Source organism: Flavobacterium sp. J49 (assembly GCF_011742145.1).
Lineage (GTDB): Bacteria > Bacteroidota > Bacteroidia > Flavobacteriales > Flavobacteriaceae > Flavobacterium.
Genome location: NZ_JAAQQU010000055.1, coordinates 1 through 57,671, shown reverse-complemented (window position 1 = coordinate 57,671; position 57,671 = coordinate 1). Strand labels below are relative to the sequence as shown.

Genomic DNA, 57,671 nt, shown 5'->3' with positions numbered 1-57,671 from the left:
CATACTGGAAGTTCAAATTCAGGCCAAGGCTTCTGAGGTTGCCGGAAAATCACTTTCAATAGCCAAACAATCAGAAATGATTGAAAGTATTCAAAAGCTATTGGAAAAAGAACATGATATTGTATCACTCAAAAGTAATATTAAGAAAACCATCAAACTTAATTCTATAAACAAAAAGGAATGGGAAACTTTTGAAAATAACCTTTACAAAAGTCATGAGGACTTTATCAAGCGGATTACGTCAAGGTATCCCAAATTGTCCTCTAAGGACATAAAACTATGTATTTATCTGAAAATGAGTTTGTCATCTAAAGAAATTGCACCACTGATGAATATTTCGTTCAGAGGAGTAGAGCTTCATCGCTACAGACTAAGGAAAAAGCTCGACTTACAGCAAGATGTCAATCTTTCCTCCTTTATGAATATGGTATAATCAAAACCTTTTTTTTTCATTATTGACATTTTTTTTGTTTAAATTTTACTGATTTGATATTCTTCCTTACTTCATCAATAGTACATCATTTGCCTTTTATATTGATAAGTTGTTTGTTTTTTTTTAACATTTTAAATTGCTGAATAATAGTTAATTAAAAAATATATTTTAATTAATGATGTAGTTTTGTAGTGTTTTATTAACTGCAACTATAACGATGTAATAGATAAATTTGTTGAAGTATTAACTCATCCTAAACAATTTATGAAAAACATTTATGTACTACTCTCGTTACTGTTTTTCCCAATCTTTGCGTTTTCGCAAACCATAGAAGGGAAAATAGTTGATGAAAAAGGTATTGCGCTCATAGGAGCTAACATTACAAATACCACCATGAATTCAAGTACGGTTTCTGACATGGAAGGTGCATTTAAGATCAATGCTAATGTTGGTGACAAGATTAAAGTCGCCATGATTGGTTTTGAAACCAAAACCGTAGAGGCAACTCAAGGAATGCAGGTTACTTTAAAAGAAGAAGTTAACCAGCTTCAAGATGTTGTAATTATTGGGTATGGTACCCGAAAAAAAATTGACAACACTTCGGTGATTACGTCATTAAAAGCTGAAGAAATAACCAAAACAAAGGTTTTAAATGCTTCTCAAGCAATCCAAGGGAAAGCAGCCGGTGTTCAAGTTATTGCTTCAGATTCTCCGGGTTCAACGCCAAGCGTAATCATTCGTGGATTAGGAACTGCCATTGGTGGCAGAACACCGCTTTTTGTTGTTGATGGTATGCCCGCGGATAACATTAACAATATCAATGCTAACGATATTGTATCGTATGAGATTTTAAAAGATGCAACTGCTAAAGCCATTTACGGAAACAGAGCAGCCAACGGTGTTATCATCATTGAAACAAAAAAAGGAAAGGTAGGCAAATTGGCTGTTGAAGTCGAAACGTTTACCGGTTTCAGAAGCCCTTTAAGTGTGGTGAAAATGGCCGGAAGTAATAAGTTTTCGTACTATACCAATTTGGCTCTTGGTTCAACTACATTTTCTCAAGACCAACCGGTTAACACGGATTGGTTTAAAGAAATCACCAGAACCGGTCAGTATTCACAAAGCAACCTATCGCTTTCTGGAGGTAGTGAAAACATAAAATACTTCTTTAGTGCAGGTTATTACGATGAAGAAGCAATTCTTAACGGAATGGATTACAGTAGATTAACATTCAGAAATAACAATGAATACAAAGTCTCCAACAAGATTAAGTTATCTCAAAACTTTAGTGTTTCGTATTCAAAGGTAAATCCTAAGCCATTCTCTGCCTTTACAAATGCTTACAAACAATCACCAATTGTTCCGGTTTATTTCCCCTCTGGACAATATGGTGTTTCCTTTGTAGGAGATGACGGTTTTGCTTCTCCAACAGGTTCTTCTTTTAACAATGTGGGTAATCCTGTTGCTCAGCTTGACTTCTTTGATGAACAACAAAAAAGCATCACGCTACAAGGTGGATTAAAATTAGATATCGATATTTTGAAAGGGTTGAAATATTCGTCTGTTTTTAACGGCGAATACTATACTTGGAAAGGCTATAATTATGAAGACACTAAAAATATTTGGTTAGCTGCCGATCCGACACGTGAAGAGGCTGATTATCCTTCAACCTCAAATATCAATTTGTTGACCAGATCCAATGATAGTTATTTCAATTGGAATTTATCCAATTATTTAATTTACAATAAGTTATTTGCTGACATACATGATGTTGAATTAACAGGTGGTATCGAAGCTTCAAGCAGAGGACCAAGAAGTTTCAATAGAATTGTTAGAAAAAATGTAAATGCCAATTCGAATTATTGGTCATTAAATGGTGTTGACTACGCCTCAAATGTAATAAGCTACAATGATGTACTGTATAATGAAGTGAAATTGTCGTCTTATTTTGGTCGTGTACAATACAAATTGATGAATAAATATTTATTGACAGCTACTGTAAGACGTGATGGTTCTTCTCAATTTGGAGAAGATTATCGTTGGGGAACTTTCCCATCAGTAGGATTAGGTTGGATTATAACCAACGAAGATTTTGCTAAAAACTTGAAAGGAATAGATTTGTTAAAATTAAGAGGAGGTTGGGGTAAATTAGGCAACCAAAACGTTCCTTTAAACAGTCAAGCTTTCACTTCAGGTCTAGATTATTATATTCCAAATTATTTGACCGGAATTACAGTTGATTCTCAAGTTGACCCAAGTTTATCATGGGAAGTAACAGAGGAAACATCTGTTGGTTTGGATTTTGGATTTTTAAATAACAGATTGACGGGTACGTTTGATGTTTACAACAAAAACACCAACAACTTAATTCTTTACACAAGACCATATATAACCGCAGGTTCAAGTCAACAATCGCCGGCGCATGTTGGTGAGGTATCTAACAAAGGATTTGAACTTTCCATGAGATGGAATGATAAGATAAACGATGATTGGTCTTACTATGTAAGTGGTAATTTTTCAAATAACAAAAATGCACTTGAAAGCTTAAATAGTTCTAATCTTCCTGATATTCAGGGAGGCGGACTTGGTAACGGACAATACACCAAATTGTTGGGTGCGTCATCAGTTGGAAAACCTTTAGGAAGTTTTTATTTATATGATTATGCAGGATATGACCCTACAAACGGTCAAATGCTATACTACAAAGCAGATGGAACTACCACAACGCAAGGTGGATTGGAAGAAGCTGACAGAAAGTACTTCGGTTCTGTATTGGCTAAATCGATGTACGGATTTTCATTAGGCTTTACTTATAAAAACTTCGATGTGTCAATGGATAGCTACGGAACTTTAGGGTCTAAAGTTTACAACGGTAAAAAAGCACAGCGTTTTTCAGGCGAAAACATTGAGAATTCTTTGGCTTCTAACTTCTGGACGCCTACAAACACCGATGCCGGAAATCCGGGAGCTTTCAACCAAGTGCCTGTGGCCTCAACCTATTACCTTGAATCAGGTGATTTCTGGAGAATAAACAACATAACTATCGGATACAAATTACCAAAAACATTCGACGTTATTTCTTCTGCCAGAATTTATTTTAACGCCATAAACCCTTTCATTACTAAAAAATTCTCGGGCTTTTCTCCTGAATTAAACGGAGATGGAAATCCTTACGGATCACAAGGGGTAGAGTTAGATGCGTATCCTACGCTAAAATCATTTGTTTTTGGTATTAACCTTAAATTCTAAATTATTATGAAAAAAGTATATTTATCTGTCTTTGTTTTGTCGGCACTATTTTTCAATGGGTGTTCAGACGACTTTTTGGAGGTAGACCAAACCGAGACTATATCAACAGCAGACTTGGCGCTATTCAATAACGATGAGGGCGCAAAAAGTTTTGTAACCTCAATTTATTCTAAATTCTTAGATTGGAACATGTCTTCCTTTTCTTGGAACGGAATGTCTAGCATTGCTTCCGATGATGCTGACAAAGGTTCTTCTCCCGGTGATACGGGAACCGATAAAGATTTGATGGATGCATTGACTTACAATGCTTCAAGTCTTTCGGTACAAGAGGTTTTTGAAGCCTATTATCAAGGGATTAACCGATGTAATCAGGCTTTGTATTACATTCCGCAATTAAACAACGCTGATCAGGATTTAAGAGCTCGTCTTATAGGCGAAGCAAAGTTCTTAAGAGCTTTCATGTATTTTACATTAGTTAAAAGTTATGGCGGAGTGCCAATTGTTGACCACATTCCAAATCCTTCTTCCGAAGCAGACAGAGTGATGCAGTTGACCCGTAAAACTAAGGCCGAAGTATATGCGTTTATCGAACAAGATTTAAATGATGCTATAGCGGCTTTACCTGACCGTTCATCTTATGCGCCAAGTGAGAGAAGCAGAGCTTCTGTTGGTGCAGCGAGAGCGCTTTTGGCTAAAGTTTCTCTATACCAACAAAAGTGGCAAGAGGTAATCAACAACTGTGATGCTGTAACCGGGTATTCCTTGGCAACAGATTATGCTTCCCAATACAGAGTGTCTGGTGAATTTGACAGTGAGTCTATTTTTGAAATTTCAGGAATCGGTTCTTCTCCTGCCAAAGGAATCCAAGGTTATTCAGCTTCTCAAGGTGCTCGTGGTGCCGGAGGTTGGGGTTGGGGTTTCAATACACCATCTGAAAGTTTGGCTAACGCCTATGAAGCCGGTGATACCAGAAGAGAAGCTACTATCATTTTTGCCGGAGCGACTTTATATGACGGACGTTATGTACCAATTACCGTTGAAAATCCAAGATACAATATGAAGGCTTATTCTTCCGCTTTCACTGACGGTTGGGAAACAGATGTTAATATTAAACACCTTCGTTATGCCGAAGTTATTTTGATGAAAGCAGAGGCTTTGAACGAATTAGGTCAAACATCTACTGCTATTCCTTTGGTTAACCAAATACGAAACAGAGCAGGTTTAGCCAATACTACCGCTACTTCTCAAGCAGATGTTAGATTGGCAATCTGGAAAGAAAGAAGACTTGAATTGGCTTTCGAACATGACCGATTTTTTGATTTGGTAAGAACAGGGCAAGCTGAAGCAGCCTTTGCTGCAGATGGAAAAACTTTTGTAGTTGGAAGACATGAGGTATTCCCATTGCCACAAAAATTCATTAACGAAGCGAATGGTTTATCAGCTCAAAATCCTAATTACTAATCATTAAAATATTAATTATGAAGAATAGAAATAAAATACTGTACCTGTGTTTGTCGGTATTAACGACACAGTTTTTTATCAGTTGTAATCAGGATAGTATCGACGAGACTAATGCTGCTATCCCTTATGAGCCCATAGGTGGCTATGAAAATTCAGACGATATTGCAGCTGATAATTTGATTGTTAAATGTAGTTTTGAAGACAATATTGCCGATTCAAAATCGGGAATTACTGACGGAGTCGGGACAGATGTAACTTATGAAACCGGAGTAAAAGGTAAAGCCTATAAAGGTTCTTCTACTGCTTTCATTGGGTACAATACTGTTTCTCCGGCGTTGGCCAATCTAAAAAGTATTACAGTGTCAGGATGGATTAAAACCGATCCTCATACCGGTGGTGCACAATGTTTATTCATGTTGCCTAAAACAAGTGATTTCTGGGGTAATATTTTTACCCTAATCGAAGGTACTGGTCCGGCAGATACTATGTTAATTAAAAACCATTTGCAAAAAGATGTTACTCCTAGTATTCCTTGGTCAGGGCAGTGGTTAGTGCATGACGGTTCGAATGTATTGACCAATATGTTCGGAAATTGGAAACATTTGGTATGGACATATGATGCCGCAACTTCTACCTACAGCATGTATGTTAATGGTCAAAACTTGAATTTACCAAATTCAATTGCAAAAAGATATACCAATGATCCAGCTGCAGGCGGTGTGCCTTACGGCGATTTAGCCAATTCAGATGTATCAAAATTTGTGATAGGAGGATTTCAACAACATTTAGGTTCACCTTGGGGTGCCGCTGATGGTTGGATGTTGCATTATTCAGGTTTGCTTGACGAATTCAGAATTTATGACAAAGCCTTGTCCGATACTGATGTACGTTCTTTATATCTTTTAGAGAACGATAACAGATAACCTTATAAGATTATTTATGCCCTACATAATATACACCTGGTTTAAAGCCGGGTGTATATTTTAAAAAATCAAAATATGAATAAAAGCATGTCCTTTTTTTTGTTAGGCCTTTTGTTTTGTTGTTGTTCTTCTTCAGCACCAAGTGAAAGTCCTAGTGGAACACCTTTACCGACAACTACTCCTACACCACTAACAGACACCGAATTACTTGATAAAGTTCAAAGAGATTCCTTTAAATATTTTTGGGATATGGCGCATCCCGTATCTAAATTAGCCAGAGAAAGATACTTAGTTGATGATCCGAATTATGATGCCAATATCATAACTACCGGCGGTTCAGGTTTTGGATTAATGACTATTTTAGTTGGTATAGAAAGAGGTTTTGTACAGCGTTCAGAAGCTGTTTCTCGACTAACTACAGCATTAAATTTTTTAGAAACCGCGGATCGATTTCATGGGGCATGGCCACATTGGATGGATGGAATAACCGGTAATGTAATTCCCTTCGGAACTCTTGATAATGGTGGAGATTTGGTTGAAACCGCTTTCCTTTGTCAAGGATTAGTTTGTGTTAGAGAATATTTTAAAAACGGAAATGCAACCGAACAAGCTTTGGCTCAGAAAGCCGATGTGCTTTGGAAAGGGGTTGAGTGGAATTGGTATACCAAAGGAGAAAATGCACTCTATTGGCATTGGTCACCCAATTATGGTTGGCAAATGAACTTTAAGTTAGAAGGATACAACGAATGTTTAGTTACCTATGTGATGGCTGCTGCGTCTCCGGATTACAATGTACCGGCTGTGGCTTACCACCAAGCATGGGCAAGAAACGGTCAAATTGTCAATAGCGGTTCCCAATATGGTTTTCCTGTGATTTTTAATCACAATGGGGCAAACGGTAATGTCGGACCTCTGTTTTGGGCCCATTATTCTTATTTGGGACTTGATCCCAGAGGTTTGACCGACCAATATGCTAATTATTGGAATGTTAATGTAAACCATTCTAAAATTATCAATAAATATTGTATCGCAAATCCTCAAGGATGGAACGGTTATTCTGAAAAATGCTGGGGATTAACGGCTAGTTATTCCAGAAATAATGATGGTTCTACGGGCTATTCCGCTCATCAACCTAATAATGATGTAGGCGTGATTTCGCCAACAGCGGCGCTTTCCTCGTTCCCTTATACGCCTGAGGAATCATTTAAATTTTTGAGATACTTGTACAACGAAAAAAGAGATCGCTATGTAGGGGTTGCCGGTCCGTATGATGCTTTTTCTCCTCATCACGATTGGGTGACAAAACGTTATTTGGCTATCGATCAAGGAACAATAGCACCCATGATTGAAAATTACAGAACCGGATTGCTTTGGAATTTATTCATGCAAGCTCCGGAAGTTAAAACCGGATTACAAAACTTAGGGTTTGCTTCCACGCAACACGGCTTCTGATATGAAAAGTTTTTTTAAAATTTCGGTAATAGTATTTACCTTAGGGTTCAATTTTTTTAGTCGGGCTCAGGAAACCTCAGGACGTTTTTCTACACAAATAACCACCGCTTACACTTATGGTTTTTTGTTGCACAAGCCTCTGAAAAGTAAAGCCAAAAAACCGCTGATTGTTTTTTTACACGGTTCAGGAGAAAGAGGTAATGATCTGGAAAAATTAAAAGTTCACGGTCCGCTGAAGTACATCATAAATAATGAGTTGGATGCCTATATTTTGGCACCACAGTGTGCTGAGAACGGCAATTGGGAGGCAGAATCATTGTATCAACTGATCCAAAAAATTAGCAGTGAAAATAATATTGACACCAATAGAATTTACCTAACCGGTCTAAGTATGGGCGGTTGGGGAGCATGGGATCTAGCATTGGCACATCCTGAAATTTTCGCGGCGCTGGTTCCAATTGCAAGCTTTGTCAATCTCATGCAACAGGATGATGCTTGTAAGCTAAAGGATATCCCAATAAGAGCGTTTCACGGTTTGCAAGATGATGTAGTCAGTTTGGAAACAGTAACCGCGGTTTATAAAAATCTAAAAGAATGCAATGCCAATATCAAATTGACCATTTTTGAAGATGCCAATCACGACAGTTGGTCAAAAGTATACGACAACAAAGACATCTACGAGTGGATGTTGCAACAGCATAAAAAATAATACAATCCAAAATGAAAATTAAAGCTACCATAATCTTATTACTATTAACAGGTTTAACTTTTGCCCAAAAAGCAAAAAAAGGAAAACCTGTGGCGATAGCACCTAAAGAAATATTTGTTGCAGAATTAATAGCCAAAATGACCCTCGAAGAAAAATTAGGACAATTGAATTTACCTACTTCCGGAGACATAGTGACAGGGCAAGCCAACAGTTCTAATATTGCCAAAAAAATCGAAGAAGGAAAAGTTGGCGGTTTGTTCAATATCAAATCTGTTCAAAAAATAAAAGAAGTCCAAAAAGTAGCTGTAGAAAAAAGCCGTTTAAAAATCCCATTGCTTTTCGGAATGGACGTTATTCACGGTTACGAAACTACTTTCCCAATTCCGTTAGGGTTGTCATGCACTTGGGATATGAATTTAATCAAAAGGAGCGCCCAAATTGCCGCACAAGAAGCCAGTGCAGACGGAATCAATTGGACATTTTCTCCGATGGTGGATATTTCACGTGATCCTCGTTGGGGAAGAGTTTCTGAAGGCTCAGGAGAAGATCCGTATTTGGGAAGCCAAATTGCCAAAGCGATGGTAACCGGATATCAAGGAGATGATTTAAATAAAAGCAATACCATTTTATCCTGTGTTAAACATTTTGCACTATATGGCGCACCGGAAGGCGGAAGAGATTATAATACGGTTGATATGAGTAAAATCAGAATGTACAACGACTATCTTCCACCTTATAAAGCAGCAGTCGATGCCGGAACGGCTTCAGTGATGGCTTCGTTTAATGAAATAGACGGAGTTCCTGCTACCGGAAATAAATGGTTGTTGACTGATTTGCTTAGAAAACAATGGGGTTTCAAAGGTTTTGTTGTAACAGATTACACCGGAATCAACGAAATGACGGATCATGGCATGGGTGATTTGCAAACGGTTTCAGCGTTGGCCTTGAATGCCGGGGTAGAAATGGATATGGTTGGCGAAGGTTTCTTAACAACGCTTAAAAAATCTTTGGAGGAAGGAAAAGTATCAATCTCACAAATTGATAACGCCGTAAGATTGATTTTGAATGCCAAATATGATTTGGGTTTATTTCATGATCCCTACAAATACTGTGATGCTAATCGTGCAAAAACAGAAATTTTTACATCCTCAAATAGAAGTGAAGCCCGAAAAATTGCCGCTCAGTCATTGGTTTTACTAAAAAATGAAAACCAAATATTGCCCTTGAAAAAAACGGGAACTATCGCAGTAATTGGGCCATTGGCAGAAGCCAAAGAAAATATGGCGGGTACTTGGAGTGTGGCCACGAAACAAGAAAACTCTGTTTCACTATTGGCCGGAATCAAATCAGAGGTTGGTGCTTCTGCCCAAATATTATATGCTAAAGGGAGCAATCTTGATTATGATGCCGCTTTTGAAGAAAGAGCTACGATGTTTGGCAAAACTTTGCACAGGGACAACAGAACCAATGAAGAATTGTTTTCAGAAGCTTTGAAAATAGCCAATCAGTCCGATGTGATTATTGCAGCTTTAGGAGAATCAGCCGAGATGAGCGGAGAATCCAGTAGCCGATCTAACCTCGAAATTCCGCAAATGCAAAAAGATTTGTTAAAAGAATTATTAAAAACAGGAAAACCGGTAGTCTTGGTTTTATTCAATGGTCGTCCTTTAGTGATAACTGATGAAAGCCAAACCGTTCCGGCCATCTTGAATGTTTGGTTTGCCGGAAGTGAAGCCGGTTATGCGATAGCTGATGTGTTATTCGGAAACGAAAATCCATCCGGAAAATTGACCGCTACTTTCCCAAGAAGTGTTGGGCAAATACCAATATATTACAATCAAAAAAACACGGGAAGACCACTAGCGAATAAAGAAGGAAAATTTGAAAAATTCCGTTCCAATTATTTAGATGTGGCTAACGAACCTTTATTCCCATTCGGTTTCGGATTGAGTTATACGTCTTTTGATTATTCAAATTTGTCGATTTCTTCATCCCAAATAAAAGCCAACGAAAAGCTTACTGTTTCTGTTGATGTCACTAATACCGGAAATTTTGACGGTAAAGAAGTGGTGCAATTGTACATTCGAGATTTGGTGGGTTCTGTAACACGTCCTGTGAAAGAATTGAAAGGATTTCAGAAAATAAATCTTAAAAAAGGAGATAAACAAACGGTGATTTTTGAAATATCAATAGAAGATTTAAAGTTCTATAATGCTGATTTAAAACATGTAGCCGAAGTGGGTGAATTTGAAGTGTTCGTAGGAACCAACTCTGACACTACTAATAAGATAAAATTTAATTTGGTTGATTAATTTTTTTGTGTTTGTTAACCCTTCGGACGGCTGCTGAAGGGTTTTTTATATACCAACTTATTGCTATCTTTAGCCAAAATATATTTCATGAAAAAACACATAACCATTGCTCTAGTATTGTTGGCTTTTTCCGTAAATGCACAAACCATACAATCGCCTTCAAAAGAATTGACGCTCGATTTTAAATTAACAGAAAACGGTAGGCCGTCTTATACTTTAACTTATAAAACCAAACCGGTCATTTTGAAAAGTCATTTGGGAATTTATCTCAAAGACGATACCGATTTGGCTTCCAATTTTAAAATCGACAGTATCGGAAATTTTACTTTTAATGAAAGTTGGAAACCTGTACTGGGTGAGCAATCTAGCATAGTTAACCATTATAATCAAATGACAGTTGCCTTATCTCAAACCACCACCAAAAAAAGAGTAAATATCGTTTTCAAGGTTTATGATGAAGGAATGGCATTTCGTTATGAATTTCCAAAGCAACCCAATTTGAATTATTTTATCATATCCGATGAAAAGTCAGAGTTTAACTTAACCGGAAATCACAAAGCATTTTGGATTCCGGGTGATTTTGACAGCCAGGAGTATGCCTACAATGAGACCTTATTGTCTGAAGTTGATACTGAAAAGTTAGACCTAAATAACGGCATAGGTTTAAAAAGAATCTTCAGCAAATACGGAGTACAATCGCCATTAATGATGAAAACTTCTGATGGTTTGTATTTGAATATTTTTGAAGCGGCTGTGGTAAATTATCCGGTAATGCATTTAGATTTGGATACCAAAGCATTTGCATTGACTTCTCACTTGGTGCCTAACGCCATTGGTGACAAAGCCTATTTACAAGCACCTTGCGTTTCACCATGGAGAACTGTTATGGTAAGCGACGATGCTCGTGAAATTGTAAGCTCCAAAATGATTTTAAACCTAAATGAGCCTTCAAAAATTACCGATACTTCTTGGATTAAACCGATGAAATATGTTGGCGTTTGGTGGGAAATGCACGTTGGAAAATCCACTTGGGATTATGCCGGAAGTCAAAATGCACAAAATACTGAGTCCAAAGAATTAATTGCCAGTGGCAAACACGGAGCCACCACAGAGAACACCAAGCGCTATATTGATTTTGCCGCCAAACATGGTTTTGACGGTGTTTTAGTCGAAGGTTGGAATGTAGGTTGGGAAGATTGGTTCGGTAATTGGAAAGAAGATGTTTTTGATTTTACCACGCCTTATCCGGATTATGACTTGGATGAAATCAATGCTTATGCTAAATCTAAAGGTGTAAAAATGATTATGCACCATGAAACCTCAGGTTCAGTGGCAAACTATGAAAGACATTTAGACCGTGCACTAGAATTGATGAAGAAGTATGGATATCCGGCTGCCAAGTCAGGTTATGTTGGTAAAATCATACCTCGTGGCGAATTCCATGACGGTCAAACCATGGTCAACCATTTCAATTTTGTAGCCCGAAGATTTGCCGATTACAAAATGATGGTCAACTCACACGAAAGTTCACGTCCTACAGGCTACCACAGAACTTATCCAAACTATATTGCTGCAGAAGCTGCCAGAGGAAATGAATTCAACGCATGGAGCAACGGAAATCCGCCTATGCACGAAACGATTTTGCCATTCACCCGATTATTAGGCGGACCAATGGATTATACTCCGGGAATTTTTGAAATCAAAATGAGTTATTACGACAAAACGAAAAAGGAACAAGTGCATACTACTTTGGCCAAACAATTGGCTTTGTATGTAACGATGTATTCCCCATTGCAAATGGCCGCTGATTTACCCGAAAACTACGAGAAGTATCCGGATGCTTTTCAGTTTATCAAAGACGTAGCCGCCGATTGGAGTGAAAGTAAATACTTAGAAGCTGAACCCGGTGATTATTTAACGGTTGCCCGTAAAGACAAGAAATCAGAAAACTGGTTTTTGGGCGCTGTTACCGACGAAAATGCCAGAAATACAGAAATCAAATTGGATTTTCTTTCTCCAAATAAAAAATACAAAGCCATCATTTACCAAGACGGAAAAACGGCTCATTGGGAGAAAAACCCAATCAACTACGAAATCAAAACCATGACGGTGACTTCTAAAACCAAGCTTAAATTAGTTTTGGCAGCCGGTGGCGGAACAGCGGTTAGTTTTGTACCAATTAATTAAAAAATCACTTTAGATGAAACATCGGACTGCCTTACTATTGCTGTTATTGAGTTCAAATTATGGAATCGCCCAACAAAAAACGTATTGCAATCCGATTAATATTGATTACGGTTATTGCCCGATTCCTAATTTTGTAACCCAAGGAAAACATCGCGCGACTGCCGATCCTGTGATTACTTTCTTCAAAGGCGAATACTATCTTTTTTCGACCAATCAATGGGGTTATTGGCACAGTAAAGACATGTCCGATTGGAAGTTTATTTCCAAAAAATTCTTGCGTCCCGAACACAAAGTCTATGACGAGTTGTGTGCCCCTTCGTTGTCTTTTGTCAATGATACTTTATTGGTCGTAGGCTCAACACACGGCAAAGATTTTCCGCTTTGGATGAGTACCAATCCGGAGAAAGGCGAGTGGAAAGAGCTGATTCATAAATCAGAAGCAGCTGCTTGGGATCCGCAGATTTTTTGGGACAAAGAAAAAGATGAAGTCTATGAATATTACGGTTCGAGTAATTTGTATCCGCTGTATGGCATGAAACTCAACCGCAAAACTTTCCAACCGGAAGGCGAAAGAATTCCGGTATTGGCTTTGAATGATGACGAACACGGTTGGGAACGCTTTGGGGAACACAACGACAATACTTTTCTGCAACCTTTTACCGAAGGAGCATTTATGACCAAACACAACGGTAAATATTATTTGCAATACGGCGCACCCGGAACTGAATTCAGCGGTTATGCGGATGGTGTTTACGTTGGGAATCATCCACTTGGTCCTTTTGAATACCAATCGCACAATCCGTTTTCGTATAAACCCGGTGGTTTTGCTCGTGGTGCCGGACATGGAGCGACATTTACCGATGCCAACAATCAGTATTGGCATATTTCTACTATTGGTATTTGTGTGAAAAACAATTTCGAACGCCGTTTAGGGATTTGGCCTGCCGGTTTTGATAAAGATGATATTTTGTATTCTAACACGGCATACGGCGATTATCCAACTTTTTTACCATCGGAAAACAAAGGGCACTTGAGTGAAAGTTTTGCCGGTTGGATGTTGTTGAATTACAACAAACCCGTTCAAGTTTCTTCCACTTTGGGCGGTTTTCAGGCTAATCTTTCGGTAGATGAAGATATCAAAACCTATTGGTCAGCCAAAACGGGTAACAAAGGCGAATATTTGATCACTGATTTGGGCGAAAAAAGTACCATTAACGCCATTCAAATTAATTATGCCGATCAAGATGCTGAACTTATGGGCAAACCTGAAACGACGTTGGGACACAAATACATCATTTATACCTCCAATGACGGCAAAAAGTGGAGCGTTCTAATCGATAAAAGTAAAAGCATCAAAGATGTACCTCACGAATATATTGAACTGTCAACTCCGGCTTCAGCTCGTTATTTAAAACTGGAGAATATCGGAATGCCAACGGGCAAATTTGCGATTAGCGGTTTTAGGATTTTTGGCAAAGGAAGCGGAGAAAAGCCTAATGAAGTTAAGGGATTCGTGCCTTTGCGCTCGGGACCAAAAGTAAAAGGTGAACGCAGGAACGTTTGGTTTAAATGGCAACAAGAACCCAATGCCGATGGCTATGTGATTTACTTTGGCAAATCGGCCGATAAATTATACGGTTCAATTATGGTGTATGGTAAAACTGAATATTACTTCAACGGTTTGGATAAATCCGATGTTTATTATTTCCAAATAGAAGCTTTTAACAATAATGGTATCGGACCCAAGAGCGAAATCAAAAAAGCAGATTAAGTTTAGTTATTAACAAGCGCAAACGTTGTAATTTTCTTGAAAGATTCGCAAAAATGCCTTTAAGAAAACGTTTTCGTTAATAACTAATTTTGCAGCCATCAATAGTGTTTTACTTATAAATGTATATTTAACCAATGAAGTGAGGCTTAATTTATCGAAATGATAATTTAACAGCCTTATTTTTATGCAAACAATAACTATTTACAACCAAACCAAAAACTATAATTATGAATTCAGAACAAACCAAAGCCAACAATTCGGCGCTTTACACCTTAATTACCGTTTTCTTCTTTTGGGGATTTATCGGAGCTTCTAACGGTGTTTTTATTCCTTTTTGTAAAATAAAATTTGGGTTAGACCAATTTCAAAGTCAGTTAATCGATTTTGCTTTTTATGGTGCATACTATATAGGTGCATTGCTTCTTTTTATTTTTAGTAGTATGGCGAACAAGGATATCCTTAACGCTTGGGGTTTCAAAAAAGGAATTATTAATGGTTTATTAATAAGTACTTTTGGTGCTGCATTTATGATTTTTGCGGTTACTCAAGGAAGTTATGCATTGATATTAGCGGCTTTATTTGTTGTGGCTCTTGGTTTTTCTTTGCAACAAACTTCCGCACAACCATTTGCTACATCACTCGGAGATATCAAAACTGCCTCTAATCGTTTGAATCTTGCCGGAGGAATTAATTCATTTGGAACAACCATTGGTCCAATCGTGGTTTCAATAGCTTTATTTGGCGTAATTGCCGGAGCTAATTTGGAAGAGTTTGCCCAAAAAGCGGATTCATTAGATAAAATGGAAATCCTGTACGTATTTGTTGGAGGTTTGTTTTTACTGGCTGCTGCCTTGTTCTTTTTTTCAAAAAAATTACCATCAGGAAAAAGTGATTCAACATTTGAGCCTGCAAGTAAAGCAATGAAGACTTTAATTGCTATTACAATTATATTAGTTGTTATTTTCGGTTATATTTTTTCAAGATATGAAGATGCGGATTTTATAACTCGATTTATCGAAAATAAAGAGAAAGATTATTTAGGTCTTTATTTGACTATTGCAACATTATTTGTTACCGTTTTCGGATTGTTATTTGCTAATGTTAGAGCGCAAAAAAATCCTGAAGGTTGGGGCGCAATGAAATACCCACAGTTGGTTTTAGGGATGTTGGGAATATTTACATATGTAGGAGTAGAAGTAACCATTCAAAGTAATTTAGGAGAACTTTTAGACACTGCAGCTTTTGGAAATATAACCGGTTCTGCATTGGCTCCTTATATTTCAATGTATTGGGGAAGTTTAATGATTGGCCGTTGGGCTGGAGCCATTTCGGTTTTTAACCCAACTAATTCTGTACGCAAGATTTTGTTGATAGTTATCCCTTATGTTGCTTTTGGAGTTGTATTGTATGTGAATCATTTGTCAGGTCAAGATGTTTCTCCACTATATGCTTATGCCGCTGTTGTAGCATTCCAAATTGCCGGTTTCTTTTTGGGGCAAGATAAACCTTCAAAAACATTAATGATTTTTGGTTTAATGGGGATGATTGCCATGGTTATTGGTTTGTTTACAACAGGAACAGTAGCAATTTATGCTTTCATGAGTGGCGGTTTATTTTGTAGTATTATGTGGCCGGCAATTTTCTCGTTGGCAATTACAGGTTTGGGGAAATATACATCACAAGGTTCTGCTTTCTTAGTTATGATGATTTTAGGAGGTGGAATTATTCCTCCATTGCAAGGGAAAATCTCTGATATTATTGGTATTCACCAATCTTATTTTATTCCTGTAATTTGTTTTGCTTATTTAGCATATTATGGTTTTGTAGTAAAAGGCATTTTGAAAAAACAGAATATAGACGTTGATGATATTCAAGCCGATAGCGGTCATTAATCAATCATAACATTTATAAAATCAAAAATCCCGCATCGTATAAACTTTGCGGGATTTTTTTCATCAAAACCTAACCAAAACAACTAACTATTTATTTTTTATCTTCAATCTTGGCTTTTGTGCCATCTTGTTTGTAGTAGTAGTAATCATCATCATTTCTTGGGTTGTTTGTAGCATAATCGTTGTCGTAATCGTAGTTGTTTTGATAAACATACCCTTGATTTCTAAATCCTTTAATGCTTCCAATCATATTTACAATATCACCTCTTCGGTTGTAGATAATTCTCATGCCACCAATTTGGATCAATGCATATCTGTCGTATCTCATATAAACCGTTCCAATTCGGCTTACTCTGTCTCGGCTGTCGTAGTTAATGAAAGTATTGCCAACACGTCTTACTCTACCAAAACTATCATGTTCAATTCGAGTGCCATAGTTTACAGCACCTCTTGCTGTCGTAGCTTTTGTTCCTCTTTTCCCGGCAGTTCGGTAATAGTAATCACCTTCGCTGTCTTGTGGACGGGTATTAAAATCAAAGTCTCCATTTGGAAAAACAAAAAACTCAATGCCTCTTTCCACAAATGAGATTGGCTCATCAAAGCTATATCTCGTTCTTACTTCTGTTGCATTCACTACGTTTCCAACCAGTAAAACAGTAGCTACTAAAAGGGTAATTTTTTTCATAATCAATACAAATTTGAGTTTTGCTTACTCTTGCGATTTTCAGCGTCTTCGAACAGTTGTTATTGCTGTTGTAAGGTACATTTCAATACGTGTGCCAAAGCCCGTAAATAAATTCTTAAGGTTTGATTAAGATGGATTAATCATCATAAAAACAAGGCTTTACGATTCATTTGTTTGGCTGGTTTTTTGTTTTTATCGTATTGAATATGTTTAAAATTTTAGTACATTTGCTGATGAATTTTCAAACCAACCAACTTTATTCTGTTAAAATAGCAATGAAAAACCTACTATTTTCATTATCCTTTTTGTTTTTAATGTCAAATGGCTATGGCCAAACTTATGTGCCTTATTATGGAACTATAGTAGAGCAAGTCTCTGAAGCTAATGTGTTGACCAATCTTACTGAGTTTGAGAATTTGGGAATTAAAAGAAGAGGAACAACCGCTTTGCAAAATACTCTTGACTGGTTGAAAGCTGAATATTTAAGCTACGGATATACTGCCGCACAGTTGCAAGAATATAGTTTTACTTATTCGGGGGCAACGTGTAAAAATTTGGTGGTAACCAAAGTAGGAACACTGTATCCTAACAAGTTTGTGATTATTTGCGGACACTATGATACCATAACCGGAAAAGGAACCAATGACAACGGAAGCGGAGTGGTTACTATTTTTGAAGTCGCTCGTTTGTTGCAAAATATCCCAACCGAGTATTCTATAAAATTCATCAATTTCAGCGGAGAAGAAGATGGTTTGGTCGGAAGTCAAAACTTTGTTTCTTCGGTTGTCAATGCTACCAATCCTAAAATGGATATCCGTTTGGTTTTTAACATTGATGAAGTAGGAGGAAGAGCAGATATGACCAACGACACTATTACGTGTGAAAGAGATACAGGTAGTCCGACATCTAACAATGCCGCATCTAACACTTTTACCAATCAGTTGATTGCTTGTACCCAATTGTATTCTCCTTTAAACACTTATTTGTCCTATGCCTATGCCTCAGACTATATGCCGTTTGAAGACAATAATGAAGTCATTACCGGTTTTTTTGAAAGGAATGAAACGCCGCATCGCCACACTTCAACCGATTTGTTGGTCAATATGGATCCGCATTACGTTTATAATATTGCCAAAGCCGCTACCGGTGCGATGTTGCATTTTGCTGTGGCTTCCACAACATTGGAGACCAATGAATTGTCGAATGATCATCAAGTGAGTTTTTATCCGAGTCCGGCCAAGGATTTTTTGAATATTAGCTTAGGAACCTTACCCGACAACCATTACACTTTTACTTTGGTTGATTTGCAAGGAAAAAGGATTATAAACAAACAAGTTGAAAATGCGCAACTGATAGAAACGGTCTCTTTAACCGGGTTGTCAAAAGGAATATATTTGGCTGTATTAGAAACAAACAGCAATAGAATAACCAAAAAAATTATAATAGAATAAATTTACCTTACTAAAAAAGCCTTCTATCAGAAGGCATTTTTTATAGTTTGTCTTTTAGGTATTCGGCCGTAATTGATTTTTTATTTTTTACAAGATCTTCCGGAGTTCCGACTGCCAGTAATTGCCCACCGTTTTCACCGCCTTCAGGACCTAAATCAATGATCCAGTCCGCGCATTTAATTAAGTCCAGATTGTGCTCAATCACTATAATGGAATGGCCTTTTTCAATCAAAGCACCGAAGGAAGCCAGTAGTTTTTTGATGTCATGAAAATGCAATCCCGTTGTGGGTTCGTCAAAAACGAATAGGGCTTTTTCTTTGGTCACGCCTTTTACTAAAAACGAAGCCAGCTTGATGCGTTGCGCTTCACCACCCGAAAGGGTAGAAGACGATTGGCCCAATTGCACATAACCTAAACCAACGTCTTGTAAAGGTTGAAGTTTTTGAATGATTTTATTTTGTTTGTGCTCCGCAAAAAAGGCTATCGAATCGTCAATAGTCATCGTTAGAATATCATCAATATTTTTGCCTTCAAAAGCAACTTCCAGGACTTCCTTTTTAAAACGTTTTCCACCACAAGTATCGCAAGGCAAAGAAACATCGGCCATGAATACCATTTCTACATTTATAGAACCTTCGCCTTTGCAAGTTTCGCATCTTCCGCCATCAACGTTGAAGGAAAAATGTTTCGCTTGGTAACCGCGCACTTTAGATAGTTTTTCTTTGGCATACAAATCACGTATGTCATCATAGGCCTTGATATACGTCACAGGATTCGAACGTGAACTTCTGCCAATTGGGTTTTGGTCTACGTATTCGATGTGTTTGATGTGTGAAAAACTTCCGGTCAATTCGCTAAACTGTCCGGCTTTGTCTCCAATACCTTCCAGCTTTTTTTGCATGGCCGGAAATAAGATCTTTTTCACCAAAGTACTTTTTCCACTACCGGAAACTCCGGTAATTACCGTAAGACTTTCCAATGGAAAAGCCACATCAATATTTTGCAAATTGTTTTCTCTTGCTCCTTTGATTTCAATGAAGTTGTTTGATTTTCTGCGTTTCTTTGGAACAGCAATTTCCAATTGACCATTCAAGTATTTAGCAGTTAATGAATCCGCTTGCAGAATTTCTTCAAAAGTGCCTTCCGCTACCAATTCTCCTCCAAAAGTTCCGGCTTCCGGACCAATATCGATGATTCTGTCGGCCGCTTTCATGATGTCTTCATCGTGTTCGACTACGATAACCGTATTGCCTAAATCGCGAAGATTTTTCAATACTTTAATCAGTCGCTCGGTGTCTTTTGGGTGCAAACCAATACTCGGTTCATCTAAAATGTACATTGAACCCACCAAACTGCTTCCCAAAGAAGTGGCCAAGTTGATGCGTTGGGATTCACCGCCGGAAAGCGAAGCAGAATTTCGGTTTAAGGTCAAATAATCTAAACCTACATCACTCAAAAATGCCAATCGGTTATTGATTTCTATTAAAAGGCGTTTAGCGACTTTAGCATCATATTCAGAGAGTTTCAAATCATTAAAGAATGGAATTAGTCTTTTAATTGACAAGTCGACCAATTCAGATATGGTTTTGCCACCAACCGTGATATAATTAGCTTCTTTGCGCAATCTTTTTCCTTTACAAGCATTGCATTTGGTTTTGCCGCGATAACGGGATAACATTACACGATTTTGGATTTTATAATTTTTCTCTTCCAATTCTTTGAAGAAGTCATCTAAACCGGTAAAGAGTTTGTTGCCTTTCCAAATCAGGTCTTTTTGTTCATCGGTTAATTCGAAATAAGGCTTGTGGATGGGAAAATCAAATTTATAAGCATTGTTGACCAATTGGTCGCGGTACCAACTCATGCTTTCACCACGCCAAGGGAAAATGGCATTTTCATAAACAGAAAGTGAAGTATTAGGAATCACCAACTCTTCATCAATACCAATAATATTCCCGTAACCTTCGCAGGTTGGACAAGCGCCATAAGGATTGTTGAAACTGAACAAATGGATGTTGGGTTCTAAAAATGTCATGCCATCCAATTCAAAATTGGCACTGAATTCAAGTCGTTTTTTAGTATCTAGTTCTTGCAAATAGCATATACCTTTTCCTTCGAAGAAAGCAGTTTGCACGGCATCGGCCAAGCGATTATAGAAATCTTCATCTTCTGAAGTTTCATTATTTAAAACAATACGGTCAATGATGAGTAAAATGTCTTTGTTGTCTAACGAATGTTGTTCGATTTGATCCAAACGTACCATTTCGTTATCAACGAGAATACGAGCAAAACCTTGTTGAAGTAAAACTTTTAATTTGTCTTCCAATTGTCTTCCTTGTTCCAAATGAATGGGTGAAAGCAATAGCCATTTGCTGTTTAGGTCAAATAGTTTTACAGCATTCACCACATCGGAAACGGTATCCTTTTTTACTTCATGACCTGAAATCGGAGAGAATGTCTTTCCAACACGAGCAAAAAGCAATTTCAAATAATCATAAATTTCGGTGGAAGTACCAACTGTAGAACGCGCATTCGTGGTATTTACCTTTTGTTCGATAGCAATTGCCGGAGCAATACCTTTGATATATTCAACTTTGGGTTTGTCTAATCGGCCTAAAAATTGACGCGCATAAGAAGACAAACTTTCTACATAGCGGCGTTGTCCTTCGGCATATAGCGTATCAAAGGCCAAACTTGATTTTCCGGAACCAGACAAACCGGTAATGACTACCAATTCATTTCTGGGAATGACCACATCTAAGTTTTTTAGATTGTGGATTTGTGCGCCTTTGATCAGGATGTTTTTTTTGGGTTCTAGCGTAGCAATTTCTGTACTTTTCATGGCAAAAAAGGAATGTTTGCAAAGTTAATCATTTCCCATAGGATTTGACAATAAAGTTATCCTCGAAATGATGGAAAACAAGTAATTGTAAAAATTAAAAAATCGCAAAAAATTAATTTAATTTTTACATAATGTTATTTTATAATGTTAATTTTTTTGAAATAGTTTATTTTTTTTAAAACTTATTTTCGGGTTTATTTTTTATTTACCACAACTTTAGTACAACATGGAAACTTTTTGTCTACTTATTTTATTGATTATTAGGGTGCTAAATTAATTTTTTTCCTTCATACATCACTGTAAACACCAGTTTTGCTAAAGATTTTAGTTTGTATAGTTTTTTATATAGTTAAACAAAACGTCAATGCGTCGGTTAGCGGTTAACTTTGTTTGATAACTTGTAAATCAAACCACTATGAAAAAAATTACCCTATTAATTACCTTAATGATCATATCGTTTGGACAGGCACAAACGCTGGATGGAACCTGGAAAATCAGTCCGCAAGCCGGTGCATTTGCTGTTGGTCCGTCACAAGGCAATGGTTCCTATTATGCCAACAGTATAGCTGACATTACCACCAGATCTTGTTTCTTTGATGATGAATATGTTTTTAATGCCAATGGCACGTTTAATAACGTGTTGGGAGGCCAAACTTGGATTGAAGGATGGCAAGGCGGTAGTGATGCCTGCGGAACTCCCGTTGCCCCACACAATGGTTCCAATGCTGCTACTTGGACATACAATTCAACTTTAAACACCATCACACTGACTGGAGTCGGAGCTTATTTAGGTCTTCCAAAAGCTTATAACGGAGGTGAACTTTCAAGTCCGGCAGCAGCTCCGACCTCAATTACCTACATTGTGACCGGATTTACTACTAATTTGTTGACCTTAGATATTCAAGTCGGGCCGGGTTTGTGGTGGCGTTTCATAATGGCCAAACAAGGCGTAGCGCCGACATGTACCGATGGTATTCAAAATGGAGATGAAACCGGGATCGATTGTGGCGGTTCATGTCCCAATTCATGTCTGTCTCAGATAAACCTACCGGTTACTTTTGAAGGGAATACCGTTAATTATACAGTTACAGATTTTGGAGGCTCCACAAATTCAGCTAAAGTAGTTGACCCAACAGATTCGGGAAATATGGTTATAAGAACTATAAAGACCACAGACGCTCCGTTATGGGCCGGAACGACTATCAGTACTTCGGCCGGATTTAGTGAAGCCATTCCTTTTACGGTTTCTAACAGAAAAATGTATGTTAATGTTTGGTCTCCGGATGCCGGTATTCCGGTGCTTTTAAAAGTAGAAGACCCTTTAGACCCAACGCGCTCTTGTGAAACTTTAACCAATACTACTGTAGCTAACGGTTGGCAGACAATGGAGTTCAATTTTGATGTTGAAAGACCCGGAACAGCTGCATTCAACCCAGCATTTACTTTCAAAATGGCCTCTATCTTTTTTAATTTCGGAACTGATGGAGCTACTGCGGGTGAAAAGACTTATTATTTTGACAATGTTAGTTATGGCACACCATTGCTTGACAATAATGATTTTGAAGCTTTGCAGTTTGTATTGTTTCCTAATCCGGCTAATCAAAAATTAAATGTTTCAAGTTCGGCTGTAATAAATGATATCATAATTTACAATGCATTAGGTCAATTAGTCGCAAAACAAGACTTCTTTTCAAATGAAATCAGTATGGACATAAGCAATTTAGCTAAAGGCCTTTATATTCTATCCGCTCAGGTTGATGATGTAACAATAAGAAAACAGTTTATTAAAGAGTAAGTTTAAGTTAATTGGTTTTGAAAAGCACGGAAGTTATTTCGTGCTTTTCTTTTTTTAAATTATACCAATTTAATCATAATAATATTTTCTGAATTCGTAATATTGTACTGTATGACATCGATAAAAACAATATTTCATAAATCTGTAATAAGAACCATCGCGTTTTTATTTACGACTATACTTTCAGCACAAGAATTACCACCTATTGTAAAATATGGCTCTACTGTATATGGTGCTGGGAATCAAAACTGGATGATTACGCAGGACAATAATCAATTTGTCTATTTTGCGAACAATGAAGGTTTACTGGAATTTAATGGTTCAAATTGGACACTTTATCCATCTCCGAATGAAACCATTTTGCGTTCGGTTAAAGTTGTTGGTGATAAGATTTATACCGGTTGCTATATGGAGTTTGGTTTTTGGAAAAGACAAACCAACGGTGCTTTGAAATACACCTCGCTGAGTCAAAAAATAAAAAGCAAACTAATCGAGGATGAGCATTTTTGGAACATTATTAACTTAGACCAATGGGTCTTATTCCAATCGTTTAACCGCGTTTATGTCTATAATTCTAAAGACGGCAGTTTTCAGTTTATTGACAATCATCCTTATATTTTCAGATGTTATAAGATTAACAATTCCATTTATTTTCAAGCGGTTGGAGAAGGTTTGTATGAAGTGGTTAATGGTAAAAGCGTATTGGTTTGTGATGATGAAAGAATAAGAAACAACCGAATAGTCGAAATATACCAACACAAAGACGGATTGCTTTTTCAGACGGAAAGAGCAGGCGTTTTTAAGTTGGAAGACAAAGTGCTGTCACCGTTTTACTTTGAATCAGACAGCGAGTTAAAAATGAATTCTATCTTTTGTGCCAAAATGCTTTCTGATGGCGGATTTGCATTGGGAACCATTTCAAACGGGATTTACATTCTTGATAAGCAGGGAAAAATCCGTTATCACATTACCCAAAACAGTGGTTTAGGCAACAATACTATTTTATCAATAAATGAGGATGCAGATAACAATTTATGGTTAGGTTTAGACAACGGAATAGATTGTATCAATTTGCAATCGCCTATTAAAAGTTACAAAGATGACTCGGGATTTTTAGGAACGGTTTACGCCTCGATAAAATTTAAGGACAAAATTTATATAGGAACTAATCAAGGGTTGTTCTATAAGAGCGCAACTACCAACGAAGGCTTTCATTTGGTCAGCGGAACCAAAGGACAGGTTTGGACCTTGTTTGAATATAATAATCAGTTGTTCTGTGGTCATGATTTAGGGACTTTTTTAATCAGTCCGTCAAGTATTAGCTTAATTTACAAACATTCCGGCACGTGGAAGTTTAACAACATACCCAATCAACCCAACATCATATTACAAGGCAATTATAATGGTATTTCGGTTTTAGAAAAAAAGGGTGGAAGTTGGGTTTTTCGAAATAAAATAGAAGGATTTGACATCTCTTCGCGTTATTTTGAAGTAGATTCCAAAAACGAGATTTATGTCGGACACGAATACAAAGGAATATTAAAGGTTTCGGCTACTGCGGATTTTCAAAGAGCCAAAAAATTTGTGGTTTTAAAGTCACCAAGCAAGGGGAAACACATCAGCTTGGCTAAATACAACGGAACTATTTTCTATGCAGGGAGAAGCGGGATCTACAAATTGAACTCAAAAACCGGAGCTTTTGTAAGAGACCATAATTTGAGTAGTATATTAAAAAATGATGAGTACATTTCCGGAAAGTTAAATGTTGACAAGTCTAATAAAATGTGGTTTTTTACCAAAAACTACATTTATTATTTTACCTCCGGAAATTTTGATGAAGACTTAAAAAAGCATAAAATTTCGATTCCATTTTCTATCACTAACCCAATGATTGGTTATGAAAACATAACGCAAATATCAGACAATGAGTATTTTGTAGGTAAAACAGATGGTTATTTCATCATCAATCTATCTGATTTTAAGGTTAAGAGTCACAATATCATCCTGACCAATGTTAGTGTCAACAAATTGAGTCAACCGCTGGTCAATCTCTCTATTTCTGATGTCGGTGAGTTGTCACATGATGAAAACAATCTTATTTTCAATTATACTGTCCCACAATACAATCGCTTTATTGATGTTGAGTACCAATACATGCTCGAAGGCCAGCAAGGACAATGGAGTGAATGGAGTACCAAGTCGAGTATCAATTTTAAGAATTTGGAACCCGGCGATTATACATTTAAGGTTAGAGCAAAAATTGCCAATTCTTCCCCGGAAAACACAGTTGAATATAAATTTACGATTCTAAAACCATGGTATGCAACTAATTTGGCATGGTTTGTTTACATATTGTTATTAGTTGCTTTGGCTTATTACATTAACAAAGCCTACAGAAATTATTACCGCAAACAAGAGGAAAAGCTGATAGAAGAGAATAATTTATTATTAGAAATAGCAGCTTTAGAGAATGAACAACAGTTGATGAAGCTCCGAAACGAACAGCTTTCTCAAGATGTAGATGCCAAAAACAGAGAGTTAGCGGTTTCTACGATGAGTTTGATTAAGAAAAACGAACTCCTGAACATCATTAAAGAAGATTTAAAAAACTCTTCGGAGGAGAATAGTGGCAGAAACATTAAGTCGGTTATTTCTACAATCAACCGAAACATTACGGAAGATGATTCTTGGAATGTATTCAAAGAAGCTTTTGATAATGCCGATAAAGATTTCCTCAAAAAGATAAAAGCCGCTCATCCGAGTTTAACGCCTAGTGATTTGAAACTTTGCGCCTATTTAAGGCTTAATTTGACCTCAAAAGAGATTGCTCCGATGTTTAATATTTCCATACGAAGTGTTGAGATTAAACGATATCGTTTGCGTAAAAAACTCAATTTACTCCATGATGACGGTTTAGTTAACTATATTTTGAGTATTTAACTATACATCTTTTAGCCAAATTACCTCAACAATACCTTTACAACAACCTTTTCGTAAATCATTTTTGTCCTTTTCTAGGGTTGTTTTTTGTATAGTTACTCTTTTGAGAAGCTATGTTTTATAGGTGGTTTTATCATATTCTTATTTTTCATTGTGTAAAATTTCACAATGTATATTTTTTGTTGTGGTTGATAATGTATATCGTATTTTTTAAATAAATAATTTAACATCATCTTAACAAGACGAAAAAAATGTCTTGAAAAATTAACCAAAACCAATATAATATTAATCGCTTATGAATTTAAAGCTATTTTCTGAAAGATTTAGGAAAAACCTTTTCCTATTTTCTATGTTTTTTGTCTTTATTGTATCAGCCCAGGCTCAAAAAACGGTAACCGGAACTGTTAACTCAGGAGGTTTGCCTTTACCGGGAGCCAATGTTAAGGCAAAAGGAACTGCTGTTGAAACTTCAGCAGACATCGATGGTAAGTTTACCATTAATGTTCCTACTAACGCTACTACGTTGGTAGTATCATTTATAGGTTATGCAACAAAAGAAGTGGCCATTACAAATGGCATCATGATTATTGAGCTTACCGAACAAAGTAACAACTTAGAAGAGGTTGTAATCAATGTTGGTTACGGTACTCAAAAGAAAAGTGTAGTAACCGGAGCGATCTCTAAAGTAACAGCCAAAGATTTAGAGAAAGTGCCGAACGGTAGAATTGAACAATCACTTCAAGGAAGAACTGCCGGTGTAACTATCGCAATGAATGCCGGACAACCGGGTGCTTCTTCAACAGTTCGTGTAAGAGGTATTACTACTTTGAATGGTGGTAACAATCCGATTTGGGTTATTGACGGTGTTATTGTTGACCCGGGTGCATTAGGTGCCATTAACCAGTCAGATATTGAGTCGATAGAAGTATTAAAAGATGCTGCTTCCTCGGCTATTTATGGCGCGCGATCTGCAGCCGGTGTAATTTTGGTTACCACCAAAAAAGGCAAATCCGGAAAGATGAGCGTGACTTACAATGGTTTTGAAGGAATTTCTTCTCCTGAAAGAACTTTGAAATTACTTAATGCAACGCAATACGGTGCTATCATGAATGAGCGTTATGTAAATGGCGGCGGAACCGGAAACATTCCTTACCCTGATTTAGGTTCTTTAGGAAAAGGTACTGATTGGCAGAAAGCTATTTTCAATGATGATGCACGTCGTTATTCACATGAATTGAGTTTGAGTGGTGGTGGAGATGTTTCTAATTATTATTTCTCTTTTGGAACACAAAGCCAAGAAGGAATTGTATTGCCTGAAATATCAAGCTATCAAAAGAAAAACATTCGTTTAAACACCACTCATAAAGTTAAAGATTGGCTTACAGTGGGTCAAACTATTGGATACACACATCAAAAGTCGGTTGGGATTGGAGATACCAATAGCGAATATGGTGGTCCTTTGAGTTCGGCTATTCACTTAGACCCAACAACTCCAATTATAGAAACAGACCCGATTTTAGCAAACGGCATTGCCTACAGTAATCCTTATGTTATCAGGGATGCTCAAGGGAATCCTTATGGTATTTCAAGCGTAGTGGGTCAGGAAATGACTAATCCATTGGCTTATTCTAAAACCAGACGAGGTCAGTACAACTGGTCAGACGATTTCATTGGAAACGTTTTTGCTGAAGTAAAACCACTAAAAGGATTTAAATTCAGAACTGCAATGGGAGCCAAGCTTGCTTATTGGGGAGGACAAGGGTTTACACCTTTGTTTTATTTAAGTCCAACGGTTAACAATACTACATTAAATAATATTTCGAGGGTTGAAAACAGAGCTTTCAACTGGAATATAGAAAACACATTAGTATACGATGGAGTGTACAAAGATCATACTTTCTCCGCTTTGTTAGGTCAAGGAGTTTACAAGGATAATCAGTTTTACAAAATTACAGGAGCAACACATTACGGTTTAGCAACTAATGATTACAGTGAGGCATCTTTCAATGATGAAACCGTAATTTTAGATAACAAAATCGGCTTTGGTTATGATGTGCCTGCCAAAATTACAACATCTTTATTTGCACGTTTAACGTATGATTACAAAGAGAAATATTTATTTACAGGTTTGTTAAGAAGAGATGGGTCATCAAGATTTGGAGCAAATAACAAATATGGAAATTTCCCTTCATTTTCTGTGGGTTGGGTACCAACTAAAGAAGACTTCTGGAAACAAAACAAGATTATAAACAGTTTAAAATTACGTGGAGGTTACGGGGTTACCGGTAATGACGTAATTGATCCTTTCTTGTACTTGGCTGTAATCGGCGGTAGTAGAAATTATACTTTTGGAAATTCAGGTGTTGTGACCCCAGGTTCAAGTCCGGGCAGAATTTCAAACCCTGACTTAAAATGGGAAGAAACTACTCAATCAAATATAGGTTTTGATGCTAAAATTCTAAATGATTTTACCTTAACAGTAGAATGGTACAAAAAAGAAACTTCAGGAATTTTAAGAGAAAACCCTATTCCGGGTTATGTAGGAGCAGAATTGCCTCCGTTTGCTAATATTGCTGACATGAACAACACCGGTTTCGAATTTGAATTAGGATATAGAAAAAGCATCAACGATTTTAATATTTCAGCCAATGCTAACTTTGCAACTATAAAAAACGAAATCACAAATCTTGGAGCTAATGTTGACTATTTCTCAGGGCCTGGATTCCAGTCAATGGGTCCGGTAACCAGAACACAGGTTGGACATGCCTATAATAATTTCTATGGCTACCAAACTATGGGTATTTTCCAAAACCAAGAAGAAATCGATGCATATACCAACACATCAGGAGGTTTAATTCAGCCAAATGCTGTACCGGGAGATTTCAGATGGAAAGACGTTAACGGAGATGGAACCATCACTGCCGATGATAAAAAGTTTTTAGGAAGTCCGCTACCTAAAGTAACCTTCGGATTTACAGTAAACATGGATTACAAAGGATTTGATTTTATGGTATTTGCTCAAGGTGCTGCCGGGAACAAAATTTTCCAAGGATTACGTCGTCTAGATGTGGCTAACGGTAACTATACTACTGAGGCTTTGAGCAGATGGACAGGAGAAGGAACTTCTAATTCTTATCCAAGATTATCTACTAGTGATAATAATGGTAACTTTACCAATATGTCTGATTTTTATTTAGAAGATGGAGATTATTTAAGATTTAAAATAGTTCAGTTAGGTTATACTTTACCTTCTACGATTGTTAATAAAGCAGGTTTGCAAAAAGTGCGTTTGTACGTTACAGCTGAAAACCTATTCACTTTGACAAAATACACCGGTTATGATCCTGAAATCGGAGGAGATGTTTTTGGAATCGACAGAGGATACTATCCACAAGCACGTTCAATCATGTTTGGAGCTAACTTACAATTCTAATTATTAAAAAATATGAAAAATAATTTTAAAAATTTCGCAGTAGCAGCATTAGCCACTTTGACGTTTACCTCTTGTAGTACTGATTACCTAGAGGTTGAACCTGAAGGATTAAGTGTTGAAGATAATTACTATAAAGACGAAGCCCAAGCATTTGCCGGTTTGGTTTCGGTATATGATTTAATGAGAAAAAATTCAGGTGGATTTGAAAATATGATTACCATGTTTAATGCAGGATCAGATGATCATTTCGCAGGAGGGGGTAACTCTTCTGACGGAGCCGGAATTCAGTCATTTTCGAATTATACTATTAATGCCAATACAGTACCGGATAGTTATTTTAGTGATTATTACAGAGGAATCTATAGGGCTAACCTTTTGCTGATCAAATTGCCTGGTGTACCGATGAGCGATGCAACCAAAGCAAGATTTGCAGCAGAAGCCAAAGTATTAAGAGCTTTTTACTACTTTAATTTGGTAAGAATGTTCAAAAATGTCCCGCTTATTTTAGAGCCTTTATCCGCTTCGCAGTTTTATGCTGTAACCCAAGCTGCTCCGGAAGATGTATATGCTCAAATTGAGTTGGATATCACAGAATCAATTGCAGATTTACCATTGACGGTTAACGTTTCTAATGATGGTGGCCGTTTGACTCAAGGGTCAGCTCGTGCTATTTTGGGTAAAGTTTATTTGTACCAAGGTAAAAATTCTTTGGCTGCAGCTGAATTTGCTCAGGTTAACGGAACTCCGGGAGGTACAAGTCAGTACGGTTATAGTTTGTTGACTAATTTTAGTGACTTATGGAATTTTTCCAACAGATTCAACTCTGAGTCAGTATTAGAGGTATCTCACTCAGCTCAAGGTTCTTCTTGGGGAACTTGGGGTGGAAATCAAGATGAAGGAAATTCAGTAAATCAAATGGTTGGTCCAAGAAGTTATGTTAGATTGAATGCAGCATTTGCACCAGATCTGCCTTCAGGTTGGAGTTTTAATGTTTTCACCGAAGATTTCTACACTTTCATGCAAGGTGATCCAAGATTTAGCGCCACTGTTTTAGATTTAAAAGCATTAAAAGAAGCAGGTCATGCAGATTATATTGGCGCTTATCAGGATACAGGTTATTTCTTAAATAAATTTATGCCTAAAACAACTGATGTTTATTCAGGTCCTGGTGATGCAGTTTTAAATTTCAAGCAAAATACTTATGCCATCAGATTAGCTGATACTTATTTAATGGAAGCTGAAGCACTAGGAGCAACAGGTTCCAGAGCACAAGCATTATTGGATGCCGTAAGAGCCAGAGTTGGATTGCCTTCTGTACCTGTATCATTGACCGCTATAAAAAATGAAAGAAGAAGAGAGTTGGCCGGAGAAGGACACAGATGGTTTGATTTGGTTCGCTGGGGTGACGCTCCTACAGTACTTGCCAGTAGAGGGTTTGTAGCAGGTAAAAATGAAATATTGCCTATACCAACAAGAGAATTGGAAAGTACTCAATTAGTTCAAAACCCTAATTATAATTAAAATTAAATTGTAATATGAAAAAAATAATTTTAAGTTTCACAATGCTATCATTGTTGGCAGTTACCAGTTGTAGTGTGCCTGATGGGATTGACACCAATTTATCAGCTTTAAATTCTGCCGGGTCGGCAAATTATGATAGAATATTTGATATTAGTACTGATAATTCAGGACTTGTAAGAGTAACTCCTCTAGGCGAAGGTGTCTCAAAATCTATAGTTACTTTAGGCCACGGAGATGCCGGTGAACTCACATTGTACCCAGGACAAAGTACGACACACAGTTACCCTGAGGGAAGCTATACCGTTACCATTGTTTCTTACGATATCGCAGGCGTAGCAACTACCAACACTTATCCGTTGCAAGTTACTTATGTCGCTCCGGCTAATATCAATGCGACACAAAACTTCGCGGGAACTACATTAAATCTAACGGCTACAGCTGATTATGCCAACGGCATGTTGGTTACTTGGGGTGATGGCGGTGCCAATGAAGTCCCTACTGTAATGACAGGAACTTTGGGAGGTACATTTACAGCTCCGGCTCATACCTATGCTCCGGGTGTTTACACGCTTACGGTTACTGCTCTTAGCGGTGGAGCAGCGACAACATCGGCCACTTATCCGATTACTGTATTTGCACCTTATTCACTTCCGATTACTTACGAAAGCCCGATTCAAAATTACAGTATCGGAGGAACTTTTGGAGGTGTTAGTGTAGCAGTTGTTCCCAACCCTTTTTCGGGTGGTCTTAATACCAGTAATACGGTATGGAGATACACAAAACCTTCAGGCGCTGCTTCTTGGAGCGGCACTTGGACGCCTTTGTCAACGCCTAACGGAACACCAATCAACATTGATAACGGTGGTAAAATTAGAGTGTTAGTGTATTCAACTGAAGTTGGAAAGATGCTTAATGTTGAAATAGAGCAAGGCTCAAATGGAGTACCAAATCAAGTATTAAAAGTGGCTTCAACAGTTGCTAATCAATGGGAAGAACTTGTTTTTGATTTTGGAGCTTTAGGTATTCCGGCCGGAACTACTTTCAACCAATTAGTTTTCCGTTACAATGATATAGCGGATGGATTTGGGGAAGTTATTTACATTGATAATGTTAGACAAACAAATTAATAAATACTATGAAAAACAATTTTAAATATTTATCAGTAGCCTTTCTTTGTGTGGCATCTTTATTTATAGGATGTCAAGACGATGATTATTCTTTAGGAGCGTTAACTGCTCCGACAGGTTTGGCTATTCAAACGGAAATAGTAGGACAAGATGCCTCTAATCCCAATGGGGACGGATCGGGAAAAGTTAATATTTCAGTAACAGCAAATGACGCTATTGCCTTTAAAATAGGCTATAATGACATTACGGATTTAGCCACTGCTGTTGAATTCACCGGTTTACCGAGCACTATTCAAAACAGCTTGACAACAGCTACGGTTCAAAAGAAATTTACCTCACTAGGTTTGCATACTTACAGAATCACTGTAGTGGCTTATGGCAGAGGTGGAACTTCTACTACATCAACCGCTGAAGTTCAGGTGGTGAGTAATTTTGCTCCGACTCCTGAAATAGTAACATACCTTACTAACGATTCCTCTAAAGCGTGGAAAGTAGACAAGAGTGTTCCGGGACATTTTGGAGTTGGACCATGGACAGGAGCAGTAACTCCAATTTGGTGGACAGCAGCAATCGACGAGAAAGTGGTTTGTTGTAATTGTTTCTATACTTCAACTTTTACCTTCACAAAGGTAGCTTCTTCTAATTCATTTACTATTCAAGCCGCAACACCGGACGGTGCTTTTACCAAAACGGGTTCTTTAGCTTCTATACCGGGAATTCCGGGTTCAGGAGATGAAGGTTGTTATAGCTACGGAGGTGGTACTACTGCGTTTTCATTTATTCCATCAAGTTCAGGAATTGCTTCTGAAACGCCATCTACCCAAACTAGTATAATGTTGTCAGGCAGTACAACTTTTATCGGCTATGGAGCTTTGCAAAAAGAGTATGAGATAATGGTAATTACACCTACTTATATGTACTTAAGAGTTCAAGGAACTGAAACAGGAAATGCTTGGTACCTTAAACTTATCCCGGCTTTATAATACATCCGGTAATTTATGCCAACAGGAATTAATCATACTTTGACTCCTGTTGGTTTCTTAATTCAGATTTTTATTAATCATTAATAGTGTCATTTTGAAATATAATCTTCAGTTAAAAGATATTTGTTTTCTAAACCGTCTATTTCTCGCTTTGGTCGCCTTCTTAATTTTAGGTTGCAGTAGCGGAGGAAGTGGAAGTAATGATAACGATACAAAACCGACAAATCTGGTAATAAATACTGAGATTGTAGGTTCAAACACTTCCAATCCTAATGGAAACGGAAGCGGATTGGTTAATTTTACTGTTTCAGCAAATAATGCAACATCTTACAGAATTTTAATCGGTACCGATGTGATTAACACTACGACAGGTGTATTTAACTATACATTTACCCAATCGGGAACCAATAATTATACTATTTATGTTTCTGCCTATAACGGCGCTGAGTTTATTTCATCTTCGGTGACGATAACCGTTTTTGTAACAACTACAATGGCGTGGTCAGACGAATTCAATACCGATGGTCCACCGGACAGTTCAAAATGGAGCTATGACTTAGGAGCCGGAGGTTGGGGTAATAATGAATTGCAATATTATACCAATCGTCCTGAAAACGTAATTGTACAAGGAGGTGTTTTAAAAATTAATCTTATCAAAGAGCCTTTTAACGGAAGTAATTATACTTCTGCCAGAATTCTTACCAAAAATAAATATGAATTCAAATACGGAAGAGTAGACATAAGAGCAAAACTTCCTGCAGGAGGAGGCACTTGGCCGGCACTTTGGATGTTGGGTTCTGACATCAATACCAATCCTTGGCCCGCATGCGGTGAAATTGATATCATGGAACATATAGGGAATAATCTCAACAGAATCTATGGTACTTTACACCATCCCGGACATTCAGGAGGGAATGCTGACGGTGGCAATGTACTCATCAATAATGCCACTACTGAATTCCATATTTATTCTTGTGAATGGTCTGCTTCAACCATAAAATTTTATGTAGACAACGTTTTGTTTTACACATTTAATAACAATAGCGGTTTACCTTTCAATAAACCCTTTTTCTTTATTTTCAATTGTGCCATGGGAGGAAATTTTGGAGGTGCAGTTGATCCCAACTTCACTTCGGCGACACTTGAAGTGGATTACGTTCATGTTTATCATTAATATTTTGTTTAGGTTAGATGTCCATCAATAGCTTCTGTTAAATCATTTGACAGAAGCTTTTATGGACTGTTTTTAGAATAATCTATCTAACGGTAAATACAAAACTTCCCACTCAAAATTGCAATTAATTTTAACCATAGCCTACGGATGTTATCCTATTTGGCTCAAGAATTACAGACCCTTTTCAACAATGACAAAACTTACTAAAATAAAAACACTTTTTTTTGCATCGATACTCGGAATTTTAAGCAGTTGTGCTCAATCATCCGATGGATCGGCACCAGATAACGAACCAACTCCTACGGTAAACGATGTTGAATTTTGGCTTACAAAAGGTAACGGCACCGTTAAATTAGAAAAACAAACTACAGTACTCGGATTTAATACAAGTAATAATGTTTATCCGAATATTGAAGTAAATGACAGTCAAACTTTTCAAACCGTTGATGGCTTTGGTTATACTTTAACCGGAGGAAGTGTAGAAGTAATTAACCAATTATCTGCTTCCAAAAAGCAAGAACTTTTACAAGAACTCTTTGGCTCAGCAGTCAATTCAATTGAGGTCAATTATTTAAGAATCAGCATTGGGGCATCCGATTTGAACAGTACGGTTTTCTCATATAATGATATACCTAGCGGACAAACAGATGTCAATCTGACTAATTTTAGTTTGAGTCCTGATGCTCAATTGATTCAATTACTCAAAGATATTTTGGCAATCAATCCGAATATTAAAATTATGGCCACACCTTGGTCACCACCGGTATGGATGAAAGACAACGGAAGTTCCATCGGTGGAAGTTTGTTGCCTCAATATTATAGTGTTTATGCTCAATATTTTGTAAAATACATACAAGGCATGCAAGCAGAAGGCATTACTATTGATGCTATAACGCCACAAAACGAACCTCTGCATCCCGGAAATAATCCAAGCATGTTAATGTTGGCTACAGAGCAAGCCAATTTTATAAAAAACAATTTGGGTCCGGCATTCCAAGCAGCAGGAATTACTACTAAAATAGTTGCATATGACCATAACTGTGATAATCCGCAATATCCTATGACTGTTTTGTCAGATTCCGGAGCGAATCCTTTTATTGATGGTTCGGCCTTCCATTTATATGCCGGTGATATTTCGGCGTTGAGTGCGGTTCGCAATGCTTTTCCGAATAAAAATTTGTATTTCACAGAACAATATACTTCCTCAACCGGAAGTTTTGACGGTGATTTAAAATGGCATTTGAAGAATGTTATAATCGGTTCTATGCGCAATTGGAGTAAAACAGCATTAGAGTGGAATTTGGCCAATAACGCCAATTTCGGTCCACATACAAATGGTGGTTGTACCACTTGTAAAGGTGCCATTACGGTATCAGGAAATTTTAGTTACGAACGTAATGTGGCTTACTACATTATTGCACATGCCTCAAAATTTGTTCCGGCCGGCTCTGTCAGAATCGGATCAACACAATCCGGTAGTTTGTACAATGTAGCCTTTAAAACTCCGCAAGGGAAAAAGGTTTTAATTGTTTTAAATGACGGCACTTCACCGGCAGTATTTAATATCAAATACAATACAAAATGGGTTGCGGTATCATTAGAAGCCGGCGCTGTTGGAACATTTGTTTGGTAACCAATTAATAAAAAGACGTAAAATGAAAAAAATAATAGTATTGGTATTGCTTGTTTCGGTTTCTGCCTTTGCTCAAAAAAAGCAAAAATCAAAACCACTGCCTTTTTCAACTAAAAATAAAACGGTCACGGTATACACTTCGGCCGACAGTACAAGTTTGAGATTGTCGCAAACCGACAAGTTACAGTTTCAAGAGCTAAAACAGCCTCTAGAAACACAGATTTGCATTTTTGTAAATCCTGATAAAACCTATCAAACTTTTGTTGGTATAGGTGGTGCAATAACCGATGCCAGCGCAGAAGTATTTGCCAAATTATCCTCGGAAAAACAAAAGGAATTTTTGAGTGCCTATTTTTCTAAAGATAACGGTATTGGATACACTTTGATAAGAACCAACATGAACAGCTGCGATTTTAGCTCGGGTTCTTACACCTATATTCAAGAGGGCGATAAAGATTTAAAGACTTTTGACATACAACACGACAAACAATTTAAACTTCCTTTGATTAAAAAAGCGATGGCTATGATTGGTGATAAGGCTTCTTTTTATATTAGTCCGTGGTCGCCACCGGCATTTATGAAAGACAACAATAATATGTTATTTGGCGGTAAATTATTACCTGAATACCGTCAATCTTGGGCCAATTACTACGTAAAATATATCAATGCTTTGCAAAGTGAAGGTATTCCGGTTTGGGGATTAACTATTCAAAACGAACCGATGGCAAGACAAATTTGGGAATCATGCATTTTTACTGCTGCAGATGAAAGAGATTTTCTTAAAAATTATTTGGGACCAACATTACAAAAAGCAGGTTTAGGAGATAAAAAAATAACCGTTTGGGACCACAACAGAGATTTACTTCTACAACGCGCTAATACTATTTTAGAAGATGCTGAAGCCAGTAAATACGTATGGGGAATTGGTTTTCACTGGTACGAAAATTGGAGTGGCGGCGAACAAATGTATGAGAATGTGGGTAAAGTAAACGAATTGTATCCGTCAAAGAAACTAATGTTTACCGAAGGTTGCGTAGAAAAATTTGATGCCAATAAATACCAGTTATGGAAAAACGGTCAGCGCTACGGCAAATCAATGATTAATGATTTTAATAACGGAACAGTAGCTTGGACGGATTGGAATATTTTATTAGACCAAAACGGTGGACCAAATCACGTTAAAAATTTCTGTTTTGCTCCAATTCACGGCGATACGAATACCGGTGAATTGATTTATACTCCGAGTTATTATTTTATTGGTCACTTTTCAAAGTTCATTGACAAAGGTGCCAAAAGAGTCAGTAGTGCCGCCAGCAGAAGCCAGTTATTGACCACTTCCTTCATCAACAATGACGGCAAAGTGGTGACCGTAGTGATGAACCAAAGCGACTTAAAAATCACATACAATCTGTGCATAGGAACTTCTGCAACTGAAGTGACTATTTTACCTAATGCCATTCAAACTTTAGTTTATTAATTTTTTTTCAATGGTATTAAGAACCTTTAAATCAAACAAAAGAAAAAGACATTTGATGTTTTTTTTGTTATTGTCATTGACCGCTTTTGGTCAAGGATTTTTACATCGTGACGGGCAGAAGATTGTTGATGGTAACGGAAATAATGTTCTTCTGCGTGGCTTAGGAATTGGCGGACTTATGGTGCAAGAAGGGTATATGCTGAAGACGGCCGATTTTGCCGGACCGCAATACCAAATCAAACAAAAAATAACCGATTTAATCGGAGAAAAAAATACAGAAGAATTCTATCAAGCTTATAAAAAGAATGGACTATCCAAAAGTGACGTAGATTCTTTAGCTGCTTGGGGATTTAATTCAATTCGATTGCCAATGCACTACAATCTGTATACTTTGCCTATCGAAAAAGAACCTGTTGCCGGTCAAAATACTTGGTTGGAAGAAGGATTCACCATGACCGACGACTTACTGAATTGGTGTGCGGCGAATAAAATGTATCTTATTTTAGATCTTCATGCAGCACCGGGCGGACAAGGAAAAGATGCCAATATTTCGGATTATGATGAAACAAAACCATCGCTTTGGGAAAGTATTGCCAATCAAGATAAAATGGTTGCTTTTTGGAAAAAAATAGCCGAACGCTACAAAGACAAACCTTGGATTGGTGGTTATGACATTATCAATGAACCCAATTGGAATTTTTCCGGAACCAATAAAAATGGTTGTGATGAAACTAAAAACGAACCTTTGCGAGCCTTGCAAATGCGCATCACTAAAGCCATTCGTGAAGTCGATACCAATCACTTGATTATTATTGAAGGCAATTGTTGGGGCAATAATTACAAAGGAATGTTCCCGCTTTGGGATGACAATATGGCCTTGAGTTTCCATAAGTATTGGAGCTACAATGATATGGCCACTATACAAGAAATTGTAAACTACAGAAACGAATACAATGTCCCTATTTGGTTAGGCGAAACCGGTGAGAATTCTAACGTTTGGTTCAAAGATGTTATTTCTTTAATTGAAGACAATAATATCGGTTGGGCTTTTTGGCCTATGAAAAAGATTGATAACATTGCCGGAGTAACTTCGGTAAAAGGAACTGATGGCTACTACAGATTGTTACAATATTGGAAGGATGGAAAAGACAAACCGTCAGTTGAAGAAGCCAAAGCCACTTTGATGCAAATCGCTGAAAATTTTAAGATGGAAAACGTTGTCGTTAAACCCGATGTCATCGATGCCATGTTTCGACAAATTCAAACTACTGAAACCAAAGTCTATAAAAAGCATGCATTACCCGGAAAAGTATTCGCAGCCGAATACGATTTAGGTCAAATCAATCACGCTTATTTTGATAAAGATGTAGCCAATTATTGGGTGTCCAATGGTGGAAAACGAAGCGAATGGAATAGCGGTGACCAAATGCGAAATGATGGTGTTGATATCCAAAAATGTGATGATACGATGACCAATGGTTATGCCGTAAGTTATATTGAGGACGGCGAATGGTTACAGTACACTTTCGACTTAAATTCAAATCAAACTTATGATTTAAGCATAAGATATGCCGCGGAAACGCAAGGTGGAAAATTGTATTTAACAGATGAAAAAGGCAATAAAATTTCAAAAGAGATCACAATCTCGGCTACAGGCGGAAATACCATTTGGAAGACCTTGTCTTTGGATACCGTTAAATTAAAAAAAGGAACGAATAAAGTTAGGCTTTACTTCGAAAAAGGAAACTTTATCTTGAACTATATAGAATTCAAACAGCCGACCATAAAAAAATAACCAACACCATGAGAAACCTATTAGCAGCGTTATTTTTAACGACTACAATATTGGGATATGCCCAACAAAAAACGATTGATCAAAAAGTTGATGAGTTGTTGCAAAAAATGACTTTGGAAGAAAAAATCGGTCAGTTGAACCAATATACCGGAGACAATACCGTAACCGGACCACTGACGATTAATGCCAACAAGCAACAAGAAATCAAAGAAGGTAAAATCGGTTCGATGCTTAATGTTATCGGTTGGAAATATACCAGACAATACCAGGAATTGGCGATGCAGTCTCGTTTAAAAATTCCATTGCTGTTTGGTTTGGATGTGATTCATGGCTACAAAACCACTTTCCCGCTTCCGTTAGCTGAGGCTGCCAGTTGGGATTTAAATGCGATGGAACTTTCTGCCAGAATTGCGGCTACAGAAGCAGCAGCCTCGGGAATTCACTGGACATTTGCCCCAATGGTTGATATTTCTCGTGACCCAAGATGGGGAAGAGTGATGGAAGGTGCAGGAGAAGATACTTATTTAGGATCTCGCATTGCCTATGCTCGTGTGAAAGGTTTTCAGGGAAATAAATTGGGCGACTTAAATTCAGTAATGGCTTGTGCCAAACATTTCGCGGCCTATGGTGCTGCCGTTGGCGGAAGAGATTACAATTCAGTGGATATGAGCGACAGGATGTTGTGGGAAACTTATTTGCCACCATTCAAAGCTACTGTTGATGCCGGCGTGGCCACTTTTATGAATTCATTTAACGATATCAATGGCATTCCGGCCACTGCAAATAAATACATTCAGCGTGACATTTTAAAAGGAAAATGGAATTTCCAAGGATTTGTGGTATCCGATTGGGGTTCGATTGGAGAAATGATTGCACACGGCTATTGTAAAGATGGCAAAGAAGCCGCTGAAAAAGCTGTTTTGGCCGGAAGTGACATGGATATGGAAAGCAATGCATATCGAAATCATTTGGCACAATTGGTCAATGAAAATAAAGTGCCCTTGAGTATAGTGGATGAAGCCGTAAAACGTATACTTCGCAAAAAGTTTGAGTTAGGGTTGTTTGACGATCCTTATAAATTTTGCAGTAAAGAACGCCAAGACAAAGCTTTAAGCAATCCGGAACATACCAAAGCGGCAAGAGAAGTGGCAGCCAAAAGTATCGTTTTACTTAAAAATGAAAAAAATATTTTACCGTTATCCAAAGAAACAAAGACCATAGCTTTTATCGGTCCGATGGTCAAGCCAAAAAGAATCAACCATGGTTTTTGGGCTATTGATTTAAAAGATATCGATTCAACCTACATCGTTTCACAATGGGAAGGTTTACAAAACAAAGTCGGCAAGAAAACAAAATTATTATATGCCAAAGGCTGTGGAATATTAGATACTGATAAATCCGGTTTTAAAGAAGCTATTGAGGTAGCCAACCAAGCCGATGTTGTAATTTTAAGCATAGGCGAACGCTTTGATATGAGTGGTGAAGCGAAAAGTCGCAGTAATATCCATTTACCCGGAGTTCAAGAAGATTTAATCAAAGAATTACAAAAAACAGGCAAACCGATAGTTATTCTAATTAATGCCGGGAGACCGCTTATTTTCAATTGGACAGCCGATAATATGCCAACAATTGTTTATACCTGGTGGTTAGGTTCTGAAGCCGGAAATGCTATTGCAGATGTACTATTCGGGGATTATAATCCTTCCGGTAAATTACCAATGTCTTTTCCTAGAGAAGAAGGTCAGATTCCAATTTACTACAACCATTTCAGCACCGGAAGACCATCTATCAATGAAGATAAAGTATACAAGTCCGCTTACATCGATTTGCCCAATTCGCCTAAGTTTCCTTTTGGTTACGGATTGAGTTATACGACTTTTAAATACGGAGACTTAAAATTGTCCAAAACAAAAATCAGCAGCAATGAAACCCTCGAAGTGAGTATGACCATCACCAATACCGGAAAGTTTGCCGGTGAAGAAGTGGTACAGTTGTATCTTCAAGATAAATTCGGTTCTGTGGTTCGGCCAATTATGGAGCTGAAAGATTTCCAAAAAATAAAATTGGAAGCCGGTGAGTCCAAAACATTGACGTTTAGTATTGACAACGAGAAATTGTCCTTTTACAATCAAGTTTTAGAGTTCAAATCAGAACCGGGCGAATTTAATTTAATGATAGGTTCTTCTTCGGCAGATATCCGTTTAAACAGTACCTTTGAATTAATTCCATAATTTGTCCCTATGAAAAAGCTATTGTTTTTAAGTCTGTTATCGTTTAGTTTTTGCTTAGCTCAAAAGGAAAAACGAAAATTGGTTTGGGAAGAAAATTTCAGCGGAAAACAATTGGATGAAAGTGCATGGAATTTTGAATTGGGAAATGGTTGTCCAAACAACTGTGGTTGGGGTAACAATGAAAAACAATTGTATACCAACAAGAATCACGAATTAAAAGAAGGGCATTTGGTTATCAGAATAGAAAAAGAAGCAGATCATTACACTTCAACCAGAATAACCACTGCTGGGAAAAAAGAATTTCAATACGGTAGGATGGAAGCCAGAGCCAAAATCCCAAGCGGTAAAGGCATTTGGCCGGCTTACTGGATGCTGGGTTCCAATATCGGTAAAGTAGGTTGGCCCAAATGTGGCGAAATTGACATTTTAGAGTACGTTGGCAGAGAACCGGATATGGTTTATACTTCCTTACATACTCAAGACAGTCACGGCAATACGATTAATTCCAAAAAAACGGCTTTTCCCAGCATTGAAGAAGGCTTTCACATATATGCTATCGAATGGACCAAAGACAAGATTGAGTTTTTTGTGGATGACCAATCGGTTTATACTTTTGCGCCCGAACTTAAAAATGAAAATACCTGGCCTTTTGACCAACCGTTTTTTTTCATAGTAAATGTAGCCGTTGGCGGTAATTTTGGTGGTCATGAGGTTGACGACCGTATTTTTCCGCAAGAATATTTGATAGATTATATAAGGGTTTACCAATAGTGCTTTAGTGATTTCATCTTTTATTTATGTTTTTTTTAGTTTTTATTTGTTTATTAAATAAAAATTATGTTAAATTTGGCTTATAATTAACCCTTAAACCCGATTTGCCTATACAAGACAATTACTTTTTAGATTAAAAACTCTTTTTTAACCCTACACTAAAAGGTATTGTTATGGCTAAATCTCAACTTCCTGATGCACTATTAGTTGACAAATACGTTGCTGGCGATGAAAACGCTTTAGCAATCTTAATCAATAGGCACCAATCAAAAATTTATGGGTATATCTATTCCAAGGTTTCGGATAGAGATGTGACAGAAGATATTTTCCAGGAAACATTCTTCAAGGTAATTCATACACTAAAATCCAGAAAATATTATAATGAAGAAGGTAAATTTCTGTCTTGGGTTTTGCGCATAGCCAGTAATTTGATTATTGACAAATACCGCAATGATAAAAAAATGCCATTGAATCGCGATACGGATGAATTGCTGATTTTTTCCAGAATCACCGATGACTCATTAAATATCGAAAGAAGATTGATTAAAAATCAGGTTGAAATTGATATCAAAACCATCATTGAAAAGTTACCTCATGATCAAAAAGAAGTCATTATGATGCGTTACTTTTTAGATATGAGTTTTAAAGAAATAGCTGATTTTACTGGAGTTAGCGTGAATACTACATTAGGCAGAATGCGTTATGCCATCACAAACCTTAGAAAGGTGATTGAAAAAAATAAAATTTATTTACCTTCTTAAACAATAAAAAGTATTTTTTTGCGTTTTTATATAAACATCCAAAACAAACCGATTTTTATATATGGCAAAACTTTACTCTAAAAGAAAATTAGCTCCCAAAAAAATGTTACCTAAAAAAGAAACCATACGTTTAATACTTCAATATTCTTGTGCATTGAATATTATTAAAGTAGGCAACATGAACTTCGAATCAATAGCTAATTAAGAAACATCCCGATACAATTATCGGGATGTTTTTTTATAATAGGATGCCAAAACATCTTTTCGGCCGATGGTTCGTGTGATGATGTCTTTTTCTAAGTCCCAACCACGGGCCGGAGAATATTCACGACCATACCAAATGATTTGCAAATGCAATTCGTTCCACAATTCTCTCGGAAAAATGGCTTTAGCGTCTTTTTCAGTTTGTTGCACATTTTTACCATTGGTCAAATTCCAGCGGTACATCAATCGGTGTATGTGGGTATCAACCGGAAAAGCTGGAACGCCAAAGGCTTGCGACATTACTACACTAGCGGTTTTGTGACCAACAGCCGGCAATCTTTCTAAGGCTTCAAAACTCTGTGGTACTTCGCCGTTGTGTTCTTCAATTAAAATTTGAGATAAACCGTAAATGCCTTTTGACTTCATCGGCGACAAACCACAAGGCTTAATAATCTCCTTGATTTCTTCTACTGATAGTTTGACCATATCATACGGATTATCGGCTTTAGCAAATAAAAGTGGCGTAATTTGATTCACGCGAACATCGGTACATTGTGCCGAAAGCAAAACGGCAATCAGCAAAGTATAAGCGTCTTTATGGTCAAGCGGAATTGGAATTTCGGGGTAAAGTTCTTTTAACGTATTTATAACGAATGTTGCACGTTCTTGTTTGGTCATTTTAACTAAATTTGATTTGTAAAAATACTAAATTAAATTCAGCAACATAGTAACTCAGTAACTCAGTAACTTTAAAAATGACAACACTACAAAAAGGCGACCAAGCACCTAATTTCTCCGGAAAGGACCAAGATGGCAACATTCATACTTTAGCCGATTACAAAGGCAAAAAATTAGTAGTTTTCTTTTATCCCAAAGCGGATACTCCCGGTTGTACGGCGGAAGCTTGTGATTTAAGAGACAATTTTGAACGATTCAGCGCCAATAACTACGCACTGCTTGGAGTTAGTGCCGATAGTGCCAAAGCCCAAAGTAAATTTAAAACCAAATATGACTTTCCTTTTCCGCTCTTAGCCGATGAAGACAAATCAGTTATTGAAGCTTTCGGCGTTTGGGGTCCCAAAAAGTTCATGGGAAGAGAGTATGACGGTATTCACAGAACGACTTTTGTAATTAATGAAGAAGGAGTGATTGAGGAAGTTATAGCAGCGGTAAAAACTAAAGAGCACGCCTCGCAGATATTAAAATAAAACAAAAATCCGAACTGTTATACAATTCGGATTTTTTGTATCGTAAAATTTGGTTTAATTACCGTAGTTTTTATGCTTTTTCTAAAACTTTGTTGGGATCATAACCAAACAATTGGTGTTGCTTGATGATCTCTGAAATTCCTTTTGGCAATAGTTTTTCCCAACCCGGAGTTCCATTGCTGATCATTTTCAATACTTCGCGAGAGAAGATTTTTAAATGGTCTTTATCGAAATCAGTGATGTCTACCACTTTTCCATTGTAGGCAAAGAACTTATACAATTCTTTCATACGCGGATGTACCTTAAGATTTTGAGAGTTAATGATTTCTCCATTTTCATCTTCCATCGGGTACAAGAACACTTTCAAGTCTCGGTAGAACAATTTACCAAAAGCTTCCAGAATTCCACCACTTAAATGGCGATAGTATTTTTCGTCAAAAATATCGACTAAATTATTGACACCCATGGCCAATCCCATACGGGCTTTGGTGTAATTAGAGAAATATTCCACTACTTTATAATATTCTTGGAAGTTGGAAATCATTACGGTTTGACCCAACGAACAAAGTAATTCGGCTCTGTCCATAAAGTCTCTTTCGTCAATTTCGCCTTCCGAGCGTAAATTGGAAAGGGTAATCTCAAAGATCACCAAAGTATTGTCTTTGTCTACTTTGCTTTCTTCAAGGAACATTTTTAATGATTTCTCATACATGTCCATATTAACTTGTGTCACCGGACGGAAACTTCCTCTAAGCGCTAAGATATTTTTTTTGTAAAGAATGGAAGCCGGTAAGATGTTCTTTCCGTCAGGCCCAAACATTACCGCATCGGTCATTCCATTTTTAACCAATTGCAAACTCATCAAACGGTTGTCAACATTAGCAAAACGAGGACCTGAGAAGTTGATGGTATCAATTTCCAATTGGTCTTTGTCTAAATGGTCATACAAATAACGCAATAGTTTTTTAGGATCGTTGTACTTGTAAAAAGCACCGTAAATCAAGTTTACACCCAAAATCCCTAAGGTTTCTTGTTGCAAACGAGCATCGGTTTCTTTAAAACGAATGTGAAGTGTTATTTCGTTGTAGTCTTCATCCGGTTCAACTTGGTATTTTATTCCAACCCAACCATGGCCTTTGAATTGCTTGGCAAAATCAATAGTGGCAACGGTATTGGCATAACTAAAGAATATCTTGTTAGGATGTTTGTCTCTTTTTAAACGTTGTTCAATCAATTCAACCTCATGCGATAACATTTTTTTCAAACGGCTTTCGGTTACATAACGACCATCATCTTCTATACCGTAAATCGCATCGCTGAAATCTTTATCATAGGCCGACATTGCTTTCGCTATAGTACCCGACGAACCACCGGCTCTGAAAAAATGCCTAACCGTCTCTTGCCCGGCACCAATTTCCGCAAATGTCCCGTAAATATTATCATTTAGGTTAATTCGCAATGCCTTATCTTTGATAGCAGGAATTTGTTCAATGGCTTTATCGCCTTTCAATTTTATAATAGAAACAATATTGTCCATAGTGTAGCGTAAGTATTCTGTGCAAAGTTAGTAAAATAGCTATTTTATAAAAAGATAATTAAGTCTATTTTTGTATTTAATTACTTTTAAGGCCAAACTTTAAAAAGTACCCCATCAAAAACCGTGCTATTATGCAAGTCTATTTTCTCGGAACCGGAACATCACAAGGCATTCCTGTTATTGGAAGTCATCATTCTGTATGTAAAAGTGAGGACATTAAAGACAAGCGTTTGCGGGTTTCAGTTTGGATTATTTTTGGAGAAACTTCTTTAGTTATTGATTGCGGACCCGATTTCAGACAGCAAATGCTGACTTCCGGTTGTGTTCAATTGGACGCCATACTTTTCACCCACGAACATGCCGATCATACTGCGGGTTTAGATGATATTCGACCGTTTTTTTTTCGACAAAAAAAAGACATTCCGATTTACGCTCATCAAAGGGTTTTAGAGAACTTGAAAAAGCGTTTCGACTATATTTTTGAAACCGAAAATAAATATCCGGGTGCGCCGGGTGTAGAGACTTTTGAAGTAAAAAACAATCAGGATTTTACCATTGGCAATGCCAAAATTTCCCCTATTGATGTAAATCACGGAAACCTCCAAGTTTTTGGCTATCGAATTCAGGATTTTGTATATTTAACCGATGTGAAGACCATTGCCCATGCCGAAATTGAAAAATTGAAGGGTGTAAAGGTGTTGGTGGTGAATGCTTTGCGAGAAGAACCGCATCACTCACATTTTAATTTGCAGGAAGCGTTAGATTTTATACATTTGGTACAGCCTGAAAAAGCCTATCTGACCCACATCAGTCATCTTATGGGTTTTCACGAGGAAGTTCAAAAACAGTTGCCCCCAAACGTTTTTTTAGCTTACGACAATTTGAAAATTACAATTTAATATTATGAAAAAATCATTGTTTTTATACTTGTTTATTATTGCCGTTTTGATGAATATTTTCACCTATAAATATTTTACTTCAAAAGAAGCTGCACAAAAAACACAGGAAACAGCGCAAGACAGTAAGAAGCTGAATGATAGTATTACAAAACTGTCAGACCAACTCTATGATGCCAATTATTTTTCTTTGGAAGCCAATGACAGAGCATTGAATTATTTAAACCAAAATGACATCAAGGCTTTCAGCGAGAAAGTAACCCAAGCCCTTTTGGCTTATAACGATGATCCCGCCGGTAATAAATACACCGACCAAGTTACTATGGGTGAACAAAAATTTATCATTAATAAAGTAAAAATACTAAACCACCGCTGGATTATTGCCAATTACAGCAATGGTAAGCTTTGGGGTGAAGTGATGTTGAAATACTTTATCGATGAAGACCAAACGGTTTCTTTTGAAATCATGAACTCCTATTTATATCCGGAACAATTAAACTAGAAATTTAGGCATGAAAAAAATCTCTCTCCTCTTAATCGCCTCAATTGCGCTGTTTTCCTGCAAGTTAACAGACCAAAACAACAGTGAATCAGAAGATGAAAATCTTCCTTTAGCCGCCAAAGATTCCTCTGTGGTGAATGATAAAGATGAACACGGTTGTTTGGCCACTGCCGGTTATATTTGGTCCAAAATGAATAAGGAATGTGTTAAAGGCTACACCGGAATTCAACTCAATCCGGCGGACAAACCCGAAAATGAAGACGAAACCTTGAGTGCGTTTGTGCTTTTTAGCGAAGATTTAAATCAGGCAGAAGTTTTTTTGCCTAATGAAGCCAATTCCGTTGTGCTAACCCGATTGGCAGAAGGAAAGCCGTGGGTATTTGAAGATTGGCAACTCGTACCGTGGAAAGGGTATGTTTTGAAAAAAGGAGCTGATATCAAATTTTCAGGCGATGGTCAAATGGGCAAAAAAATCACCGGAAGTGATACGCAAGAATAACAAAAAGTCCCGCGCAATCGGGACTTATTTATTGTGATAACCAGTGTTTGAAATCAAAGAAATTTTGAGGCGCCACACCGTGACCTACCATGTATTCTTTAAAGACAATTTTAATACCCAACACTTGTAACATCGGGATTGATTTTCGGGCCCATTCTACCGGAATGACTTGGTCTACTGTTCCGTGTGAGGCAAATATCCTTAGTTTACTAAAATCATTTTCGGTGTAATCATCAACCGCAATTTCGGGGTTAAAATAACCGCTCATGGCTACTACACGCTGTACTTTTTCTGGATAAGACAAAGCCACGGCATAACTCAAGATACAGCCTTGGCTAAAACCAATTAAGGTTACGTTTTCAGCATCAATAGGGTATTCGGCGATTAATTCATCAATAAAATTGGCAATAATATCTCTTGAGGCTCTGGCCTGACTTATATCAGAAAACTTATTTTCATCGGCATCAAAATTAATAGCATACCAAGCGTAACTGCCATACATCATGTCAAAGGGCGCGCGTGCTGAAATCACATAATATTCTTCGGGCAATTCACTGGCAAAGGAAAACAAATCTTCTTCATTGCTGCCATAGCCGTGAAGCAATAGGAGTAAAGGGTTTTTATCTTTTTTAATTTTTGGTTCTCTAACCAAATGATGCAGTGATAAACTCATTACAAACTTTTAAATGTTTTTTGAAATAAACTCCCAAGAATAGGAAGATTGGTGGTTTTGCCCATGGCGGCAGAAAAAATCCCGTACATTGCCAACACTGAAATAAAAACCCACATGGAGGCCGCAATCATAAAGTTTTCAAAGTGACTGATGGATACACCTAATAAAATAAAGCTCAATGTCAATCCCAAACCTTGTCGAATGTGAAATGACGCATAAGGATTCTTATTTTCGCTATTCATAGAAATAGCAATCAGCGGTCCGAAAAGCAAAATATAACTGATGATGGCAATGGTTTTGCCTTCTTTTATGGTTTGATTATCCATGATTAACAACTAATTTGCCTTGATTATAAATTCCTAAAACTTTGCCTTTCATGGATTGTCCCAAGAACGCAGAGTTTTTAGATTTTGACATTATATTTTCTTTGCCAAATGTCCAATCAGCATCAATTTGGAACAAACTGAAGTTGGCTTTATTTTTTGCTGCAATCTCTTGATTTTCAATTTTTAAAATAGATTTACCGAAAGTCAATTTTTCTATTATTTTGTCCAAAGGCAATACAGTTAGCAACGCACCGAAAGCACTTTCTAAACCGATGGTTCCGTTTTTGGCCAAATCAAATTCCATCTTTTTATGTTCAATATCCATCGGATTATGGTCAGAAGTAATACAGTCAATCGTGTTGTCTAAAACCCCGGCGATTAACGCTTGTCTATCGGCTTCTGTTCTTAATGGTGGTGACACTTTGTATCTTGTATCAAACCCATCCAATTTTTCATCGGTTAGGACCAAATGATGTACCGTTACACTACAAGTAACGTTTAATCCTTTCGCTTTCGCTTCTTTGATTAACGCTACTGATTGGGCTGTAGAAATTGTTGGAATGTGTAATTTTCCACCGGTATATTCTAGTAAAAACAAGTTTCTGGCGATGATTAAATCTTCCGCTAAGTTGGGAATGCCTTTTAAGCCTAATCTGGTAGAAACGATGCCTTCATTGGCTACACCATTGCCTTTGATATTGTCGTCTTGTGCAAAAGCAATCACCAAACCGTCAAAATCCTGTACATATTGCAATCCGATTTTTAAAAGATTTGCATTGAACAAACTTTTACCATAATCACCGAAAGCTACTGCTCCGGCGTTTTTCATATCGTATAATTCGGCCAAATCTTTGCCTTCGCTGTTTTTAGTTAAAGCTCCGATTGGAAATAATTCAGTTGCTGAATTAATCGCTTTTTGTTTGACAAAATGAACCTGTGATTGGTTGTCAATAATCGGATTGGCATTGGGTTGCAACGCGATTCCGGTAAAGCCGCTTTTGGCAGCGACGTCTAATCCGTTGGCGATGGTTTCTCGGTCTTCAAATCCCGGTTCGCCAAGAGAAACACTAGTGTCAAACCAACCTTGAGAAAGGTGCAAACCTTCATGCTGGTATTCCTGATGTGTGTCAATATTGAGAATAGAAGTGCCTATTTCTTCGATGATGCCTTGTGTAATTTTCACATCAACGGTTTGATGGTGATAGGGACTTTTTGGGTCAACAATTTTGGCTTTTCGGATGATTAGGTTCATTTTACAAATTTTTGAATGAGTAGTTCCAATGCTAAAAAGAGTAGTGTGAGCAGCACAAACCATTTCCAGATTTGTGTGTCGGTTCGGTCGGTTTGAATGGTATTGAATACCGTTTCTATATCGTCGATTTCTTTGTAATTCGCAGCAATATCAGTGTTGGCTGAATTCAAGTTGCTTTCGGTACGCGTGTAATTAAAGCTGATGTTTTGTATCGAATTCGTTCCGTTAAAGATACCAAAATTACCGGCTTCTTGTGGGTTTTCATTAAAGCTCATTTTGACTTTGGTGTTCAACAATTGTTGCACCGGAATAAAACTTTCTGTGGCATTTTTTACCGTCAGAATTTCATCTTTCGACAATAAAGCATCAACTACAAAAGGTTGGTCTTCACCAATCACTATTGCATTTACGCCGGTTTTCTGGCTGTTTTGCGCCATATTGTAAAATGTGGGTACAATTAATGGTGAATTCTGAAAATTACTGTTGGCTTTGTTGATTGGCGCTGCAAAAACATATACCGCCGACAATGGCTTGGCTACCGAAGTCAAGAAAGCGCTTTGGTCTTCATAACTCAAAATTGCCGGAGAAGTGCTGTTGATGTTAAAGGCTGCCTTAGTTGACGGATATTGAAAGTTATCGACCTTTTTTTCAAACACATTGCTGAACAACGGATGATTAAAATTAATCTTGGTTACTTTTTTATCGCCGTTTGTTATCGCCTTAAATTGAATCGAACCAAAGTTGCCCAAGAACGAATTCATCGTGTTCACATTACTTTCTTGAGCAGGAATGAGGACAACGTTTCCGCCTTTGTTTACAAAGGATTTCAGTGTGGTTTGTAACGCTTGCGGAATGGCCGCCAATTCATTCAACACAATGGCATCCTGTTTTTCTAATAAGTTGTAATCCAAATTGGCTATCGGAAAATTGGTATATGCAAACTCGTCATTGGTATAAATTCGCGACAAGAAATTGCTTTTGTCTGTGTCACCAATGCTGATTACATTGATTTTACTGGGTTTGGAAATGCTGAAATAATAAGTGTTGTCATACGCCAAACCTTTATCGGTAATCGAAACATAGCCGTGAAAATCTTCTTTCGGAATGGTAAACTTAATGGTTTCAGTATTTTTTTTGAAATCGATTAAAGTCTTTGCTGTCAACTTGTTTTGATTGTATAACGCAATAGGAACAGCTGTAATGTCTTCGCCATTGGCGGATAATTTTACGGCAATTTCATAGAAACTGTCTAAAGTTTGTTGGATATAAACGCTGTCAATGGAAACATTGTTCTTTTGTTCCGCTTCGGGTATGATGAAATAAACATTGTCTTCTTTTTTAAAGCTTTTTGCTTCATTAGTGTCCAACCCAACGGCATCGGTGATTACAATGATATCTTTGTTAAAAGCGGATTTTCTAGCATTGACTTTGGCTATCAAATTGTCTAATCTAAAAGGTGTCGCGCTGTATTTTAAGTCCTGCAAATCTTTTTGAATCGATTTGATGTCGGTATTCCAATAGGTTTCGGAGTTGGTAATCAGTGAAAAATTTTGGGTTTCCGGCGTGTGTTCCAGCAAATCCTGAACCGCGCGTTTGAGCAATTCCCCTTTTTGGCCTTTGGCCTGCATACTATAGGAATTGTCGAGGATGATGTACATTTCGTTGGTAGCTTTCTGGCTTTCTTTGGCTGTGAAAAAAGGTTGAGCAAATGCCAAAATCAAACAGGCGAGAAGCAGTAAACGGGTGAAAAGCAAAAGCCACTTTTTGATGGTCGAACTTTTACGGGTTTGAATGGAAAGCTCTTTTAGGAATTGGACGTTGGTGAAGTATTCTTTTTTAAAACGTCGCAATTGGAATAAATGCACCAAAATTGGAATCACCAATAAGAAAAGAAAATATAGAATTTCCGGGTGTTTGAATTGCATTTCAATAAATGTTTGTCAAAAATAGTACTTTTTATCATTTGGCACAGCCGATTTTAGAATTTTAAATGATAAAAAAAAGGAAACTGTTGGTATTCCGCTATTTTTGTCTTAGGATAAAATCGTGATTATGACAAAATTTTTAGTTCTGTTTGCCGCATTATGCTTTAGTATTTCCAATCAGGCACAACACAGTAAAGTCAATTTATTTATAGGAACCTATACTAAAACCTGCGACAGTCATGGGATTTACCTTTATGAATTTGACACTTACACTGGTGAATTCAACGTAAAAACGTCAACCCAAAATGTGGTCAATCCCAGTTTTTTAACGGTTTCAGAAAATAAGAGATTCATTTATGCTACGAATGAAGATGGTGATAACAGCAAGGTAAGTGCTTTTCAATTTGAGGCAAATCAAAACCAAATCATTTTTTTAAATTCTCAAAAGTCAGAAGGCAATGATCCTTGTCATATTATCAATGACCAGAAAAATGTTGTTGTAGCAAATTACAGTGGCGGAAACATTACGGTTTTTGGCAAAAATGCAGATGGAAGTCTAGGCAAGTATAAGCAAATCATAAAGCAGGAAGGTCAAACGGGAAAAGAGACCAAACCCTTGAATTCGCACATGCACATGCTGCAACTTTCTCCCGATGATAAATACCTTATCGCCAGCGATTTGGGCAAAGATTACCTATATGTTTACCGCTACAATCCTGAGGCCCAAAGTGCTGTTTTGGAGTTTAGTTCTTTTGTCAGAGTCAAGCAAGGTGCCGGACCGAGGCATTTTACTTTTAGTGCGAATGGAAAATATGTTTACTTGATGAATGAGCTGGATGGTTCCTTATTGGTATTTAAGTATAAAGATGGAAAATTAGATTTACTTCAAGAAACAACCGTTGTCGCCAAAGATTTTAAAGGAAAAACCAGCGCTGCCGATATCCATATTTCGCCGGACGGTAAGTTTTTATATGCTACCAATCGCGGTGATGCCAATACAATTAGTTGTTTCGAAATCAAAAAGAACGGAAAATTAAAATGGAAACAAACGACCGGTACTTTAGGCAAAGGACCGCGCAATTTTAGTATTGATCCAACCGGAAGTTTTCTTTTAGTGGCACATCAATACACCAATGAAGTGGTAATTTTTAAAATCGATAAAATGACGGGAGAACTTACTGATTCAGGAAAACGAATAGCGTTGTGTTCACCGGTTTGTTTGGTGTTCGAGTGAAACGGAACACTACCAACTGAAGGCAGAATGCTATTTTTTCTTTCTTTTAGCCGCTCTGTTTTTCAAGATATTTCTATTGACTGAAACTCCGGTTTTCTTCTTGGTTTTTGAAGGTCCGCCAAGGTTAACTTTGGTGTTTTTCTTGGCCTTTTCGTGAAAGGATGCGCCGCCTTCAAGTTTGTTGGTTTTCAGAATGACTTTCATTTTCTTTCTGTCTTTTTCAAACTCAAGCAAGCGTTCGGCAATGACCACCTCATTAGGCAACGGTAAAAACTTTAGCTCTTTTTCCATCAGCATTTCGGCTTCAATCATGACTTCTTCTTCTCTAGGACTGATTAAGCTAATGGCAATACCGGATTTATCGGCACGACCGGTTCTACCGATACGGTGAATATATTGTTCCTGAATTTCGGGAAATTCTACGTTGATAACATGAGTAATGTCTGAAATGTCCAAACCTCTGGCCATTACATCGGTCGTAACGATACCGCGAATTTCGCCGGCTTGGAAAGTAGCCATGGTTTGCAAACGGTAATTCTGAGATTTGTTGGAGTGAATGGTTCCGAATTGTTCCGGAAACACTTCTTCTAATTTGTCCGAAAGCAAATCGGCCGTTTTTTTATTGTTGACAAAAAGCAATACGCGTTCGAAAGCCTCGTCTTTTAATAACTCGATAATCAAATTGACTTTGGTCAAAAAGTTTGGCACTTTATAACCCAACTGTTCTATTTGTTCCAATGGTGTACCGCTTGGTGCCAAAGAAACTTCTTCGGGAAATTCAAAATATTCTTCCAACATTTCATCTACTTCATCGGTCATGGTAGCCGAGAATAAAATATTTTGTCGTTTGGTTTTGATCATGGCCAAAATTGAAGTCACTTGGGTGCGGAACCCTAAATTCAGGATTTCGTCAAACTCATCGATGACTAATTTTTGCAAACTGTCAAAACGAATAACATTGTCTAAAGCCAAATCCATGATTCTTCCGGGTGTTCCAACCAGAACGTCAATTCCCTGATAAACCGCTTTCTTTTGGGTGTTGATATTCACACCACCATAAACACCTAGAGTTCGCACCGACATGAATTGGGTTAGCTTTTCCACTTCGGCAGCAATTTGGACAACTAATTCACGTGTTGGTACCAAGATTACGACACGCGGAGTGTCCGTGGCAACGAATTTCCATTGTTTTAAAATAGGTAAAAGATACGCGAAAGTCTTTCCCGTACCGGTTTGGGCAATTCCCATCATATCACGACCCGACATAATCACTGAAAAGGATTTTTCCTGAATGGGAGTAGGCTTGGTCAAACCTAATTCGTCGACGGTTTTTTGTAGTGATTTTGGAAGATTGAATTGCTCAAAAGTGCTCATGGTAATTGTAATTTATTTCATCCGTTCGGCCAATTCTTGGCCTCGGGTGGCGCAAAGGTAAGGAATTCTATTTTGGGAATATTTCGGCAAGTTACTTTTTGCTAATTGACAAATAATCAAACTTTTAATATGGCCTTTCTTACTATTAGAATATTTTACTATATTTATAAAAAAATAGACCGCTTTTGATTTAAGATTGCCTCCTCTAATTACGTTTTTAGTTTTAACCTACAGCTTTGATTTATTAAGTAATCCGATTACAAATAACAGCTATAGATGACTAGACAGTTTATCCATTTTTACAAATCCATATGATAATTGAGCTGCAAGCCTTGCTTGTGGCTATTTTGTTTTGACCAAGCTGTGCCTATTATTTAACCAATTTAAAACTAAAAAATATGAAACAGTTGATCTCTTTAAAAGCGCTTTGCGTTGTAATGCTTTTTGTTTCGGTCAATATGATGGGGCAAAGCAATGTAAAAATAATCAAAAGCCTTTATGCTGCTTTTGCTGTGGGTGACATTCCGAAAGTTCTAGCCGGTTTAGATGAAAAAGTAGTATGGAACGAAGCTGAAAGCAATCTTACTTGTAATTTCTCCCGTAGGCAAAATGGCTTTTAGTAATTATTTCATGCATTCGTTGATAGGCAATTTTGTTTTTAGCGGGACAGGATTGGGTTATAGGGGTCAAGTTGGGCCGTTTTATTACACGCTCTTCGCAATGAAGAAAATAATTTTAATAGCATACATCATCTGTTGCATCAAAACGGCAACTGCTCAAACAAATAATTATAGTGAACTTATTGCTAAAAAAGCCTCTCAAATTGAGCAAAAGCTAATAGAATGGCGGCACGATATTCACCAAAATCCTGAACTCGGAAATAGGGAAACCAGAACTGCGAGCTTAGTTGCTAAACACTTGCAATCATTGGGAATCGAAGTAAAAACAGAAGTTGCGGTAACCGGAGTTGTGGGTATTTTAAAAGGTGACAAACCGGGTCCGGTAATCGCTTTACGAGCTGATATGGATGGCTTACCCGTCACAGAAAACAACAATTTGCCTTTTGCTTCAAAAGTGAGAACCATATATAACGGTAAAGAAACAGGAGTGATGCATGCCTACGGACATGACGGACATGTTGCCATATTGATGGGCGTAGCCGAAATTCTATCCGGTATGAAAAAAGAGTTAAGAGGAACAGTAAAATTTATATTCCAACCGGCTGAAGAAGGCTCGCCCGTAGGAGAAGAAGGCGGAGCGGAGCTAATGCTAAAAGAAGGTGTTTTACAAAACCCAAAAGTAGATGTCATTTTCGGATTACATTTGAGTGCTGCCACTGAAGTAGGTAAAATTAATTATCGTCCGGCTGGTACTATGGCGGCTTCTGCGGATTTGAAAATTGTAGTAAAAGGCAAACCTTCTCACGGGGCTTATCCTTGGCAATCTATAGATCCAATAGTAGTTTCTGCACAAATCATCAACAGTTTGCAAACCATTGTAAGTCGGAATGTTCAACTTACTCAGAATGCTGCCGTAGTCACAATTGGTTCTATTCATGGCGGTAATCGGCATAATATTATTTCGGAAGAAGTTGAGATGTTAGAAACCGTTAGAACTTTTACCAAAGAAGATGAGGAGTTTGTCTTTAGACGCATAAGAGAAATTGCCACTAAAACTGCAGAAGCAGCCGGAGCTACTGCAGAGGTTTCACTTCCGTATTCTTCGTACAATCCCGTTACGTTTAATAACGTTGAGTTGACCATTGCCATGTTACCTTCTTTACAAAAAACAGTTGGAAAGGAAAATGTGTTTCTAATTCCTGCGGTTACCGGTGCCGAAGATTTTTCATTTTATCAAGAAAAAGTTCCCGGTTTGTATTTTTTTGTGAGAGGAATGAAAAAGGGCCAAGATCCAAGTAAAGTTGGGCCACACCATACTCCTGAATTTCTCATCGATGATAGTGCTTTCAAAACCGGAATGAATGTTTTGTGTAATTTGGTTTTTGATTATACAGCATTTGATAAAAAATAAGTAAACTTATAGTAGTGAATTTCTTTTAAATCAAAAAATAACATTTGGAAAACATAATGAAAAGTAAAACCTCTCTTGTGCCCCTTTTTCTTTTTTGTACAATAGCTACTCAGACACAAACAAAAGAAATCATAGAGGATGTAAAGCCAAAAGTGTTTGTAGTTCTGGATAATACTGTAAATGATTCTGCTATGTATGAGCAGTATAGAAAAGGGGTAGAGTTCATTATTAAAAAATATGGCGGAAAATATTTAGTCCGCTCCGGTGGTATGACTTTTGACCAGAATCCGGAGGTGAGCGTTATCCCTATTGAGGGCGGTTGGAATCCAAACCGCTTTATAATTGTAGAATGGAATTCTATCGAAGCGCTTCAAAAAATTACAAACTCTGAAGAATATAAACAGATTGCAGTCTTAAGAGAAAAACCTGCCAAAACAAAATCGATTGTAGTGAAAGAATATTTGAAAAATTAAATAAATACTCAGTTGCAAATCTTAAGAGATTAACTCCAGGACTCAGTTATTTAAAAAACACAAAACCCTCATTATTGATTTAATGAGGGTTTTTTTGTTTTTTAGTATGTTTTAAAACTAACTTATCTTTTCACTACACGAAGTGTTTTCACTATTTCGTCTTGGGTGATAATTACGTTGTAAACACCACTAGGGTATCGGTCACCGATAGTGGTACTCTCCAATTCAGAAACGTTTACTTTTCTTTGTTCTACCAATCTTCCTACCATATCAAATACTTTAACATCGATAGAAGATTGACTGGACGTTTTAACGTCAATCATAAAGTTGTTGGCAAACGGATTCGGATAGGTTGTAGCTTCAAATGGTTTTACAAGCTCTGTTGAAACTGTCGAAACAACTTGTCTGGCTGCAGTTGTCGGAACCGTTACAGCACAATCTTTTCCGTAAGGACCAAATTCACCAAACATTTCAACCGCCACTGTAATTACATAAGTAACACCCGGCTGAAGTCCTGTAAATTGATTTA

The 57,671-nt window shown here is 37.3% G+C and carries 42 protein-coding genes and 1 pseudogene (1 of these 43 running past the window's edge); 33 read left to right on the top strand and 10 right to left on the bottom strand.

The genetic code is table 11. The features are described 5' to 3' along the window. The 10 genes from HA632_RS01745 to HA632_RS01700 form a co-directional block, all read left to right on the top strand. Positions 1 to 433: the 3' portion of a histidine kinase gene (locus HA632_RS01745; protein ID WP_176305527.1), read on the top strand. 2,315 nt of this gene lie to the left of the window's left edge; only the last 433 of its 2,748 coding nucleotides appear in the window; the start codon falls outside the window, past its left edge; its stop codon occupies positions 431 to 433. 264 nt (positions 434 to 697) lie between these two features. Then, the gene (locus tag HA632_RS01740; protein ID WP_176305526.1) at positions 698 to 3,682 is read left to right on the top strand and encodes a SusC/RagA family TonB-linked outer membrane protein; all 2,985 of its coding nucleotides are present in this window, start codon (positions 698 to 700) and stop codon (positions 3,680 to 3,682) included. Positions 3,683 to 3,688: 6 nt separating this feature from the next. After that, positions 3,689 to 5,143 (top strand): RagB/SusD family nutrient uptake outer membrane protein, encoded by a 1,455-nt coding sequence (locus HA632_RS01735; protein ID WP_176305525.1) that lies wholly within the window; start codon positions 3,689 to 3,691, stop codon positions 5,141 to 5,143. 17 nt (positions 5,144 to 5,160) lie between these two features. Continuing rightward, on the top strand, positions 5,161 to 6,066 hold the full coding sequence (locus HA632_RS01730; RefSeq protein ID WP_176305524.1) for a LamG domain-containing protein: 906 nt from the start codon (positions 5,161 to 5,163) through the stop codon (positions 6,064 to 6,066). Positions 6,067 to 6,141: 75 nt separating this feature from the next. Continuing rightward, positions 6,142 to 7,518 (top strand): glucoamylase family protein, encoded by a 1,377-nt coding sequence (locus HA632_RS01725; protein ID WP_176305523.1) that lies wholly within the window; start codon positions 6,142 to 6,144, stop codon positions 7,516 to 7,518. A 1-nt stretch (position 7,519) separates the two neighbouring features. Continuing rightward, positions 7,520 to 8,227, top strand: a complete 708-nt coding sequence (locus HA632_RS01720; RefSeq protein ID WP_176305522.1) for a prolyl oligopeptidase family serine peptidase — start codon at positions 7,520 to 7,522, stop codon at positions 8,225 to 8,227. A gap of 11 nt (positions 8,228 to 8,238) precedes the next feature. Continuing rightward, entirely contained in the window at positions 8,239 to 10,539 is a 2,301-nt protein-coding gene (gene bglX, locus HA632_RS01715; RefSeq protein ID WP_176305521.1) for a beta-glucosidase BglX, read from the top strand. 87 nt (positions 10,540 to 10,626) lie between these two features. Beyond that, positions 10,627 to 12,726 carry a glycoside hydrolase family 97 protein gene (locus HA632_RS01710; protein ID WP_176305520.1) on the top strand — a complete coding sequence of 700 codons (2,100 nt, stop codon included), beginning with the start codon at positions 10,627 to 10,629 and terminating at the stop codon, positions 12,724 to 12,726. A gap of 13 nt (positions 12,727 to 12,739) precedes the next feature. Beyond that, entirely contained in the window at positions 12,740 to 14,497 is a 1,758-nt protein-coding gene (locus HA632_RS01705) for a family 43 glycosylhydrolase (protein WP_176305519.1), read from the top strand. Positions 14,498 to 14,724: 227 nt separating this feature from the next. Further along, positions 14,725 to 16,389 carry an MFS transporter gene (locus tag HA632_RS01700; RefSeq protein ID WP_176305518.1) on the top strand — a complete coding sequence of 555 codons (1,665 nt, stop codon included), beginning with the start codon at positions 14,725 to 14,727 and terminating at the stop codon, positions 16,387 to 16,389. Between the two features lie 91 nt (positions 16,390 to 16,480). Here the strand turns inward: HA632_RS01700 and HA632_RS01695 are convergent, their stop codons facing one another. Then, positions 16,481 to 17,074: a hypothetical protein gene (locus tag HA632_RS01695; protein ID WP_176305517.1), complete on the bottom strand. Its 594-nt coding sequence runs from the start codon at positions 17,072 to 17,074 to the stop codon at positions 16,481 to 16,483. A gap of 275 nt (positions 17,075 to 17,349) precedes the next feature. Here HA632_RS01695 and HA632_RS01690 point away from each other — a divergent pair, with 275 nt between their 5' ends. Beyond that, entirely contained in the window at positions 17,350 to 18,525 is a 1,176-nt protein-coding gene (locus HA632_RS01690; protein WP_176305516.1) for a M28 family peptidase, read from the top strand. 40 nt (positions 18,526 to 18,565) lie between these two features. On the opposite strand, the gene uvrA is transcribed toward HA632_RS01690, so the two are convergent. Further along, positions 18,566 to 21,367 (bottom strand): excinuclease ABC subunit UvrA, encoded by a 2,802-nt coding sequence (gene uvrA / locus HA632_RS01685; protein ID WP_176305515.1) that lies wholly within the window; start codon positions 21,365 to 21,367, stop codon positions 18,566 to 18,568. Positions 21,368 to 21,782: 415 nt separating this feature from the next. On the opposite strand from uvrA, the gene HA632_RS01680 reads away from it, so the two are divergent. The 13 genes from HA632_RS01680 to HA632_RS01620 all read left to right on the top strand — a co-directional run bounded on the left by HA632_RS01680 (position 21,783) and on the right by HA632_RS01620 (position 43,008). Next, positions 21,783 to 23,162, top strand: a complete 1,380-nt coding sequence (locus HA632_RS01680; RefSeq protein WP_176305514.1) for a T9SS type A sorting domain-containing protein — start codon at positions 21,783 to 21,785, stop codon at positions 23,160 to 23,162. 111 nt (positions 23,163 to 23,273) lie between these two features. Next, the gene (locus HA632_RS01675; protein ID WP_176305513.1) at positions 23,274 to 26,102 is read left to right on the top strand and encodes a triple tyrosine motif-containing protein; all 2,829 of its coding nucleotides are present in this window, start codon (positions 23,274 to 23,276) and stop codon (positions 26,100 to 26,102) included. A gap of 349 nt (positions 26,103 to 26,451) precedes the next feature. After that, complete coding sequence (locus HA632_RS01670) at positions 26,452 to 29,535, top strand: TonB-dependent receptor (RefSeq protein WP_176305512.1); 3,084 nt, start codon at positions 26,452 to 26,454, stop codon at positions 29,533 to 29,535. 12 nt (positions 29,536 to 29,547) lie between these two features. Continuing rightward, complete coding sequence (locus tag HA632_RS01665; protein WP_176305511.1) at positions 29,548 to 31,056, top strand: RagB/SusD family nutrient uptake outer membrane protein; 1,509 nt, start codon at positions 29,548 to 29,550, stop codon at positions 31,054 to 31,056. Between the two features lie 14 nt (positions 31,057 to 31,070). Further along, positions 31,071 to 32,183, top strand: a complete 1,113-nt coding sequence (locus HA632_RS01660) for a hypothetical protein (protein ID WP_176305510.1) — start codon at positions 31,071 to 31,073, stop codon at positions 32,181 to 32,183. An 8-nt stretch (positions 32,184 to 32,191) separates the two neighbouring features. Beyond that, positions 32,192 to 33,166 carry a hypothetical protein gene (locus HA632_RS01655; protein ID WP_176305509.1) on the top strand — a complete coding sequence of 325 codons (975 nt, stop codon included), beginning with the start codon at positions 32,192 to 32,194 and terminating at the stop codon, positions 33,164 to 33,166. Positions 33,167 to 33,260: 94 nt separating this feature from the next. Further along, positions 33,261 to 34,340 carry a glycoside hydrolase family 16 protein gene (locus HA632_RS13945; protein ID WP_228778741.1) on the top strand — a complete coding sequence of 360 codons (1,080 nt, stop codon included), beginning with the start codon at positions 33,261 to 33,263 and terminating at the stop codon, positions 34,338 to 34,340. A 190-nt stretch (positions 34,341 to 34,530) separates the two neighbouring features. Next, positions 34,531 to 35,973, top strand: a complete 1,443-nt coding sequence (locus HA632_RS01645) for a glycoside hydrolase family 30 beta sandwich domain-containing protein (protein WP_176305508.1) — start codon at positions 34,531 to 34,533, stop codon at positions 35,971 to 35,973. A gap of 22 nt (positions 35,974 to 35,995) precedes the next feature. Then, positions 35,996 to 37,450 (top strand): glycoside hydrolase family 30 beta sandwich domain-containing protein, encoded by a 1,455-nt coding sequence (locus HA632_RS01640; protein WP_176305507.1) that lies wholly within the window; start codon positions 35,996 to 35,998, stop codon positions 37,448 to 37,450. A gap of 10 nt (positions 37,451 to 37,460) precedes the next feature. Further along, positions 37,461 to 39,245, top strand: a complete 1,785-nt coding sequence (locus HA632_RS01635; RefSeq protein ID WP_255166337.1) for a cellulase family glycosylhydrolase — start codon at positions 37,461 to 37,463, stop codon at positions 39,243 to 39,245. Positions 39,246 to 39,253: 8 nt separating this feature from the next. Beyond that, entirely contained in the window at positions 39,254 to 41,476 is a 2,223-nt protein-coding gene (locus HA632_RS01630; RefSeq protein WP_176305505.1) for a glycoside hydrolase family 3 N-terminal domain-containing protein, read from the top strand. Between the two features lie 9 nt (positions 41,477 to 41,485). Beyond that, on the top strand, positions 41,486 to 42,247 hold the full coding sequence (locus tag HA632_RS01625; RefSeq protein WP_176305504.1) for a family 16 glycosylhydrolase: 762 nt from the start codon (positions 41,486 to 41,488) through the stop codon (positions 42,245 to 42,247). Between the two features lie 173 nt (positions 42,248 to 42,420). Continuing rightward, complete coding sequence (locus HA632_RS01620; RefSeq protein WP_176305503.1) at positions 42,421 to 43,008, top strand: RNA polymerase sigma factor; 588 nt, start codon at positions 42,421 to 42,423, stop codon at positions 43,006 to 43,008. Positions 43,009 to 43,230: 222 nt separating this feature from the next. Here the strand turns inward: HA632_RS01620 and nth are convergent, their stop codons facing one another. After that, positions 43,231 to 43,890 carry an endonuclease III gene (gene nth, locus HA632_RS01615; protein ID WP_176305502.1) on the bottom strand — a complete coding sequence of 220 codons (660 nt, stop codon included), beginning with the start codon at positions 43,888 to 43,890 and terminating at the stop codon, positions 43,231 to 43,233. Between the two features lie 77 nt (positions 43,891 to 43,967). On the opposite strand from nth, the gene bcp reads away from it, so the two are divergent. Continuing rightward, positions 43,968 to 44,420 (top strand): thioredoxin-dependent thiol peroxidase, encoded by a 453-nt coding sequence (bcp, locus tag HA632_RS01610; protein ID WP_176305501.1) that lies wholly within the window; start codon positions 43,968 to 43,970, stop codon positions 44,418 to 44,420. Positions 44,421 to 44,490: 70 nt separating this feature from the next. Here bcp and HA632_RS01605 read toward each other — a convergent pair whose 3' ends face one another. After that, entirely contained in the window at positions 44,491 to 45,948 is a 1,458-nt protein-coding gene (locus HA632_RS01605; protein ID WP_176305530.1) for a TonB-dependent receptor, read from the bottom strand. A 140-nt stretch (positions 45,949 to 46,088) separates the two neighbouring features. Between HA632_RS01605 and HA632_RS01600 the strand changes: the two genes are divergently transcribed. The 3 genes from HA632_RS01600 to HA632_RS01590 are packed head-to-tail and all read left to right on the top strand — an operon-like array spanning position 46,089 to position 47,854. Beyond that, positions 46,089 to 46,856: an MBL fold metallo-hydrolase gene (locus HA632_RS01600; protein ID WP_176305500.1), complete on the top strand. Its 768-nt coding sequence runs from the start codon at positions 46,089 to 46,091 to the stop codon at positions 46,854 to 46,856. Positions 46,857 to 46,860: 4 nt separating this feature from the next. Beyond that, entirely contained in the window at positions 46,861 to 47,355 is a 495-nt protein-coding gene (locus tag HA632_RS01595) for a hypothetical protein (protein ID WP_176305499.1), read from the top strand. A 10-nt stretch (positions 47,356 to 47,365) separates the two neighbouring features. Beyond that, the gene (locus HA632_RS01590) at positions 47,366 to 47,854 is read left to right on the top strand and encodes a hypothetical protein (RefSeq protein WP_176305498.1); all 489 of its coding nucleotides are present in this window, start codon (positions 47,366 to 47,368) and stop codon (positions 47,852 to 47,854) included. Positions 47,855 to 47,882: 28 nt separating this feature from the next. Here HA632_RS01590 and HA632_RS01585 read toward each other — a convergent pair whose 3' ends face one another. The 4 genes from HA632_RS01585 to HA632_RS01570 are packed head-to-tail and all read right to left on the bottom strand — an operon-like array spanning position 47,883 to position 52,030. Continuing rightward, positions 47,883 to 48,527, bottom strand: coding sequence for an alpha/beta hydrolase (locus HA632_RS01585; protein ID WP_176305497.1), 645 nt, complete (start codon positions 48,525 to 48,527; stop codon positions 47,883 to 47,885). Further along, complete coding sequence (locus HA632_RS01580) at positions 48,527 to 48,853, bottom strand: hypothetical protein (protein ID WP_176305496.1); 327 nt, start codon at positions 48,851 to 48,853, stop codon at positions 48,527 to 48,529. The genes HA632_RS01585 and HA632_RS01580 overlap by 1 nt, the downstream gene beginning before the upstream one ends. After that, positions 48,846 to 50,105, bottom strand: coding sequence for a dihydroorotase family protein (locus tag HA632_RS01575; RefSeq protein WP_176305495.1), 1,260 nt, complete (start codon positions 50,103 to 50,105; stop codon positions 48,846 to 48,848). The genes HA632_RS01580 and HA632_RS01575 overlap by 8 nt, the downstream gene beginning before the upstream one ends. Beyond that, positions 50,102 to 52,030 (bottom strand): BatA and WFA domain-containing protein, encoded by a 1,929-nt coding sequence (locus HA632_RS01570; protein WP_176305494.1) that lies wholly within the window; start codon positions 52,028 to 52,030, stop codon positions 50,102 to 50,104. Before HA632_RS01570 ends, HA632_RS01575 begins: the two co-directional genes overlap by 4 nt. A gap of 127 nt (positions 52,031 to 52,157) precedes the next feature. Between HA632_RS01570 and HA632_RS01565 the strand changes: the two genes are divergently transcribed. Then, complete coding sequence (locus HA632_RS01565) at positions 52,158 to 53,264, top strand: lactonase family protein (protein ID WP_176305493.1); 1,107 nt, start codon at positions 52,158 to 52,160, stop codon at positions 53,262 to 53,264. 30 nt (positions 53,265 to 53,294) lie between these two features. Here the strand turns inward: HA632_RS01565 and HA632_RS01560 are convergent, their stop codons facing one another. Next, positions 53,295 to 54,638 (bottom strand): DEAD/DEAH box helicase, encoded by a 1,344-nt coding sequence (locus HA632_RS01560; RefSeq protein ID WP_176305492.1) that lies wholly within the window; start codon positions 54,636 to 54,638, stop codon positions 53,295 to 53,297. A 398-nt stretch (positions 54,639 to 55,036) separates the two neighbouring features. Between HA632_RS01560 and HA632_RS01555 the strand changes: the two genes are divergently transcribed. The 4 genes and pseudogenes from HA632_RS01555 to HA632_RS01545 all read left to right on the top strand — a co-directional run bounded on the left by HA632_RS01555 (position 55,037) and on the right by HA632_RS01545 (position 57,142). After that, the gene (locus HA632_RS01555) at positions 55,037 to 55,258 is read left to right on the top strand and encodes a hypothetical protein (protein ID WP_176305491.1); all 222 of its coding nucleotides are present in this window, start codon (positions 55,037 to 55,039) and stop codon (positions 55,256 to 55,258) included. Further along, positions 55,248 to 55,334 (top strand): annotated as a pseudogene (locus tag HA632_RS14065) (DUF418 domain-containing protein); the annotation flags it as partial. The gene HA632_RS01555 and the pseudogene HA632_RS14065, both read left to right, overlap by 11 nt. A gap of 24 nt (positions 55,335 to 55,358) precedes the next feature. Then, entirely contained in the window at positions 55,359 to 56,669 is a 1,311-nt protein-coding gene (locus HA632_RS01550) for an amidohydrolase (protein ID WP_228778740.1), read from the top strand. 44 nt (positions 56,670 to 56,713) lie between these two features. Then, positions 56,714 to 57,142: a DUF1330 domain-containing protein gene (locus tag HA632_RS01545; RefSeq protein ID WP_176305489.1), complete on the top strand. Its 429-nt coding sequence runs from the start codon at positions 56,714 to 56,716 to the stop codon at positions 57,140 to 57,142. A 122-nt stretch (positions 57,143 to 57,264) separates the two neighbouring features. Here the strand turns inward: HA632_RS01545 and HA632_RS01540 are convergent. Further along, a partial coding sequence (locus HA632_RS01540; RefSeq protein ID WP_176305488.1) for a T9SS type A sorting domain-containing protein occupies positions 57,265 to 57,671 on the bottom strand: 407 nt, incomplete at its 5' end.

Excerpts from the sequence above, each read along its gene's own strand:
- HA632_RS01580 (WP_176305496.1), bottom strand. The coding sequence starts at position 48,853 with ATGGATAATCAAACCATAAAAGAAGGCAAAACCATTGCCATCATCAGT.
- HA632_RS01645 (WP_176305508.1), top strand. The coding sequence starts at position 34,531 with ATGACAAAACTTACTAAAATAAAAACACTTTTTTTTGCATCGATACTC.
- HA632_RS01555 (WP_176305491.1), top strand. The coding sequence starts at position 55,037 with ATGAAACAGTTGATCTCTTTAAAAGCGCTTTGCGTTGTAATGCTTTTT.
- HA632_RS01585 (WP_176305497.1), bottom strand. The coding sequence starts at position 48,527 with ATGAGTTTATCACTGCATCATTTGGTTAGAGAACCAAAAATTAAAAAA.
- HA632_RS01660 (WP_176305510.1), top strand. The coding sequence starts at position 31,071 with ATGAAAAAAATAATTTTAAGTTTCACAATGCTATCATTGTTGGCAGTT.
- HA632_RS01655 (WP_176305509.1), top strand. The coding sequence starts at position 32,192 with ATGAAAAACAATTTTAAATATTTATCAGTAGCCTTTCTTTGTGTGGCA.
- HA632_RS01600 (WP_176305500.1), top strand. The coding sequence starts at position 46,089 with ATGCAAGTCTATTTTCTCGGAACCGGAACATCACAAGGCATTCCTGTT.
- HA632_RS01720 (WP_176305522.1), top strand. The coding sequence starts at position 7,520 with ATGAAAAGTTTTTTTAAAATTTCGGTAATAGTATTTACCTTAGGGTTC.
- HA632_RS01735 (WP_176305525.1), top strand. The coding sequence starts at position 3,689 with ATGAAAAAAGTATATTTATCTGTCTTTGTTTTGTCGGCACTATTTTTC.
- HA632_RS01670 (WP_176305512.1), top strand. The coding sequence starts at position 26,452 with ATGTTTTTTGTCTTTATTGTATCAGCCCAGGCTCAAAAAACGGTAACC.
- bcp (WP_176305501.1), top strand. The coding sequence starts at position 43,968 with ATGACAACACTACAAAAAGGCGACCAAGCACCTAATTTCTCCGGAAAG.
- HA632_RS01740 (WP_176305526.1), top strand. The coding sequence starts at position 698 with ATGAAAAACATTTATGTACTACTCTCGTTACTGTTTTTCCCAATCTTT.
- HA632_RS01550 (WP_228778740.1), top strand. The coding sequence starts at position 55,359 with ATGAAGAAAATAATTTTAATAGCATACATCATCTGTTGCATCAAAACG.
- HA632_RS01725 (WP_176305523.1), top strand. The coding sequence starts at position 6,142 with ATGAATAAAAGCATGTCCTTTTTTTTGTTAGGCCTTTTGTTTTGTTGT.
- HA632_RS01630 (WP_176305505.1), top strand. The coding sequence starts at position 39,254 with ATGAGAAACCTATTAGCAGCGTTATTTTTAACGACTACAATATTGGGA.
- HA632_RS01575 (WP_176305495.1), bottom strand. The coding sequence starts at position 50,105 with ATGAACCTAATCATCCGAAAAGCCAAAATTGTTGACCCAAAAAGTCCC.
- HA632_RS01570 (WP_176305494.1), bottom strand. The coding sequence starts at position 52,030 with ATGCAATTCAAACACCCGGAAATTCTATATTTTCTTTTCTTATTGGTG.
- nth (WP_176305502.1), bottom strand. The coding sequence starts at position 43,890 with ATGACCAAACAAGAACGTGCAACATTCGTTATAAATACGTTAAAAGAA.
- HA632_RS01620 (WP_176305503.1), top strand. The coding sequence starts at position 42,421 with ATGGCTAAATCTCAACTTCCTGATGCACTATTAGTTGACAAATACGTT.
- HA632_RS01695 (WP_176305517.1), bottom strand. The coding sequence starts at position 17,074 with ATGAAAAAAATTACCCTTTTAGTAGCTACTGTTTTACTGGTTGGAAAC.
- HA632_RS01700 (WP_176305518.1), top strand. The coding sequence starts at position 14,725 with ATGAATTCAGAACAAACCAAAGCCAACAATTCGGCGCTTTACACCTTA.
- uvrA (WP_176305515.1), bottom strand. The coding sequence starts at position 21,367 with ATGAAAAGTACAGAAATTGCTACGCTAGAACCCAAAAAAAACATCCTG.
- bglX (WP_176305521.1), top strand. The coding sequence starts at position 8,239 with ATGAAAATTAAAGCTACCATAATCTTATTACTATTAACAGGTTTAACT.
- HA632_RS01665 (WP_176305511.1), top strand. The coding sequence starts at position 29,548 with ATGAAAAATAATTTTAAAAATTTCGCAGTAGCAGCATTAGCCACTTTG.
- HA632_RS01675 (WP_176305513.1), top strand. The coding sequence starts at position 23,274 with ATGACATCGATAAAAACAATATTTCATAAATCTGTAATAAGAACCATC.
- HA632_RS01565 (WP_176305493.1), top strand. The coding sequence starts at position 52,158 with ATGACAAAATTTTTAGTTCTGTTTGCCGCATTATGCTTTAGTATTTCC.
- HA632_RS01710 (WP_176305520.1), top strand. The coding sequence starts at position 10,627 with ATGAAAAAACACATAACCATTGCTCTAGTATTGTTGGCTTTTTCCGTA.
- HA632_RS01730 (WP_176305524.1), top strand. The coding sequence starts at position 5,161 with ATGAAGAATAGAAATAAAATACTGTACCTGTGTTTGTCGGTATTAACG.
- HA632_RS01595 (WP_176305499.1), top strand. The coding sequence starts at position 46,861 with ATGAAAAAATCATTGTTTTTATACTTGTTTATTATTGCCGTTTTGATG.
- HA632_RS01640 (WP_176305507.1), top strand. The coding sequence starts at position 35,996 with ATGAAAAAAATAATAGTATTGGTATTGCTTGTTTCGGTTTCTGCCTTT.
- HA632_RS01635 (WP_255166337.1), top strand. The coding sequence starts at position 37,461 with ATGGTATTAAGAACCTTTAAATCAAACAAAAGAAAAAGACATTTGATG.
- HA632_RS01705 (WP_176305519.1), top strand. The coding sequence starts at position 12,740 with ATGAAACATCGGACTGCCTTACTATTGCTGTTATTGAGTTCAAATTAT.
- HA632_RS01690 (WP_176305516.1), top strand. The coding sequence starts at position 17,350 with ATGAAAAACCTACTATTTTCATTATCCTTTTTGTTTTTAATGTCAAAT.
- HA632_RS01625 (WP_176305504.1), top strand. The coding sequence starts at position 41,486 with ATGAAAAAGCTATTGTTTTTAAGTCTGTTATCGTTTAGTTTTTGCTTA.
- HA632_RS01680 (WP_176305514.1), top strand. The coding sequence starts at position 21,783 with ATGAAAAAAATTACCCTATTAATTACCTTAATGATCATATCGTTTGGA.
- HA632_RS01590 (WP_176305498.1), top strand. The coding sequence starts at position 47,366 with ATGAAAAAAATCTCTCTCCTCTTAATCGCCTCAATTGCGCTGTTTTCC.
- HA632_RS01560 (WP_176305492.1), bottom strand. The coding sequence starts at position 54,638 with ATGAGCACTTTTGAGCAATTCAATCTTCCAAAATCACTACAAAAAACC.